The 51,983-nt window shown below is 53.6% G+C and carries 51 protein-coding genes, 1 tRNA gene and 1 pseudogene; 27 read left to right on the top strand and 26 right to left on the bottom strand.

From position 1 onward, the window contains the following. From ACPGUT_RS08295 to ACPGUT_RS08285, 3 genes and pseudogenes are all read right to left on the bottom strand, one after another. Positions 1-396, bottom strand: a 396-nt coding sequence (locus ACPGUT_RS08295; RefSeq protein WP_423990261.1) for a transposase, incomplete at its 3' end; no start/stop codon positions are given. Positions 397-797: 401 nt separating this feature from the next. Further along, positions 798-952: pseudogene (locus ACPGUT_RS08290) on the bottom strand (IS3 family transposase); the annotation flags it as partial. A gap of 330 nt (positions 953-1,282) precedes the next feature. Beyond that, positions 1,283-2,506 (bottom strand): Hint domain-containing protein, encoded by a 1,224-nt coding sequence (locus ACPGUT_RS08285; protein ID WP_423990259.1) that lies wholly within the window; start codon positions 2,504-2,506, stop codon positions 1,283-1,285. 260 nt (positions 2,507-2,766) lie between these two features. Between ACPGUT_RS08285 and ACPGUT_RS08280 the strand changes: the two genes are divergently transcribed. Together ACPGUT_RS08280 and ACPGUT_RS08275 are read left to right on the top strand one after the other, a co-directional pair. Continuing rightward, entirely contained in the window at positions 2,767-3,582 is an 816-nt protein-coding gene (locus tag ACPGUT_RS08280) for a sulfotransferase family protein (RefSeq protein WP_423990258.1), read from the top strand. A 407-nt stretch (positions 3,583-3,989) separates the two neighbouring features. Then, the gene (locus tag ACPGUT_RS08275; RefSeq protein ID WP_423990256.1) at positions 3,990-4,559 is read left to right on the top strand and encodes a helix-turn-helix domain-containing protein; all 570 of its coding nucleotides are present in this window, start codon (positions 3,990-3,992) and stop codon (positions 4,557-4,559) included. A gap of 113 nt (positions 4,560-4,672) precedes the next feature. Here ACPGUT_RS08275 and ACPGUT_RS08270 read toward each other — a convergent pair whose 3' ends face one another. Continuing rightward, complete coding sequence (locus ACPGUT_RS08270) at positions 4,673-6,139, bottom strand: NAD-dependent succinate-semialdehyde dehydrogenase (protein ID WP_423990254.1); 1,467 nt, start codon at positions 6,137-6,139, stop codon at positions 4,673-4,675. A 96-nt stretch (positions 6,140-6,235) separates the two neighbouring features. Here ACPGUT_RS08270 and ACPGUT_RS08265 point away from each other — a divergent pair, with 96 nt between their 5' ends. Beyond that, positions 6,236-7,057: an alpha/beta hydrolase gene (locus ACPGUT_RS08265; RefSeq protein WP_423990252.1), complete on the top strand. Its 822-nt coding sequence runs from the start codon at positions 6,236-6,238 to the stop codon at positions 7,055-7,057. Between the two features lie 133 nt (positions 7,058-7,190). Continuing rightward, entirely contained in the window at positions 7,191-7,682 is a 492-nt protein-coding gene (locus tag ACPGUT_RS08260) for a flavin reductase family protein (RefSeq protein WP_423990250.1), read from the top strand. A 52-nt stretch (positions 7,683-7,734) separates the two neighbouring features. On the opposite strand, the gene msrA is transcribed toward ACPGUT_RS08260, so the two are convergent. Both msrA and msrB read right to left on the bottom strand, forming a co-directional pair. Next, positions 7,735-8,241, bottom strand: a complete 507-nt coding sequence (gene msrA / locus ACPGUT_RS08255) for a peptide-methionine (S)-S-oxide reductase MsrA (protein ID WP_423990248.1) — start codon at positions 8,239-8,241, stop codon at positions 7,735-7,737. After that, positions 8,241-8,690 carry a peptide-methionine (R)-S-oxide reductase MsrB gene (msrB, locus tag ACPGUT_RS08250; RefSeq protein WP_423990246.1) on the bottom strand — a complete coding sequence of 150 codons (450 nt, stop codon included), beginning with the start codon at positions 8,688-8,690 and terminating at the stop codon, positions 8,241-8,243. Before msrB ends, msrA begins: the two co-directional genes overlap by 1 nt. Before the next feature lie 134 nt (positions 8,691-8,824). Here msrB and ACPGUT_RS08245 point away from each other — a divergent pair, with 134 nt between their 5' ends. Continuing rightward, on the top strand, positions 8,825-9,157 hold the full coding sequence (locus ACPGUT_RS08245; protein ID WP_423990244.1) for an ArsR/SmtB family transcription factor: 333 nt from the start codon (positions 8,825-8,827) through the stop codon (positions 9,155-9,157). A gap of 7 nt (positions 9,158-9,164) precedes the next feature. Here the strand turns inward: ACPGUT_RS08245 and ACPGUT_RS08240 are convergent, their stop codons facing one another. From ACPGUT_RS08240 to hisA, 4 genes are all read right to left on the bottom strand, one after another. After that, positions 9,165-9,482: a phosphoribosyl-ATP diphosphatase gene (locus ACPGUT_RS08240; RefSeq protein ID WP_423990242.1), complete on the bottom strand. Its 318-nt coding sequence runs from the start codon at positions 9,480-9,482 to the stop codon at positions 9,165-9,167. Between the two features lie 3 nt (positions 9,483-9,485). Continuing rightward, positions 9,486-10,247: an imidazole glycerol phosphate synthase subunit HisF gene (hisF, locus tag ACPGUT_RS08235; protein ID WP_423990240.1), complete on the bottom strand. Its 762-nt coding sequence runs from the start codon at positions 10,245-10,247 to the stop codon at positions 9,486-9,488. 58 nt (positions 10,248-10,305) lie between these two features. Then, positions 10,306-11,676 (bottom strand): Hint domain-containing protein, encoded by a 1,371-nt coding sequence (locus ACPGUT_RS08230; RefSeq protein ID WP_423990238.1) that lies wholly within the window; start codon positions 11,674-11,676, stop codon positions 10,306-10,308. A 197-nt stretch (positions 11,677-11,873) separates the two neighbouring features. Next, complete coding sequence (gene hisA / locus ACPGUT_RS08225; protein ID WP_423990236.1) at positions 11,874-12,596, bottom strand: 1-(5-phosphoribosyl)-5-[(5-phosphoribosylamino)methylideneamino]imidazole-4-carboxamide isomerase; 723 nt, start codon at positions 12,594-12,596, stop codon at positions 11,874-11,876. Between the two features lie 147 nt (positions 12,597-12,743). Here hisA and ACPGUT_RS08220 point away from each other — a divergent pair, with 147 nt between their 5' ends. Further along, positions 12,744-13,136, top strand: a complete 393-nt coding sequence (locus ACPGUT_RS08220) for a DUF2147 domain-containing protein (protein WP_423990234.1) — start codon at positions 12,744-12,746, stop codon at positions 13,134-13,136. A gap of 167 nt (positions 13,137-13,303) precedes the next feature. Here the strand turns inward: ACPGUT_RS08220 and hisH are convergent, their stop codons facing one another. Together hisH and hisB are read right to left on the bottom strand one after the other, a co-directional pair. Further along, positions 13,304-13,942 (bottom strand): imidazole glycerol phosphate synthase subunit HisH, encoded by a 639-nt coding sequence (gene hisH / locus ACPGUT_RS08215; protein ID WP_423990232.1) that lies wholly within the window; start codon positions 13,940-13,942, stop codon positions 13,304-13,306. Next, positions 13,943-14,530 carry an imidazoleglycerol-phosphate dehydratase HisB gene (gene hisB, locus ACPGUT_RS08210; protein ID WP_423990230.1) on the bottom strand — a complete coding sequence of 196 codons (588 nt, stop codon included), beginning with the start codon at positions 14,528-14,530 and terminating at the stop codon, positions 13,943-13,945. A gap of 129 nt (positions 14,531-14,659) precedes the next feature. Between hisB and ACPGUT_RS08205 the strand changes: the two genes are divergently transcribed. Next, positions 14,660-14,899, top strand: coding sequence for an Lrp/AsnC ligand binding domain-containing protein (locus ACPGUT_RS08205; protein WP_423990228.1), 240 nt, complete (start codon positions 14,660-14,662; stop codon positions 14,897-14,899). Here ACPGUT_RS08205 and ACPGUT_RS08200 read toward each other — a convergent pair. From ACPGUT_RS08200 to ACPGUT_RS08190, 3 genes are read right to left on the bottom strand one after another with little or no spacing between them, the layout of a single operon-like run. Beyond that, positions 14,886-15,686 carry a metal ABC transporter permease gene (locus ACPGUT_RS08200; RefSeq protein ID WP_423990226.1) on the bottom strand — a complete coding sequence of 267 codons (801 nt, stop codon included), beginning with the start codon at positions 15,684-15,686 and terminating at the stop codon, positions 14,886-14,888. The genes ACPGUT_RS08205 and ACPGUT_RS08200 overlap by 14 nt on opposite strands. Further along, positions 15,676-16,437, bottom strand: coding sequence for an ATP-binding cassette domain-containing protein (locus tag ACPGUT_RS08195; protein WP_423990224.1), 762 nt, complete (start codon positions 16,435-16,437; stop codon positions 15,676-15,678). Before ACPGUT_RS08195 ends, ACPGUT_RS08200 begins: the two co-directional genes overlap by 11 nt. Then, the gene (locus tag ACPGUT_RS08190; protein ID WP_423990222.1) at positions 16,434-16,928 is read right to left on the bottom strand and encodes a Fur family transcriptional regulator; all 495 of its coding nucleotides are present in this window, start codon (positions 16,926-16,928) and stop codon (positions 16,434-16,436) included. Before ACPGUT_RS08190 ends, ACPGUT_RS08195 begins: the two co-directional genes overlap by 4 nt. 88 nt (positions 16,929-17,016) lie before the next feature. Here ACPGUT_RS08190 and ACPGUT_RS08185 point away from each other — a divergent pair, with 88 nt between their 5' ends. The 4 genes from ACPGUT_RS08185 (at position 17,017) to nagA (ending at position 21,103) form a co-directional block, all read left to right on the top strand. Further along, a complete protein-coding gene (locus tag ACPGUT_RS08185) occupies positions 17,017-17,961 on the top strand; it encodes a zinc ABC transporter substrate-binding protein (RefSeq protein ID WP_423990220.1) in 945 nt (314 codons plus the stop codon). Between the two features lie 91 nt (positions 17,962-18,052). Further along, a complete protein-coding gene (locus ACPGUT_RS08180; RefSeq protein ID WP_423990218.1) occupies positions 18,053-18,940 on the top strand; it encodes a BadF/BadG/BcrA/BcrD ATPase family protein in 888 nt (295 codons plus the stop codon). Beyond that, complete coding sequence (locus tag ACPGUT_RS08175; RefSeq protein WP_423990216.1) at positions 18,937-19,968, top strand: SIS domain-containing protein; 1,032 nt, start codon at positions 18,937-18,939, stop codon at positions 19,966-19,968. Before ACPGUT_RS08180 ends, ACPGUT_RS08175 begins: the two co-directional genes overlap by 4 nt. A gap of 1 nt (position 19,969) precedes the next feature. Further along, the gene (gene nagA, locus ACPGUT_RS08170) at positions 19,970-21,103 is read left to right on the top strand and encodes an N-acetylglucosamine-6-phosphate deacetylase (protein ID WP_423990214.1); all 1,134 of its coding nucleotides are present in this window, start codon (positions 19,970-19,972) and stop codon (positions 21,101-21,103) included. Here nagA and ACPGUT_RS08165 read toward each other — a convergent pair whose 3' ends face one another. Beyond that, positions 21,104-22,144 (bottom strand): fatty acid desaturase, encoded by a 1,041-nt coding sequence (locus tag ACPGUT_RS08165; RefSeq protein WP_423990212.1) that lies wholly within the window; start codon positions 22,142-22,144, stop codon positions 21,104-21,106. 236 nt (positions 22,145-22,380) lie between these two features. Between ACPGUT_RS08165 and ACPGUT_RS08160 the strand changes: the two genes are divergently transcribed. After that, entirely contained in the window at positions 22,381-23,514 is a 1,134-nt protein-coding gene (locus ACPGUT_RS08160) for an S-(hydroxymethyl)glutathione dehydrogenase/class III alcohol dehydrogenase (RefSeq protein WP_423990265.1), read from the top strand. Positions 23,515-23,866: 352 nt separating this feature from the next. Then, the gene (locus ACPGUT_RS08155; RefSeq protein ID WP_423990210.1) at positions 23,867-24,700 is read left to right on the top strand and encodes a hypothetical protein; all 834 of its coding nucleotides are present in this window, start codon (positions 23,867-23,869) and stop codon (positions 24,698-24,700) included. 117 nt (positions 24,701-24,817) lie between these two features. Here the strand turns inward: ACPGUT_RS08155 and rimO are convergent, their stop codons facing one another. From rimO to ACPGUT_RS08140, 3 genes are all read right to left on the bottom strand, one after another. After that, complete coding sequence (gene rimO / locus ACPGUT_RS08150) at positions 24,818-26,215, bottom strand: 30S ribosomal protein S12 methylthiotransferase RimO (protein WP_423990208.1); 1,398 nt, start codon at positions 26,213-26,215, stop codon at positions 24,818-24,820. A gap of 173 nt (positions 26,216-26,388) precedes the next feature. After that, a complete protein-coding gene (locus ACPGUT_RS08145; RefSeq protein WP_423990206.1) occupies positions 26,389-29,193 on the bottom strand; it encodes a methyl-accepting chemotaxis protein in 2,805 nt (934 codons plus the stop codon). Positions 29,194-29,716: 523 nt separating this feature from the next. Beyond that, positions 29,717-32,227, bottom strand: a complete 2,511-nt coding sequence (locus tag ACPGUT_RS08140) for a GcvT family protein (protein ID WP_423990204.1) — start codon at positions 32,225-32,227, stop codon at positions 29,717-29,719. A 278-nt stretch (positions 32,228-32,505) separates the two neighbouring features. Between ACPGUT_RS08140 and ACPGUT_RS08135 the strand changes: the two genes are divergently transcribed. The 3 genes from ACPGUT_RS08135 to ACPGUT_RS08125 all read left to right on the top strand — a co-directional run bounded on the left by ACPGUT_RS08135 (position 32,506) and on the right by ACPGUT_RS08125 (position 35,127). Continuing rightward, the gene (locus ACPGUT_RS08135; RefSeq protein WP_423990202.1) at positions 32,506-33,333 is read left to right on the top strand and encodes a transporter substrate-binding domain-containing protein; all 828 of its coding nucleotides are present in this window, start codon (positions 32,506-32,508) and stop codon (positions 33,331-33,333) included. 78 nt (positions 33,334-33,411) lie between these two features. Beyond that, positions 33,412-34,371 carry an amino acid ABC transporter permease gene (locus ACPGUT_RS08130; RefSeq protein ID WP_423990200.1) on the top strand — a complete coding sequence of 320 codons (960 nt, stop codon included), beginning with the start codon at positions 33,412-33,414 and terminating at the stop codon, positions 34,369-34,371. 15 nt (positions 34,372-34,386) lie between these two features. Further along, positions 34,387-35,127, top strand: a complete 741-nt coding sequence (locus tag ACPGUT_RS08125) for an amino acid ABC transporter ATP-binding protein (protein ID WP_423990198.1) — start codon at positions 34,387-34,389, stop codon at positions 35,125-35,127. Positions 35,128-35,129: 2 nt separating this feature from the next. On the opposite strand, the gene ACPGUT_RS08120 is transcribed toward ACPGUT_RS08125, so the two are convergent. Beyond that, complete coding sequence (locus ACPGUT_RS08120; RefSeq protein ID WP_423990196.1) at positions 35,130-35,999, bottom strand: LysR family transcriptional regulator; 870 nt, start codon at positions 35,997-35,999, stop codon at positions 35,130-35,132. A 116-nt stretch (positions 36,000-36,115) separates the two neighbouring features. Here ACPGUT_RS08120 and ACPGUT_RS08115 point away from each other — a divergent pair, with 116 nt between their 5' ends. Further along, positions 36,116-37,126: a sterol desaturase family protein gene (locus tag ACPGUT_RS08115; protein WP_423990194.1), complete on the top strand. Its 1,011-nt coding sequence runs from the start codon at positions 36,116-36,118 to the stop codon at positions 37,124-37,126. On the opposite strand, the gene ACPGUT_RS08110 is transcribed toward ACPGUT_RS08115, so the two are convergent. From ACPGUT_RS08110 to ACPGUT_RS08085, 6 genes are read right to left on the bottom strand one after another with little or no spacing between them, the layout of a single operon-like run. Next, positions 37,123-37,944 (bottom strand): energy transducer TonB family protein, encoded by an 822-nt coding sequence (locus ACPGUT_RS08110; RefSeq protein WP_423990192.1) that lies wholly within the window; start codon positions 37,942-37,944, stop codon positions 37,123-37,125. The genes ACPGUT_RS08115 and ACPGUT_RS08110 overlap by 4 nt on opposite strands. Next, positions 37,941-38,348, bottom strand: coding sequence for an ExbD/TolR family protein (locus ACPGUT_RS08105; protein WP_423990190.1), 408 nt, complete (start codon positions 38,346-38,348; stop codon positions 37,941-37,943). The genes ACPGUT_RS08110 and ACPGUT_RS08105 overlap by 4 nt, the downstream gene beginning before the upstream one ends. Continuing rightward, a complete protein-coding gene (locus ACPGUT_RS08100) occupies positions 38,345-38,734 on the bottom strand; it encodes a biopolymer transporter ExbD (protein WP_423990188.1) in 390 nt (129 codons plus the stop codon). The genes ACPGUT_RS08105 and ACPGUT_RS08100 overlap by 4 nt, the downstream gene beginning before the upstream one ends. Next, positions 38,721-39,380, bottom strand: a complete 660-nt coding sequence (locus tag ACPGUT_RS08095) for a MotA/TolQ/ExbB proton channel family protein (RefSeq protein ID WP_423990186.1) — start codon at positions 39,378-39,380, stop codon at positions 38,721-38,723. Before ACPGUT_RS08095 ends, ACPGUT_RS08100 begins: the two co-directional genes overlap by 14 nt. Then, positions 39,377-39,829 (bottom strand): hypothetical protein, encoded by a 453-nt coding sequence (locus ACPGUT_RS08090; RefSeq protein WP_423990184.1) that lies wholly within the window; start codon positions 39,827-39,829, stop codon positions 39,377-39,379. The genes ACPGUT_RS08095 and ACPGUT_RS08090 overlap by 4 nt, the downstream gene beginning before the upstream one ends. 17 nt (positions 39,830-39,846) lie before the next feature. Beyond that, the gene (locus ACPGUT_RS08085; protein ID WP_423990182.1) at positions 39,847-41,877 is read right to left on the bottom strand and encodes a TonB-dependent receptor domain-containing protein; all 2,031 of its coding nucleotides are present in this window, start codon (positions 41,875-41,877) and stop codon (positions 39,847-39,849) included. Between the two features lie 246 nt (positions 41,878-42,123). Here ACPGUT_RS08085 and ACPGUT_RS08080 point away from each other — a divergent pair, with 246 nt between their 5' ends. The 10 genes from ACPGUT_RS08080 (at position 42,124) to ACPGUT_RS08035 (ending at position 51,817) form a co-directional block, all read left to right on the top strand. Further along, a complete protein-coding gene (locus tag ACPGUT_RS08080; RefSeq protein WP_423990181.1) occupies positions 42,124-43,185 on the top strand; it encodes a hemin-degrading factor in 1,062 nt (353 codons plus the stop codon). Beyond that, positions 43,182-44,045 (top strand): heme/hemin ABC transporter substrate-binding protein, encoded by an 864-nt coding sequence (locus ACPGUT_RS08075; RefSeq protein ID WP_423990179.1) that lies wholly within the window; start codon positions 43,182-43,184, stop codon positions 44,043-44,045. Before ACPGUT_RS08080 ends, ACPGUT_RS08075 begins: the two co-directional genes overlap by 4 nt. A gap of 2 nt (positions 44,046-44,047) precedes the next feature. Continuing rightward, positions 44,048-45,136 carry a FecCD family ABC transporter permease gene (locus tag ACPGUT_RS08070; RefSeq protein WP_423990177.1) on the top strand — a complete coding sequence of 363 codons (1,089 nt, stop codon included), beginning with the start codon at positions 44,048-44,050 and terminating at the stop codon, positions 45,134-45,136. A gap of 3 nt (positions 45,137-45,139) precedes the next feature. Further along, entirely contained in the window at positions 45,140-45,934 is a 795-nt protein-coding gene (locus ACPGUT_RS08065; protein WP_423990175.1) for a heme ABC transporter ATP-binding protein, read from the top strand. A 65-nt stretch (positions 45,935-45,999) separates the two neighbouring features. Further along, positions 46,000-46,386, top strand: coding sequence for a hypothetical protein (locus ACPGUT_RS08060; RefSeq protein WP_423990173.1), 387 nt, complete (start codon positions 46,000-46,002; stop codon positions 46,384-46,386). A gap of 127 nt (positions 46,387-46,513) precedes the next feature. Next, positions 46,514-47,785, top strand: a complete 1,272-nt coding sequence (locus ACPGUT_RS08055; RefSeq protein WP_423990171.1) for an imelysin family protein — start codon at positions 46,514-46,516, stop codon at positions 47,783-47,785. A gap of 184 nt (positions 47,786-47,969) precedes the next feature. Beyond that, a complete protein-coding gene (locus ACPGUT_RS08050; protein WP_423990263.1) occupies positions 47,970-49,475 on the top strand; it encodes a di-heme oxidoredictase family protein in 1,506 nt (501 codons plus the stop codon). Positions 49,476-49,521: 46 nt separating this feature from the next. After that, positions 49,522-50,544, top strand: coding sequence for an imelysin family protein (locus tag ACPGUT_RS08045; RefSeq protein ID WP_423990169.1), 1,023 nt, complete (start codon positions 49,522-49,524; stop codon positions 50,542-50,544). 4 nt (positions 50,545-50,548) lie between these two features. Then, positions 50,549-51,628, top strand: coding sequence for a DUF1513 domain-containing protein (locus ACPGUT_RS08040; protein WP_423990167.1), 1,080 nt, complete (start codon positions 50,549-50,551; stop codon positions 51,626-51,628). 112 nt (positions 51,629-51,740) lie between these two features. Beyond that, positions 51,741-51,817, top strand: a tRNA-Met gene (locus tag ACPGUT_RS08035). Positions 51,818-51,983 lie beyond the last annotated feature (166 nt).

Raw genomic sequence — 51,983 nt, 5'->3', positions numbered from 1 at the left:
CAGAACCTTGAGGGCCGGGGCCATTTCACCGCTGGATATGCCCTTGAGATAAAGCCAGGGCAGCGCAGCTTCCAGCGTCTTGGTTCTGCGCACATAAGGCGGCACCAAGGCGGATCGGAATGTCACCGGTGTGCCGTCCTTGGATCGAACCTTGGGAATGCGCACGTTTACAGGTCCAATACCCGTTTGAAATGGTCGCTCCGGATGATAGCCATTGCGAACGACAGCCGCGTGACCCGCCTCCGTACGCATCTGGGCAAATTGCGCCATGTAGCCTGAAAACTCAGCTTCTACGGCTTGTGCGATCAATTCCTGCGCCCCCGTCCTGAGCAATTCCGTAAGCGCGTCCGTCATCTTGTCTCGACGCGTAAAATCTAAAATGTTAGTCGTTTCCATGGTGGTGTATCTTTCTTTGGTTGGGATGCTGTCTCACAACAACAAGTCAACCAGATACGCCGCCAACCTTCAAACTGCCAAAACACCAGATTCAGTCATAACTCTGCAGTTAAACACATCATGCTGATGTATTTCATTTTTTCTCGCAGGTTTGAGAAGAATGACGGATCACACGAGATGTTTGAAGGTATCTGATAATTAACGATTTTTCCGCATATCTAGTGAAATTATGCCCTTTGCAGGTATCTGAATTGCCCCAATAAGAGGAGTTGTTCGTGTCAAAGTTTAGCCCTCGTAGCGGCTAAGCCAACTTCATAAAATCTCGCGGGAATAGCTTCTACTATCGCCGCGCGACTCCGTTAGTGAACTTTTCGCGCTCACCTACCGGTCTCTGAACTCATTTATGCGGCCTTTCGCTTGAAAGCCAAGGGGCTTTCGCCGCCAAGCGATGAGTGGCGATGGCGCGTGTTATAGAAGCCATTGGTATACGGGAATATAGCGCCTTCTACTTGCGTCTGGTTTCCCAGCGGTTCCGCCAGACCAGCTCTGCCTTGATCACTGCCGGGCAGTGGATGTTGCTGAACCCATTTGTTCAGCGTCGAGAGCCCCACGCCCAAATCTGATGAAAGCTGGGATCGCCACTTTCATCGAAACTTGTTTCGACTGACCTGCAATGGTTAAGCCATTGCAGGTCAGTCGCACCGCGTCACGTCGGAACTCGTCTGTGTATCCTTTGCCATTCCTTATCTCCTTCATAGCAAACATGCTCGAAAGAGATCGGGACTAAGCCGTGGCGAAGTCAGGCAGATGGCACTCAGAAATGAACCTAGTAAGACAACGCAACGTGCGTGGCCCTGTGTTTGCACAGACATCACATAACAATGCCTCAGGAGGTGCTTGAGAACAGGACCGTTACTTCTTTCTTGCTCAGTTTTGGCCGTACGCTGGTGAAGCCTTTTGCGTCTTGCGTTTCAAGTTCAGGGAAGATGGTCAGCACCTCTTCGCGCGCTTCTTGGGTAAGGGAGTTGAGAGCTTCGACACCTGGATTGAAACTCTCAGTCCATATACCATCGCTTTGGATCAACTCATGATCATCAAACATAATGTGGCAATATGTTACGTCATCAGGCTCATCAATGAAAGCAACACCAACTTCTACAAGGCTTTTTGCCATAACCAAAACTTCGCTTCCGGTCCCAAACAGAAGGTCAGCCTGCTCTGATGTCAGCATGACCTGGTGCAGTGGCGAATAGAATGTGGTCTTTTTATTGCCGATTGCGCCTTCGGGAATGCGAACAGGGCGCAGTTTTTCAAACTGTTCAAGTTCAGTCTTCCGGTGAAGGTGTTGACCGGACCAGATAACTTCTCGGGGACCATTGTCAAATGAAGCAACCCAATCACCCGCTTCGATGTCTTCGATGTCTTCGACGTTCTTCAACGTCCCGTCAGCCATTTTGATCTTGGTACCTTTCACAAAACAGGGGGAACCTCCGCCGAATACAGCACCACCGCCGCCATTGTCAAATTGCTGGAACTGCAGATTGGCGACTTTCGTGCCAGAGGCATTATAGATAAACATCTGGGTTCGGAACGTACCATACGGGTGATTGGGGCCGGTACCTTGTACCGCAGTATTTGCCTGATTGGTATTGTACATCGACGATTCACCGCCCCAGTCGGAGGGGTTGCCCGTGCCATCGTCAGGCGACACGACATGTGTCCAGCCTGGCGGCAGGGTAACACGGAAATATTCAATTGACGTGTTAAGTCTATATCCAGCTCTTACGTATAAACTTTTATAAGTCGTCATATTCGGGTCAAACGTAACATCCAGCAGCGTTCCGTTGCCGGTAAACCCGGTTTCGGTGACATTCGCATCCGGCCCGCCAGGGGCAAAGCCTTGTGCATCCCCATAAGTAGTCAGATAGTAACCTTGTCTGGGAACAGTATTGCCGTTTGTATCGTTATGAGAAACAGGACCCTGGGGCGAAGCATCATCCAGAACAATCTTGTTCACAGCGCCATTAGGATTGCCGTTATTATAAAGATACCGACTATAGGGAGGGTTTAGTCCGGTTATCGATCCGGGTCCAGTAAAATTCAACGGCATATAACTTGCTCCTACGTATCACTGACGACAATCAAAGACGTTTACAGGACATTACAACCTGAAAAAGGTTGAAATAAAAGTAAAAATGCACATTCCCATGTCGGGATCGCGAGTAATTTGAAAATATGGAAGAAAAACCACACAAAACGAAGTTGCAAAGATGAAATTACAGGATGCGCTGGCAAAACACACCTACGTCTATAGCATTGATTCGGAAGATCATGTTAAGACCGAGACAACTCTTATAGCTGGTGATACCTATGACGATTGAAAAGACATTCCATTTTATTACAGGTCTGCCGCGTTCCGGCTCTACCATGCTGGCTGCTATACTTCGTCAGAACCCCGACATTATGGCTGGCATGACCAGCCCTGTGGGCAGCATGACCGCTGCTATGCGGGCAATGATGACGCAAAACCGCGAAATCGAAAGTCTGCTGGATGATGATGTCCGGGTTCGCATGTTGCGCGGAATATTCGATAGTTATTACGCGGGTTTTCCAGATCAGAACATTGTTTTTGATACAAACAGGGCATGGTCTATCCGCATTCCAGAATTGTTGCAGATTTTCGACGATTTCAAAATGATTGCCATGGTCCGCAATCCGGCTTGGGTGATGGATTCAGTGGAACGAATGCTCCAGAAAAATGCTATCCGTCCTTCCAGCCTTGCCCCTGCGGGCAGCAATCTGGCTCAGCGTGTCGAAGCTTATATGCAGAACGGGGGATTCATCGGCGGTCCTATGGCAAACTTAAAAGAAGCCATGTATGGTCCCCATTCTTCCCGATTGATGATCGTTGAATATGAAGCACTTTGTGCCGATCCAAAGGTCACACTGAATGCAATTTATGATTTTGTCGGCAGAGATCGGTTTGATCATGACTTCACAGACTTGGACTACAAGCAGGAACGCTTTGATGAGGCCTTGAATTCTGAGGGGCTTCATACAGTCTCTGGTCCTGTAGAACAGCGTACGCGCAAAACTCTTTTGCCGCCTGAGGTCTTCATGGCGCTGTCCTCACAGGTGTTCTGGTCTGGAGATATATCAACAAATGCAGCCAGGGTTGTACTCTGATCCCCTCACAAACGGTCGATTTGAGAGTTCTCGATACCGGCACTCTGTTGCCGGTAAAAACCTTAGGCTTGTCCGGATTTAGTTCCGGTCTCTTTCGAGCGATATTCGCACTGAAGGAGATAAAGAATGGTACGGAGATACAGTGACGATTTTAGACGTGATGCGGTGCGCATCGCAACGACCGGTGGCTTAACGCGACCACAAGCGGCCTTTGAGTTGGGAGTGGGTTCAGGAGCACCAGAATAACGATCGGATGTCTGGATCACATGAAGATGTGGAAAAGGGAAATGCACGCCTGCGCAAAGAGAATTGACTTCTGCGCGAGGAGAGGGGGCTGCTAAAAAGGCGTGAGGTTTGCCTTATCCACTGCCCGGAAGTTGATATGCAGTATCGATGAGAGGGGACGCTTGGAGGAATATCTGTTCATTGAGTTTCTGTGCCGTATTTTGCGTCTTCTTGTGGTTTCCGTGCATGGCGATCACGGCCGATCAGCCCGGGGCGATATGGTGCTTTTGGGCCATATCGCCATGAGCAACACCGTCCCCAACAACATCGCCAGATTTCGCAAAGAACAGGGCATGTCCCAAGCGGCCCTTGCAGATCGTCTCAATATGTCGATCACGCAACTGTCGCGGCTGGAACGTGGGATTTCATCGGTGACGCAATTCAGGATGCAGGTGCTGGCGGAATTATTCGGCGTTGAGCCACACGAACTCTTCAAAGACAGCAAGTCTAAGGAGCGTGTCGAATTGAAAGTAATGAAGGATGTGATCGTCCAGTTGGACGAAATGGTTGCCCGGCTGGATGTGTCGCTGACACCAAAGCAACGTGGTGACCTGACGATTGAACTGTATTTGCTGGAAATCAATGATCAGGATGCCGACACATTGTCCGATCATCAGGTTGATCTGAAAAGTTCGAAGGCATGGTGCGGGCATTGGGGTGGTAATTCACGCCGGAATTGTCTTCGTGGTTAGCCAAGTCAGGGATTGGTGGGGGTGTTCCGTGTGATTTTGTCCCAATAATGAGGCGACGTTGCCCCAATAAGGGATTCTTGAAAACTCAAAAATCCCTTATTTTTAAGGCATATTTACACAGACATGCAGATGTATTTCATCTCGAGGTATTCTTCGATGCCGTGGTGAGAGCCTTCGCGGCCGAGGCCTGATTGTTTGACGCCGCCGAAAGGTGCCACCTCTGTGGAAATCACGCCGGTGTTCACGCCGACCATGCCGTATTCAAGGGCTTCCGCGACTTTGTAAACGCGCGACAGGTCTTTGGCGTAGAAGTAGGACGCGAGGCCATAGATCGTGTCATTCGCCATTGCGATCACATCATCGACGTCATCGAATTTGAACAGCGGCGCAAGCGGGCCGAAGGTTTCATCGGTCGCAACCTGCATCTCCTGGGTGACGCCTGTGACGATGGTTGGTTCATAGAAGGTGCCACCCAATGCGTGCGCTTTACCGCCGGATAGCAGGGTTGCGCCCTTAGATGTCGCGTCTGCCAGATGTTCTTCGACTTTTGCCACAGCCGCTGGGGTGATCAGGGGGCCGGTTGTGATGCCGTCTTCCATACCGTCGCCCACGTTCAGTTTTGCAACGGCGGCTGCCAGTTTTTCAGCAAAGGTATCATAGACACCGGCCTGCACGTAGATCCGGTTCGCACACACACAGGTCTGGCCGTTGTTGCGGAACTTACAGATCATCGCGCCTTCCACGGCGGCATCGAGATCCGCGTCATCAAAGACAATAAACGGCGCGTTGCCACCCAGCTCCATTGAGCATTTCATCACCTGGTCCGCCGCCTGACGCATCAGGATACGACCGACATTGGTGGAGCCGGTGAAAGTCAGTTTACGTACAGCAAAGTTTTCGCAGAACTCTTGGCCGATGCCTGCTGCATCTGTCGCTGGAATCACGTTAAAGACACCTGCTGGAATGCCGGCACGTTCCGCCAGCACAGCCATGGCAAGCGCAGACAGTGGGGTTTCCGTCGCAGGGCGCGCCACAAAAGTACAACCGGCCGCAAGCGCTGGGGCCGCTTTACGGGTGATCATCGCATTTGGGAAGTTCCAGGGCGTGATGGAACCCACAACACCGATGGGCTGTTTCAGCACCATGATGCGTTTGTCAGGCTGATGTCCCGGGATGGTTTCGCCGTAAACCCGTTTGGCTTCTTCCGCGAACCATTCAACAAATGACGCGCCATACATGATCTCGCCTTTGGCTTCTGCCAGAGGTTTGCCCATCTCAGCGGTCAGGATCGCGGCAAGATCATCCGCATTTTCAACCATCAGATCGTACCAGCGGCGCAGAGTGTTCGCCCGTTCCTTGGCCGTCAGGGCTGCCCAGGGTTTCATCGCAGCTTCAGCATCCGCAATACAGGCTTCGGTCTGCGCGCGGCTCACGTCCTGCACGGTGGCAATGACGTCGCCACGCGCCGGGTTTTTCACGTCAAACGTTGCGCCGGTTTCAACCCATTCACCATTGATATAGGCGCGGGTTTCCAGCAGGGCAGGGTCTTTCAGCAGGGATTTCAGGTTTGTCGCGGACATGGTATTTCTCCGAATGCAGAACAGTTGCGCTTTCAAAGCACGCAGCCTAAGTCTTGTCCAGATAATATGATCAAATCTTCAGAGGTAGAGCCAGCCATGCCGGATACACAGTCCAACGATGATGCTTATGCGAACGGTGCCTATATTGTAGGTGCGGCCGACTACCCGGGCCGTTGGGAAGAACTGGCCCATGACTGGCGCATGCATGAAAATACTGCGGGGCGGGCGCGTCTGAACCTGACGTATGGCGAAGCGCCACGACAGCAGTTTGATCTGTTCCTGCCGGAATGCCGCCCGGAAGGTACGCTGATTTTTATCCACGGTGGCTATTGGCGGGCGTTTGACAATAAGTCTTGGTCGCATCTTGCCAGGGGCGCGCAGGTACGGGGCTGGGCAGTGGCGATGCCGTCCTATACGCTGTGTCCTGAGGTATCGATTGCAGATATCACACAGGAAATCTGCAAGGCGCTGCACCATATTGCGGGGATGACAAAAGGGCCGATTGCACTTGCGGGGCATTCCGCCGGAGGGCATCTGGTGGCGCGGATGTTGTGCCAGGATGTAGAACTTGCACCTGATGTCGCGGCACGTTTGGTGAAAGTCACACCGATTTCACCACTGTCCGATTTGCGCCCGCTGGTCGATACGGCAATGAACGATGACTTTACCATGGATGGGGATGCCGCCTGGGCCGAAAGCCCCTTGCGTGAAACAGCGCCCCGAAATGTGCCCATGACCTGTTGGGTTGGTGGTGATGAGCGCCCCGCGTTTATTGATCAAGCGCGCTGGCTGGCAGAGGCATGGAACCAGGAGTTGGTCGTAGATCCTGATCTGCATCATTTCAATGTGATTGACGGGCTGGCAGACGGAAATTCATCACTGACGAAGACGGTGCTGGGGTTTCAACCAAGGATTTGATCCCTTGGTTTTTTGTGGCTGACAGAGCGTGTTAAGAAATGGGGTTGTGGGTTGTGAGAGGGCGCACAAAATTGCAGCTTGCGCCAGGTGGGGCAGGCCGCGTATTGGGGGCACAGATAACGGATGAGCGATCATGACTGCATTTACCCCCACGTCTGACAATACACGCCAGCTGCGTGATGCCTATGGCCGCTTTGCGACCGGAGTGTGCATTGTCACTACGCAAACTCCAGCGGGTCCGGTTGGCATGACCGTGAACAGCTTTTCTTCTGTGTCTCTGGATCCGGCTCTGGTTCTTTGGTGCCCGATGAAAGGGTCTGATCGTACCGAACACTTTGCATCCGCCAGCCATTTCGCCATTCATGTGCTGCGCGAAGATCAAGGTGACTTGGCTATGATGTTTGCAAAACATGGCGATGCATTTGGCGGGCTTTCAGTCAGCGAAGGGATGGGCGGTGTGCCGCTATTGCCAGACTGGAGCGCAAGGTTTGAATGCGTGGCAACCGCGCAGCATGATGCCGGGGACCACTTGATTCAAATCGGGCAAGTCCTGAGGGCCGATTACAATGACTCGGCACCGCTGATCTTTACGGGCGGAGGCTTTGGAGGATTCACCGCGTCCTGATTTATTTTTTGCCGAATGTATCCTAGGGGATGGGGGCAGCGCCCCCACCTGTTTAGCTGTCAGAACGCTTTGGTAGCACCCAGTCCGGACGTGCAAAATGGCAGGTATAGCCATTTGGGTTCTTTTCTAGGTAATCTTGATGAAACTCCTCTGCGACCCAGAAATCGCTTGCAGGTATCACCTCTGTTACCACTTTTCCAGGCCACAGGCCTGATGCATTTACATCTGCAATTGTATCCAGGGCGCAGGCTTGTTGTGTTTCATTGGTGTAGAAAATTGCAGACCGATAGCTTGTGCCCAGATCATTACCCTGGCGGTTGCTGGTTGTCGGGTCGTGGATCTGAAAGAAAAACTCTAGCAGTTTTCGGAAACTGGTTTTCGACGGGTCAAAAATAATTTCGATCCCTTCGGCATGTGTCCCATGATCCTTATAGGTCGCATTGGGCACATCACCGCCTGTGTAACCGACGCGGGTGGAAATCACACCATCCATGCGACGGATCAGGTCTTCCATACCCCAGAAACATCCTCCGGCCAGGACTGCGCGTTCTGTGCTCATTATTTCTCTCCCTCAAACAAATGTGCATATTCGCCATAGCCCTCGGATGTGAGATCCGCCAGCGCAATAAAGCGTAGAGAGGCGGAATTAATACAATAGCGCAGCCCGCCCTGATCCATAGGCCCGTCCGGGAAAACATGGCCCAGATGACTGTCGCCATGGGTGGAACGCACTTCGGTGCGGACCATGCCATGGGTTATATCGCGCAGTTCCTGAACATGGCTGTCTTCCACAGGTTTCGAAAAGCTGGGCCAGCCACACCCGCTGTCAAATTTGTCCATCGAGGTGAACAGCGGTTCACCTGAAACAATATCAACGTAAAGCCCTGGGGCCTTGTTTTTATCAAGGACGCCCGTAAAGGCGCGTTCAGTGCCGTTTTCCTGAGTGACCCGGAATTCTTCTGCACTTAGACGGGCGATGGCGTCGGGGTCTTTATGGTAACGTGTCATGGCGTTCCTTTCCGTGTTGAAGGGAATATGGGCAGGGCGTGATCATTTGTCCATGAAAGTTACAGCTGATGATTTTCTTGTGAGAACCGCGCGAGGTCGGTGACAAGACCCGTCGGGAAGACTACATACGCAACATGGATAAGAAAACAGCAATCACCGCCTTCGCAGCGCTCAGCCAGGAAAGCCGACTGGATGTGTTTCGCCGTCTTGTACAAGCGGGAGAGAAGGGCATGTTGTCCGGGGAAATCGCCACAGCCCTTGATCAAAAACAGAATACGGCCTCTGTAAACCTGTCCATTCTCTTGCGTGCCGGTCTAATCCGCAATGAACGTGATGGGCGCACGGTGCGTTATTTCGCAGATTTTGACGGGATTGGCGGGATGCTTGGGTATCTTTTGGAAGACTGCTGCGGTGGCCAAGCCGATCAATGCCAGCCGTTGATCCGTCAGTTAAAGCTGGGCTGTTAATCGGGTTTTATGCCTTTGGACGTGCCGCTTTTTCGGCAATGCCTGAGACACCTTCACGTCGATCAAGTTCCGCAAGAACGCTGTCAAATTTGACACCAGATGCCTGTAACATCACCAGGAGATGATACAGCACATCTGCGGCCTCAGCTGTCAGATTGGTCGTGTCACCTTTGACCGATGCGATGATTGCTTCTACCGCTTCTTCCCCAAATTTTTCGGCGCATTTCTCTGGGCCTTTCGCCAAAAGTTTGGCTGTCCAGGAACTGTCTGGGTCGGCGCTGGCGCGGTTGGCGATGGTGTCTGCAAGGCGGGAAAGCGTATCCATGGGTTACTCCAGTCGCATTGGAATGCCCGCGTTTGCCATATGTTCTTTGGCTTCGCGGATGGTGTAATCACCAAAGTGAAAGATAGAGGCGGCCAGCACTGCTGATGCGCCGCCTTTAGTTACACCTTCAACCAAATGATCCAGCGTGCCGACACCACCAGACGCGATCACAGGCACATGCACCGCATCCGAAATGGCACGGGTCAGGGGCAGGTTGAAACCGGCACGGGTGCCGTCCCGGTCCATGCTTGTCAGTAGGATTTCACCGGCGCCTTTTGCCACCATGGTTTTGGCGAAACTCACAGCATCAATACCCGTAGCATTGCGCCCACCATGGGTGAAAATTTCCCATTTTCCGGGCGCCACGGTTTTTGCATCAATCGCGACAACAATACATTGGCTGCCAAATTGATTTGCAGCCTCTGATACAACATCAGGATTGGCCACGGCGGCGGAGTTAAAGGACACTTTATCTGCACCTGCAAGCAGCAGATCCCGCACATCTTTTGCACTGCGCACGCCGCCCCCGATGGTCAGGGGCACATAACATTGTTCTGCGGTCCGGCGTGCCACGTCAAACATGGTGCCGCGGTTTTCATGGGTAGCTTTGATATCGAGAAAACAGATCTCATCGGCGCCGGCGGCATCATAGGCACGTGCGCTTTCTACGGGGTCGCCCGCATCAATCAGATCAACGAAATTCACGCCTTTAACGACGCGGCCTTCAGCGACGTCTAGGCAGGGAATGATACGGGTTTTCAGCATGTTTGCCCCCTGATGGTGTTGCGGCGGTTTTAGGCGCAATCCTGTCGAAAGGGAAGGCTCAATGCAGTGATCGCAAATCGTGAGTGCGGGGTGTGGTACGGGCTGTGGGGCCAAAGCCATTATCAATGCGCAGGTTTGGGAACAGATTGAACAATTCTTCTCGGGCGGCTTGTGGCATCAATCCCTTGGACAATTGGCCTGCATGCAGGCTTTCAGAAGGGGCACCATTGGCGAAAATGACTTCGTGGGCATCAAACAATAGATGAATGTAAGACACGGTGTCTGTGGAATGGTCTGGGATAACCTTCTGATCATCTAGCAATGCTTTGGCGGGGACCAGGATTTCACGTTCAGCAAACAACAGTTCTGCACGCCATCCGGTCAACATCATGCGATGCTGTGGTGATACACGCATGTTTTGCGATGGCAGGCCAGGCCCCAATGCGCCTTTGCGGATGAGAATGGGCTGGTGGTGTGGATTGGCCGCGAGATGCGCAGCATCCAGTGTTCGCACGCAGACCCAACGCAAAGCCTGAAACCCATTGTCCGCCGTGAGAACCATATCACCGGCCTGAAGAACTTCGACCGGACGCAAACCCGTGGCTGTCCGGATGAGCGTGCCTGGTGTGAAGCAAGGGATTAAACCCAAATTAAACCCAACAACCCCGACCACTTCGTTGATGTGGTTGACTTCGTTATCTTTGGATTTTTCTTCTTCGATTTTAAAGCTGGCACCATTGCTGTTGGTGCCAGTCAGGACCAGGCGTGCAGTGTCAGCACCTGCTATGGTTTGTGTGTCACCGACATAAACCCCATTGCTGAATGTGGTACCCAGTCCGACGAAATCGGCATTTTCATCAACGCCACCTTGGCGTTTGGCCGCACCAGACCCATCCACGTTGGAACCGCCAGCTTGAATGGCAATCCAACCAATGGTTTCGGTCCCGTGAGTGCCATTCATTTGTTCTTGTTCTTGTAGGCGAATATCAAAACCGGACGATGTGACATTCAGCGGGTCGCTGTCCACCGTCGTGTTATCATTGTGAGACATGACCGAGGTCAGTACCACAGGTGTTCCTGAAAATGGCGTTCCGAAGTTCACGCCTGTAGACCCAGAACCATTTGCCTGGGTATCTCCCGCCGTGATCGTACGGCCATCAGGCAACGTATGTGTACCTTTTTCGATGGCGACCCAGTGAAAATCTTCGTTACCATGGGTGGCGTCGCTAAGGTAATCCCATTCTTCGATGATAAAGCTGAATCCAGTGTCATCCGTCGAAACGATGCGCACAGAAAAGGGCGAGTTACCGCCTGCAGTTGACGTTATTGCGATAATAGGGTCTGTCAAGTCTTCGGTGAAGTCTACCCGAATTGGGGCATCTACAACCGGTTGACTTGCAGTCAATTTGCCTGCTTCACCAATAGCCACTTTATGACCTGTACTTATTATTTTTCACTGCGTTTTTTGCGAATCATAGAAAGAAAATGATTCGCTGAGAAGCGAAAAGTTTAGCAAAGGTTAATTTTTGTGGGTGTTTCCGAGATTGGGAAAGGTGATTTCTTCCCACTGTTAACGCTCAGACCCGGTGGGTCTGAGATTTGTTTTTTGTCAATTGTTTAACTTAATCAATCCCTTAAGGTTGATAGCGCTTCAGTTAGATCAATCGCGCCGTCATACAAAGCGCGGCCGGAAATTGCGCCGTTCAAGTTTGCGCCGCAGTTTTTCAGAGCACGCAGATCTTCGAGTGAACTAACGCCCCCAGACGCAATCACCGGGATAGATACGGCACGGGCCAGATCTGCAGTGGCTTCGACGTTCACGCCTTTCATTGCGCCGTCGCGCAGGATGTCGGTGTAGATGATCGCGCAAACACCTGCGTCCTCAAAAGATTTTGCTAGATCAGTGACCATCACATCGGTTTCTTCCGCCCAGCCTTTGGTGGCCACTTTACCGTTGCGTGCATCAATACCAACGGCGACTTTGCCCGGGAATTCTTTTGCGGCCTCACGCACCAGATCCGGGTTTTCCACGGCGACTGTGCCCAGGATGACGCGGGCGAGGCCTTTGTCGATCCAACGTTCAATTGTTGCCATATCCCGGATGCCGCCGCCCAGTTGGGCAGGGGTTTTTGTCTGTTTTAGGATCTCTTCCACCGGGGCGGCGTTCACAGGTTCACCTGCAAAAGCACCATTAAGATCAACAAGATGTAACCATTCACAGCCCGCGTTTACGAATTCCATCGCCTGGGCTGCAGGGTTGTCGTTGAACACGGTTTCCTGTTCCATATCCCCATGCACAAGGCGCACGGCGCGGCCGTCTTTGAGGTCGATAGCGGGGTAAAGGATCATGGGGAACTCCTGACTGATTCAGCGCGCTTTTGCCATGTTGTGTATGGATTTGCAAAGAGCCTGTGGTCGCAGCTTCACCTGAGGTAAGTCTGGACAGATGATAGTATTGCCCGCCATCATGGCGAAAACTTAAAAGGGAGAGATGTTATGAAAAAGATTGCACTGGCTGCGCTGGGCTTTGTTGCTATGGCTGGAACTGCAATGGCAGACCCGATCCACGGCACCTGGCAGACCATTCCAGATGACAATGGTCATTATGGTCATATTGAGATTTCTGCTTGCGGATCAGCGGTTTGCGGAACCCTGGTGCGGGCCTATGACAGTGCGGGCACGCAGCTTGAGACTGACAATGTTGGCAAACGTTTGGTCTGGGATATGGAAAATGTTGGCGGTGGTGAATACGACAATGGCAAAGTCTACAGCCCGGACCGTGACAAGACTTACAACGGCGAAATGGAATTGTCCGGAAACAGCCTTACCGTGAAAGGTTGTGTGTTTGGGATCTGCCGTTCCGGTGGCACCTGGAGCCGTGTGAACTGATTTAAGTTCATCCCTTGTGGGGGCGCTGCCCCCACACCCCGGAGTATTTCAAGCAAGATGAAACCGGGGCGTTGAAGGGGGGATTTTGAGATGCACAACGTATGCACATTATATGCATATGTTATGCATATCGGGCGGGCGGCGGATTAAGCCGCCCTTTACCTGTGTTAAGGCTTCCAGGTTAGGAAGTTGCCGATCATGCGCAGCCCGGTGTGTTGGCTTTTTTCCGGGTGAAACTGCATGCCGATCATCGTGTCGCGTGCGATAATCGCCGTGACATTGCCGCCGTAATCCACATGGGCAAGCTGATCCTGCGGGTTGGTCACATCAAATCGAAAGCTGTGCACAAAATAGGCGTGATCGCCGGATTGGATACCATCCAGTACAGCATGGTCCTGATGCAGCACCAGATCGTTCCAGCCCATATGCGGAACTTTCATCGCGGGGTCAGACGGGGTGATTTCGACAACCTCGCCTTTGATCCAATCAAGACCTGGCGTGTCTTCATATTCGCGCCCCATTGAGGCCATCAGCTGCATGCCAACACAAATGCCAAGAAAGGGGCGGCCGTCTTTGGTCACGGCCTGTTCCATGGCCTCGCAGATCGCGGTGTGATCCACCAGTTCCTGGCGGCAGGCAGGGAAGGCGCCATCACCCGGCAGAACCAGGCGGTCGGCGCGGGCGATTGTATCGGCGTCTGAGGTTACGATGACCTCACCGGCATTGGTTTCCGTGGCCATGCGCTGGAACGCTTTTTCGGCCGAATGCAGGTTGCCGGAACCGTAGTCAATAATAGCCGTCAGCACTTAGAGAGCCCCTTTGGTGGAAGGAATAGCATCGGCTTTGCGCGGATCGGTTTCCACGGCGATGCGCAGGGCGCGGGCCACGGCCTTGAACGCGGCTTCGACGATGTGGTGGCTGTTGAACCCGTGGATCTGGTCGATGTGTAGGGTGATGCCGCCCTGTGTTGCGAAGGCTGTGAAGAATTCGCGCACAAGTTCCGTGTCAAATGTGCCGATCTTTTGGGTAGGCACATCAACATTCCAGACAAGGAACGGACGCGCGGAGAGATCCAGGGCACAGCGCACCTGTGCGTCATCCATCGGCAGGTGACATTCGCCATATCGACGGATGCCTTTTTTATCGCCAAGCGCCTGTGTCAGGGCCTGACCCAGGGCAATGCCCACGTCTTCGACTGTGTGGTGGTCATCGATATGTAGATCACCCGTGGCACGCACGGTGATGTCGATCAGAGAATGGCGCGCCAACTGATCCAGCATATGGTCAAAGAAACCCACGCCGGTCTGCATGTTATAGACGCCGGTACCGTCGAGATTTATCTCAACGGAAATGTCAGTTTCATTGGTTTTACGGGTCACGGTTGCTGTGCGCATGGCGGGCCTCTTGAATAAACTCATCTGCTTATAGGGGGCGGTGGCGGAATTTCCAATATGCTCAATTGCCCATTGTGTGGGTGCGGCGATCTGTGCGAGATTTCGGGTAACTTATAACGGGAGAGATCCATGACAAATCTGGTTTTTGTGCAGCTGCGCTGTCGTCCGGGCACGACCTATAAGGTGGCGGAACAGATCATGCTGAAAGAAGTGCATTCTGAGCTGTATTCCACATCAGGCGATTATGACCTGATTATGAAGCTTTATGTGCCGGAAGGCGAAGACACCGGTAAGTTTATCAACGGTATCCTTGCCGATGTGACGGAACTTGAACGGTCTCTGACGACCATGACGTTTAAGGCGTTTTAAGGCGGATCAGCGGGGCGAGGGCCCAGGACAGGAAGAATGCCCCGGCAGCCACGCAGATGATGGTGGGCCCGGCGGGGGTATCATATTGGGCCGACAGCAGAATGCCGATCAGGCCGGATGATGCACCGATGCTGGTTGCGAACAGAGCCATGGTTTCGGGGCTGCGGGCCAGTGGTCTTGCGGCGGTGGCGGGGATGATCAGAAGTGCCCCGATCAAAAGCGCACCGACGATTTTGATGGCAACGGCAACCACCAGCGCAAGCGCGAGCGTTAGGATCAGTTCTTCGCGTTTGGGGCTGATACCACTGGCCTGCGCCAGATCAGGCGATAGGGTGGCGGTTAACAGGTTTTGCCAGCGTGTCAGGATCAGCGCACAAATCGCAAGTGAACCGGCCCAGATCAGGGCAAGGTCTGCTTTGCTGACGGCCAGGATTTCTCCAAACAGCCAGGCGGACAGATCAATACGCACGCCTTGCATCAGCGATACGGTCACAAGCCCTGTCGCAAGGGCGCTGTAAGCCAGCACGCCGAGCAGGCTGTCATGGTTTAGGTGTCGCCCGGCCAAGGTTGAGAGCAGCAAGGCCATAAGCACGGAAATGCCAAGAACACCGGTGAGGGCAGAGGTGCCAAATGCCAGGGCTAGGGCCACACCCAGAATGGCCGCATGGGCGGTGGCGTCACCCAGATAAGCAAGCCGTCGCCAGACCACGAAACAGCCCAGAAGACCTGCGGCAAGACCTGTGCCAATGGCGGCCAGAATGGCGCGGATCAGAAAATCATCCAGCATGTTCAGTCTCTTCCAGCGGGTGGTTGCAATTAGGGCCATGGGGATGGCTGTGGTCATGGTCGTGGCGATATAATGCCAGCGCGCCCTGTGTGCCATTGCCAAAGAGTGCGCGATATTCCGGGGCAGAGGCCACGATATCGGGGGTGCCGTGGCAGCAGACATGACCGTTCAGACAGATCACACGATCCGAACTTGCCATGACAACATGTAATTCATGGCTGACCATCAGGATGGCGCAATTTGTTTCATTTCGCAGGGTTTCGATCCGGCGGTAAAAAGCGGCTGATCCGGGTTGGTCCAGGCCCGTGGTGGGTTCGTCCAGCATCAGAAGGTCAGGTTTTTCCAGCAGGGCACGGGCCAGGACAACACGTTGAAACTGACCGCCGGAAAGGTCTGCGATTTGGCGGTTTTCCAGCGCTTCGGCCCCGGCTGCGGCAAGGGCTGTGCGAATATCGGCCATGTTGCGGCGTTTCGGCAAAGACAGAAAACGACGCGCGGTGAGTGGCAGGCTGGGATCAATGCGCAGGTTTTGGGGAACATAGCCGATGCGCAGGCCCGGCGCGCGGGTGATACTGCCGGATGACACGCGGGCTGCGCCAATGATGGCGCGCAAAAGCGATGTTTTACCAGATCCATTGGGCCCGACCACGGTGACGATTTCCCCGCGGGTGATGCGAAAATCCACGTTGCGCAGAGCGGCGGTGCTTCCGGCTTGGACCGAAATATCACGTGCTTCTATCAGCTGGGTCATGATGTGGTATCTGTCCCGGCGTTGTCGCGGCACGAGGGGCAGGTGCCTTCGATTTCGATCACGGCGGTGTTGATCGTGAAACCCATCTGATCTGCGGCACGCCCCAGATCGCCGGTGCCGGGGGATGCTGGGATTTCGGCCACAAGATCACAATCAGAACAGATCATAAAGGCGGGGTTATGGGCCTGTCCTGGGTGCATGCAGGCGGTCCAGGCGTTCAGCTTTTCAACCTTATGCACAAGGCCGTGGTTTTGCAGGAAATCCAATGCGCGGTAGACAACAGGGGGTTGGCTGCCCAGGCCTTCGGCCGCCAGATGAGGCAAAATATCATAGGCGCCTAGGGCTTTATGCCCTTCTAGGAGGATTTCCAGCACGCGGCGGCGCACTGGGGTCAGTTGAAGTTTGTTTTGCGCGCAATGGTCCTCTGCCGCCTTGATAGAGGTCGCGACACAACTGCTGTGGTCGTGTTTTTCAAATCCGCTGTTGCTCATATCCGGCTTTCATCTGTTTTTGGTTGCTATGTTATAATGTATCATATATCGCTGAAGGTCAAATGTAATAATATAACATGAGAGCGCCATGCTGAAATATTTGCCCGCTGCCCTGACACTGACAATTGCAGGTGCTGCATCTGCCGAGGTTCCTGATGTCGTTGCGGATATCGCACCCATCCAATCCATTGCTGCCCGGGTCATGCAAGGTGTTGGGACCCCTGATGTATTGTTGCCCCCGGGGGCCGATCCGCATCATTATGCGATGCGCCCATCTGAAGCGCGTTTGTTGCAGAACGCTGATTTCGTTCTGATGGCTGGTGCGGGGCTGACACCTTGGTTGAATGACACGCTGGATACATTGGCGGCGGACGCGCAGCGGTTGGAGATGGCGCGCATAGAGGGTGTTGTTCTGATTGAGGCGGCGGGATTGTCTGATGACGATGATCACACCGGAGAGCACCATCACGAAGAAGAGGGCCACGGAGAGGATCATCACGAAGCTGGGCATGACGATGACCATTCAGATGATCCGCATATGTGGTTGAACCCTGAGAACGCAATTGTATTTGCCCTAGAACTGGCGGAAAGCTTGGCGACGGCTGATCCTGAACATGCGGATGCCTATGTTGCGAATGCCTCTGAATTCTCTGAGGAATTGTTGTTGGTGATATCGGACACGGAACAGCGCATGGAGAAAATTCAGGCCAGTCACATCGTCACCCATGATGCCTTTGCCTATTTTGAAACACGGTTTGGCAAACGCGCGCTGGGCGCGGTGAGCAATTCACATGCGACGCGTCCTGGGGCTGCGCATTTGAAGGAAATGCAGGCGCTTGTTTCCAGTCAGAACGTCACCTGTGTTCTTGCGGAACCGGGCTATGCCGAAGGGCTGTTGGAAACAGTTTTTGAAGGGCATGCGTTCACGGTTTCTGTTGCTGATCCGCTGGGCGGATCCTTGGTGCCGGGGGCCGATCTTTATGCTGGTATTCTGTCTGAACTTGCCCGTGCATTCGAGGCCTGTGCAGGTTGACCGGCTGCCAAACAAGGCCCTGATCGGAAAAATGCGACGGTCAGGGCAATATAGCCTGTAAATATGTGGCTGCTGCTGTAATGCTATTGGCATGAGCAGCAGGCACGAGACATATATCATTGGCGTTGATGGCGGTGGAAGTGGCTGTCGTGTGGCGATTTCTGACACGCAGGGGCATATTCTGGCCCGTGCCGAGGGGGGCGCTGCGAATGTTTCGACGGATTTTGCGGCGTCGATCCGGAATATTCTTGCTGCAATGGAAACAGCGGTACAGCAGATTGAAATAACCCTAGATGATCTTGGGGCATCGGCTGTTCATTTGGGGCTGGCCGGTGTGATTTCCGATGAAATTTCTAACCGTGTCGCCGCAGCGCTGCCTTTTCAGAATATATGCGTCACAGATGATCGGCCTACGGCCCTTGCGGGGGCTTTGGCCGGGCGTGATGGCAGTCTTTTGGCGATTGGCACCGGGGTGATTGTCGCGACCCGAAACGGAACAATGCTATGCTGTGCCAGTGGTTGGGGCCTGCAAGTGTCGGATCACGGCGGCGGTGCCTGGCTTGGGCGGCGATTGCTGGAAGAGGTTCTGTTTTGTTGCGATGGCCTGCGTGAACACACGGCGCTGACACGTAAAATATCGAATGATTTTTCTGGAGATCCTGCGCAAATCGCAAGCTTCAGTTTGACTGCTTCGCCCGGGGATTTTGGACAGTTCGCCTGTGATATCGTTTCCTTTGCGTCCCAGGCCGACAATGTGGGGCAGATGTTGTTGAAATCCGGGGCTGCGTATTTGCAAGATAATTTGCGGGCAACAGGATTTCGTGCAGGTGATCAGCTGTGTCTAAGTGGCGGTCTGGGGCCCATCTATGCGGCCTATCTGGCGGATGAGTTTACGCAAGATTTGATTGCTCCGGAAGGGGATGCGCTTGCGGGGGCGTTGCAATTGGCGGCGGGGCTGCAGGCGGAGAGGGATGGATGACTGAATTTCAGACACAAATGCGGCGCGAGACCTTGGAAATCCCCGATGCAACAGAGCGTCTATTGTCCATGGGGGACGCGGCAATTCGTTCCGCAGCACAGGCGTTACGTGACCGGGACCCGGCGTTTCTGATCAGCGTGGCGCGGGGATCTTCTGATCACGTGGCGAGTTATTTCAAATACGCCAGCGAGCTGTTGTTGGGGGTGCCCGTTGCATCTGTAGGCCCCTCAGTTGCATCTGTTTACAAACGCCCGCTGCGGCTGGCAGGCAGTGCCAGTATCGCGATTTCGCAATCGGGACAAAGCCCGGATATTGTTGAAATGGCGGCCATGGCGCAGGCTGGCGGGGCTTTGTCATTGGCGATTACCAATGATCCGTTATCGCCACTTGGGCAGGTCAGTGACCATATTTTGAACCTGCATGCAGGGCCCGAAATCAGCGTGGCGGCAACCAAAACCTTTGTGACATCTGCCATTGCTGCGATTTGGGTGCTGGCGGAAGTGGCGCAGGATCAGGATTTGCTGCGGGCGATCCGCAACCTGCCCAAAACGCTTGCGCTGGCAGTACAGCAGGATTGGTCTGCGGTGGTGGCTGCGCTGGAGGGCCATAATTCATTATACTGTCTTGGGCGTGGGCCATCCTGGGCGATGTCAAATGAAGCGGCGTTGAAGTTTAAGGAAGTGTGCCAGATCCACGCGGAAAGCTATTCTTCTGCCGAAGTTTTGCATGGGCCTGTGTCCCTTGTTGGTCCGGGGTTTCCTGTTCTGGCTATGACCGGGCAGGATCCTGCGGAGCCAGTGTTGGTGCAGGTGGCTGATCAGATCTCTGATATGGGGGGGCAGGTTTTTGTCACATCCCCGCTTGCACAGACAGCGACATCTTTACCAGTTGTGCGCAGTGGGCATTTTCTGACGGATCCCATCGTGGTGATCGCGGGTTTTTATGTGATGGTTGAACAGGTTGCCCGGGCACGCGGTATCGATCCGGATGTGCCACGGAACCTGAAAAAAGTAACAGAAACGGTTTGAAATGAAGTTTACGGCCTATTCCGGTGTTCAGGTTTTTGACGGCACTCAACTGCATGCGGGTAAAGCGGTGTTGTTTGCTGAAGACGATGCGTTTTCCGCCCTTATTGCTGTATCTGATCTTCCGGAAGATTGCGTGCATCACATTCTGGATGGCGGCGTCATTGGCCCCGGTTTTGTTGATCTTCAGGTCAATGGCGGAGGGGGGGTAATGTTTAACGATATCCCGTCCCTAGAGACGCTGAAGACAATTGCGAAATCGCATCAGGGCCTGGGCGTGGCCGGCTTTTTGCCGACACTTATCACGGATACACGGGCCAAAAGCCAGGCTGCGATCAATGCGACCATCGAGGCGATTGATGCCGGTGTTGAAGGTATTTTAGGGCTGCATCTTGAAGGGCCACATCTGTCGATTGCGCGTAAAGGGGCCCATGACGGCACCCTGATCAGGCCAATGGACGATGCGGATCTTGCGATGTTGTTAGATGCGGCGGCACAACTGCCGAATTTGAAGATGACGGTTGCCCCGGAGAATGTGACGAGAGCGCAGGTTGAAACCCTTGCAAAGGCCGGGGTGCTGGTATCGCTTGGTCATACCGACGCTGATTTTGAGACATGTCAGCGCTGGATGGATGCGGGCGCGCATTGTGTTACCCATCTTTTTAACGCGATGAGCCAGCTTGGAAACCGTGCCCCCGGATTGGTCGGGGCGGCACTAAATACAGATCATGTGTCGGCCGGATTGATTGCCGATGGCATTCATGTGCACCCCGTTGCTATGCGTGCGGCCTTGGCGGCGAAACGGGGGCCGGGGCGGGTGTTTCTGGTCAGTGACGCGATGGCAGTGGCGGGATCGGATGAGACGGAATTTACGCTGAATGGCCGCACGATTTTACGCCGTGGCGGGCGGTTGACCCTGGCGGATGGAACGCTTGCCGGGGCAGATCTGGATCTGGCACAGGCAATTCGTACCCTGGTTCAGGATGTTGGTGTCGCATTGGAACAGGCATTGGCTATGGCCACGTCAATACCTGCGGATTTGTTACAGAAAAATCTGGGCCTGGGGCGGTTTGAACCGGGCAAAAAAATACGCCCGATCTGGTTGGACCGGGCGTTTGATTTGCGTGTTTTGCCTTAATCAGGCTTTTGCGAGAACCAGTTGGGCTTCGCGGAAAGAGAGGAGGCGTTTGCTGTTTTCGTCCCACAGGTGAAGGCGTGCAGATGCAATGCTTTCGCCGATTGTCAGACGGTTGGCTTCGGCCAGTTCGCTGTGATCGCGCAGCACTTCAGTCAGGCGGTAAAACGGAATGCGGCTGTAGAGGTGATGCACATGGTGAATGCCAATATTGGCGCTGAACCACTGCAGCACTTTTGGCATTACATAGTGGGAACTGCCGTGCAGGGCTGCTTCGTGCAATTGCCAGTTTTCATCAATTTCCCAAAAGGTTTCTTCGAACTGATGCTGCACGTAGAACAGCCAGACACCAGCGGCAGCCGCCAAGAGTGTTGAGGGCAGGAAGATCAGCAGAAGGGGCATCAGGCCGCCGAAATACCAGACAAGGCCAAGTGCAATGAAAAGAACAAGGTTGGTTCCCATCGCGCTGACCCAATAGCGGAGCCCGTTCATCAGGCCCAGCGGCAGACGGTTCTGCAGCAGAAACAGGTAACCCGGACCAAAGACAAATAGGGTTACCGGGTTGCGATACAGACGGTAGGTCAGGCGTTGAAATTTGGACATTTCTTCGTATTCCGCAACGGTTGCGGTATGGATGTCGCCCATGCCACGGCGGGCCAGGTTTCCGGCGCTGCTGTGGTGGATTGAATGGGTGCGACGCCAGACGTCATATGGGGTCAGGGTTAAAACGCCAAGACCACGTCCGACCCAATCACTGACATGTCGATTGCTGAAAAACGCACCATGTCCACAATCATGTTGAATGGTGAACAGGCGCAGCAGAAAGGCGGCGTTTACCAGTGAGATCGCAAAAGCCAACCAGTAGCTGACAGACAGCGACCACCAGGCCAGAGCCCAAAGCAGGAAAAACGGAACGGCCGTCACACCCAGTTCAAATGTGCTGCGCCATTGGTCAGGTTCGCGATAGTTCGCAAGAACCTTTACCCAGTCACGTGCGGCGGTGGAATTCTGAAGGACGGGGCCCGGGGCTTCTGATTTGGTCATGTGCCTGCTATCTTGTCGTGGTCGCTATTTCGGATAAACGACCTGCGCATCATAGCAAGTAAAATCTTAATGATCGGTTCGAAAAGTCGCGTTTGGGCGCAAATGTAGCAGATTTCGCTATCGCTATTTGCGGATTTCCGCATATTGAGGAGAAACGGTTATCTGATCCGGGATGCGAATTTACGCCCGGGATGTTGCCGGTTTCGAGACAGGACTGAATAAGGAATTGTGAAATGATGCGTACACGCGCTGCTGTGGCTCTGGAAGCGGGCAAACCTCTTGAGGTGATGGAAGTGAACCTGGAGGGCCCGAAAAAGGGCGAGGTTCTGGTGGAAATCAAGGCAACCGGCCTGTGTCACACCGATGAATTCACCCGGTCCGGTGCCGACCCCGAAGGTCTGTTCCCATCCATTCTGGGCCATGAAGGCGCGGGTGTTGTGATGGAAGTGGGCGAAGGCGTGACCACGTTGAAACCCGGCGATCACGTGATTCCGCTGTACACGCCTGAATGTCGCGAATGTCATTCCTGCCTGTCCGGTAAAACCAACCTTTGCACCGCGATCCGTGGCACGCAGGGGCAGGGGCTGATGCCCGATGGCACCACACGTTTTTCCATGCTGGATGGCACGCCGATCTATCACTACATGGGCTGTTCCACCTTTGCGAACCACACGGTTCTGCCGGAAATCGCGCTTGCGAAAGTACGCGATGATGCGCCGTTTGATAAGATCTGTTATATCGGCTGCGGCGTGACCACGGGCATTGGTGCGGTGATCAACACGGCTGGCGTTGAAATCGGGTCTACTGCTGCGGTCTTTGGGCTTGGTGGCATTGGTCTGAACGTGATCCAGGGCCTGCGTATGGCGGGTGCGGATAAAATCATCGGTGTAGATCTGAACGATGACAAGGCGGAAATGGCGAAGAAATTCGGCATGACTGACTTTGTGAACCCGTCAAAACTGGGCGACCAATCTGTTGTTGAAGCCATCGTTGAGCTGACCAAAACTGACAAAGACCCGTTTGGCGGCGTGGATTATTCCTTTGACGCAACCGGCAATGTTCAGGTGATGCGTGATGCGCTGGAATGTTCGCACCGGGGTTGGGGCGTGTCCGTGATCATCGGTGTGGCCCCTGCGGGTGCCGAGATTTCAACCCGTCCGTTCCAGCTGGTGACTGGCCGTGTCTGGAAAGGCACTGCCTTTGGTGGCGCAAAAGGCCGCACAGATGTGCCGCAATTTGTTGATTGGTACATGGACGGCAAGATCGAGATCGATGAGATGATCACGCATAAGCTGACCCTGGATCAGATCAACGAAGGCTTTGAGCTGATGCACGCGGGCAAATCCATCCGCGCGGTTGTGGAATTCTGATTTTCCCGGATCGTTGAGAAATTGAACGGCCCCTCGCAATCATGCGGGGGGCTTTTTGATGGGGAGACTTTGCCCCTTATTGGGCCGTAAGCGCTTTGGGATGATTAGTCTTTGGAGCATACCAGTAGCCCTGATATTGTTGGATACCTTGCATCAATGGATGAGGGGTTATGCAGCTTTTCTTTCGTCCGGTCGACAGGCCGGACAGCCCCCGACCCTCCCCGTCAAACCGAAGGTTTGCCTATGGCAAAACGGAGGGGGCTTCACCCCCACCCAGGGTCAGGGGCTGTCCTTTGTGTAATGGACTAAGTTTTTATTTGGGCGTTTTGATCCGCACAGCTATAGATTGTGTATGACAGATTTTTTTAAAGAACTTTTAGAGGACATGAGGCAGCGCATCCGCAGCCCGTTTATTGGGTCAATTATCTTCGCGTTTGTAGCAATCAATTGGCGCGCGCTGTTTTTCCTGTTCTTTGCCGATGTACCTGTGGTGGATAGAATTTCATATTACGATGATCACACGACGTTTTGCTGGAGTTACGCCTTTCCAGTTGGACTAGGGATAGCGGTGGCAGTGCTCATGCCATGGCTAAAGTACTATGGTGCGTGGATTGCAAAAAGACCTGCTACAAAATTGTATGAACTACAAACGGCAGAAGCTAGGCGGCGTAGAACAGAGCATTCAAAATTTGAAGAAGAAGAAGAAGAGGCTCTGAGGCGACGTGAGCGTCGCAAAGAAGAAGCGCAAATTGAGTTGATTGAAGAAAGTGAAGGTGCACAGGTCTCTACCGAGGATTCTGTTGGGAGCACTGATGTACAGGAAGTAGTGCCTCGCGAAATTCAACTCGCTCGCTCACTTGATACGGTTAGTCGGGTGATCGTAGTAGTGTTGGGGTTAACTTCGGAAGACGGTTTGAAAGTCGACACTCTTTACAGTGACGAGGGATTCCAGAAGTTTTTGACTCAAACTGGTCATGAAGCAACGGGTGTCCGGTTGGAGCAGGAGTACAAGCACGCGGTTCAGAGCTTGCTTAGAATTGGAATAATTGAGGTTACACAAGTTCCTGTGCGTACTGATCCGCTGAAAAGAAAGTTTGATAACATAGGCAAGCTCTCGTTATTGGGATACGCAGTTTTTGATGCGATCCGTGAAGATATTTCTAGTGTCGCTGTCGATAAATCTTAGAGTCGTGGGCATTCTGGTTGCTTGTACTTTGTCGCGTTACTGTTAAAAACGCTCTCCCTCTGCATTCTATCTACGCAATAGGGCTCCGCCCGTTGATCTGGGAAATGATCCCCCGGATCATTTCTTTTCCCGGATCAATCCCCACAGATCATATTCCCCTGCCTCATCGACCTCAACGGTAACGATATCTCCGACCTTCACGTTTTCGGTTCCCTCATCAATAAACAGGTTGCCGTCGATCTCGGGGGCGTCGGCCATGGTGCGGGTGGTGGCGATGCCGTCTTCGTCAATGTCATCCACGATCACATCCAGAATTTTGCCCACTTTGGCTTCCAGTTTGGCCTCGGAAATCGCCTGAGCTTTTTCCATGAAACGTTCCCAGCGGTCTTGTTTGATCTCTTCCGCCACGTGATCCGGCAGGTCGTTTGAGCGCGCGCCATCAACGTTTTCGTATTTGAAGCACCCCACACGATCGAGCTGCGCTTCGTCCATCCAATCGAGCAGATGCTGGAACTCGGCCTCGGTTTCGCCGGGGTAGCCAACGATGAAAGTGGATCGCAGGGTGATGTCGGGGCAGGTGTCGCGCCAGGCGGCGATTTCGCCCAGGCTTTCCGCCATGCCAGGGCGCGCCATGCGTTTCAGAACATCCGGATGGGAATGCTGGAAGGGGATATCAAGGTAAGGCAACACGCCATTTGCAGGATCCGCCATCAAAGGCATGAGATCGCGCACGAACGGGTAGGGGTAGACGTAATGCAGCCGCACCCAAGCCCCAAGCGACCCAAGATCGCGGGCGAGGTCCTGGATATGGGCGCGATGACCGCGGTCTTCGGCAAATTTGATATCCATGCCATAGGCAGACGTGTCCTGGCTGATGACCAGAAGTTCGCGCACACCAGCGTCCACCAGTTTTTCGGCCTCACGCATGACGGCATGGGCCGGGCGGCTTTGCAAACGGCCACGCATGTCAGGAATGATGCAGAACTTGCAACGGTGATTGCAACCCTCTGAGATCTTTAGGTAGCTGAAATGGCGCGGTGTCAGAGAGACGCCAGAGGCGGGCAGCAGATCCACAAACGGATCAGGCGATGGCGGAACCGCACCGTGCACAGCATCCAGAACTTGTTCATATTGATGCGGGCCGGTGACCGCGAGAACATTGGGGTGGGTGCCGCGGATGTAATCTTCTTCCGCGCCAAGACAGCCGGTGACGATGACTTTACCGTTTTCATTCAGGGCCTCGCCAATCGCTTCAAGGCTTTCGGCTTTGGCGCTGTCAAGGAACCCACAGGTGTTCACAATCACCGCATCCGCGCCGGTATAATCCGGGCTGATGGCATATCCTTCCGCACGCAGACGGGTCAGAATGCGTTCGCTATCGACCAGTGCTTTGGGGCAGCCAAGTGAAACCATGCCAATACGCGGCTGGCCATCACGGGTGTTGCTGTCGCCCAGACGGATCTGTGGGGCGAGGTCAGGGCGGAGTTCTGGCGGATTGCTGGATGATGTATTCATCCGCTTCCTATACGGGGTTTGGGGCATGTGGGGCAAGGGCGGGGTCGTGGGGAATGCTTGCGAACTTACCTGCGTTTAATATTTCGTTTAGGCTATGGCATCATAATCTGAACAGGTTGCCTGCTGCGGGGCAATTTCTGAGATGGTTACATTCGGGCCTGCTTGAGCAATTATCATGCCGCACTGTTTTGAAGATCCTCGTTTTCGGGGTTGGTTTCGAATCTAGAGACGACACCAGATAGGGTTTCCGCCTCTTGTTTCAATGAATGGCTTGCGGCGGTGGTTTCTTCAAACATGGCCGCATTCTGTTGGGCAAAACCTTCTAGCTTTGTAACTGCGATGTTGACTTCGCCAATGCCCTGAGCCTGCTCTTTAGATGACGTTGCAATATCTGCTACATGATTTGAGACTTCGACAACGGAACGGGAAATGCCTTCAAGGGCGCTGCCTGCACGTGCGACCAGTTGTACACCCCGTTTGACCTGATCGCCACTTTTTGTAATGAGTTCTTCTATCTCATGGGCGGCTTCGGATGAACGTTGGGCCAATGCCCGGACTTCGGATGCGACGACTGCAAAACCACGTCCGGCTTCTCCGGCACGGGCCGCTTCGACGCCTGCATTCAGGGCAAGTAGGTTTGTTTGAAAGGCAATTCCTTCAATCACCGAGATGATTTGCGAAATCGCATCAGAGGAGCTTTCAATTTCTCCCATCGCAATTGAGGCTTCGCTGACGACTTCGCCGCTTTTTTCTGCTTCGGCCCGCGCTTCCCTGACTTTGAGATCTGCTTGTTCTGCACCTGTGGATGCAGATTGAACGGAAATTGTCATCTCTTCGATTGCAGCAGATGTTTGCAGGAGCATTTCCACGGATTGTTCTGTTCTGGTCGAGAGTTCACTGGCGGAATTTGCGATTTCTGTACTGTCACCAGAGATTGTTCCCACTGAGTTTGAAATTGTGCAGATAATTTCCTCGAGCGCTTCGGCTGTGTGATTGAAATCCATTCTTAATTTCTCGTAGGCTTCAGGAAATTGTTGTGTGATTTTGGCTTGCAAGTCGCCGCTGGCCAGTTTTGTCAGGCCTTCAGCCAATGTGGAAACAAGAAGATCCTGTTCTTCCCTCTGGCGTTGTTCTTCGGCTGCTGCGGCCTCACGTGCGGCAGTTTCGCGCTGATGTTCAGTCTCGCGACGTTTCTTTTCGCGATTTTCGCGATCGATTTCGCGCTGACGTTCCTGTTCTTCACGCTGCATTTTCTCTGCGTGCGCCGACTTTTCTTCTTCGAGGCGTCGCAAGTGTTCCTTTTTCTCGTCTTCTTCCAATCGGTTCTTTTCAACGATGTTGTCTCGGAAGACTCTTAGCGCGCGGGTCATGTCGCCGACTTCCCCACGTTTAAAGCGTAGTTTCTCAGCCGCTGAAAGATCACCTTCGGCCAATTTGTGGGTTGCCTGACTTACGGCTCTCATGGGGCGAATGATTGTGAGCCAGACCAAAAGTTGGATTGGAAGGATGGCGATCAGGGCTGCAACCGCAACAAATTTTAGGTTTTTCTGTGCATCACTTAACAGCGTTCCTAGGTCGTCTCTGGCGAGATTGATCTGTGTGAGGGCGGCACTGCCATCCGCTTGGGTCCGCATAGAGATATTGCGAACATCCATTGCGACTTGCTGAGCTGCGAGAGCTGCATCTGCACGCCAAGTAAGGACGTTCTCACGCAAGTGTGGTAATCCTGTTTCGGGGTTCGAAATTTCGAGAATCCCGGACATCGTTTCTTTCATGTTATCCGGCAGAGAGCGCGAGAGCCTGCGCAGGGTTGTTGCAGCCGTTTCCAGATGCCCAGAGGATTTTTCGAGATGATCTGGAGTGCCAGAAATGGCAACTTCGAAGGCAAGCCCGACCATTCTGTTGACCAGGGCGTCAAGTGTCGCAAGTTCCCGGATCGCACTGACCTGATTGGCCATCAGAGATTGAACGGCTTCGCGGTTGCCTGTTGCGGCTTCTTCAACTTTGACATCAAGACTGGCCAGCAAAACACCAATTGTCATGCGCAATACGGCATCAATCGATTCACGGCTGTCATAGATGACATCGCTGAGATCCAGTCCGAAACCAGAAACTGAGTTCAGCTGAGTGCCGAACAAGTCGGCCAACCGTTTCAGATCAGGCAATATATCAGCCAGAATTTCGACCTCCTCGGCTTCTTCCAGATGTTTATTCAGATTGGCGAGGGCCGTGCGCCCCATTTCTTTCAGGATCGGCGCCATTGTTTCCGTTTCAACAGCGGGTAATGCAAGGACAACACCGGTGATCAGGTTGATTTCGCCGTCAATTTCCAAGCTTAGTCTGATGTCCCGAAAATCCTGGTCGACAATTTTGTGAAGGGTTTCGTTGACACTGGTGCTGGTGGCACGACCGGCTGAAACGACTTGGAAATATACGACATCTGATCTGCTGCTTAGCATTTTGGATGCACCGTCACTAAGTTCACGGAGACGAACAATGGCCTGATCGATTTCGTTCTGATTTGCGAACTCTTGTTCGCGGATCGTCACAAGGCTGTTGAAACGCAAGAGTGTCGTTTCGAACATATCTGAAACTTGATCAGTTTCCTGTGTTGTATCTGCTTCTTCTAAGGCATGTTCGGCAGAATGACCGGCGTCATCTTCACCGCTGTGTAATCCATCCACTTCGGTCTGTACTATTTGTAAACCCTGCGTTGCGGCCTGTAGTTCTTCAAGGGTTTCAGAGACCAACAAGTTGTTCAATGTATCTTGCATTGCGCTGGTTGTGGCGATCAATCCGACGGAATGTTGTAGTTCGGGCAGCTCACGCTGGCTAAGCATTTTTAGGCGTTGGTCGACTTTGTCAGAGGCAAGATAGCCAATCGTGATTGCGGCAGCCGTCAATGTAATCAGCATGAAAATCGCAAGCATTACTTTGCCGCCAATACCGGAAATGAAAATCTTTAGATTGTTATTCATTTTCACCCTCTTCGAAAAATCGGATTTTGCAATTACAACTGTGTTTCTATGGAAACCCGGCAGCCCGCGGTTCGAAGGGCTTGCCAAATGCAATTCTGCCGGGTGAACTGATTACACCGGCATTCTTTCCAAGAGGTATTAAGCAAGCCTTTATGTCGGATGATTTTTCGAGAACCGATAAGTTAAAATAGGTAGAAATTTACATTTCATATGTAAGCGGTTGAAATCTATTGAATGATTTCAGTGGCGTTTGGTTTTTTTTGAAGGGGATTTTGACGGTTTTGAAGGCGTCGTTCTGACAGAGAGCTGCTGCATGCGGGATTTTACAGGCAGTTGAAGTGGCGGCTCAGGAAGGCGCGCGTAAGATCTATAGTGAACGGAATTGTTCCTGACTGTGCGGGCAGGTGTCAGCAGGTATGCACTATATCAACTTGGCTTGAATAGAGCGCAACGTCTTTTGAAAGACGTATAAATGACGGGGCCGATATCTGTTTTATAGTGCAGATACCGGCCCCGTGAAATTTTATCCAGTCACGCGGATGGTGGCGTTGGTTGGATCATATGGGCTGTCGACAGTCACTTCGGCATCCCAAAGCTTATCTTGCATTTTCACCTTCAGTTTGGTGCCAGGCACCGCGATATCAGGTGATACATAGCCCATGCCAATGGATTTCTCGAAAGCCACAGAATAACCGCCAGAGGTCAGGCGGCCAACACGGGTTGTGCCATCTTCAAGATAGAGCGCCTCGTGACCCCATGGATCCGCATCATCGGGACCATCAATCAGAAGCGTACAACACTTAAAGCGCACACCGGTTTCAACCATTGCGTCTTTACCGTGGAAGTCTTTTTCCAGATCGATAAAGCGTGGCAGGTCTGCCTCAGCAGGGGTGGCATCACGGCCAAGTTCATTGCCAAACGCGCGGTAGGATTTCTCCTGACGCAGCCAGTTTTGCGCACGCGCGCCAACCAGTTTCATGCCGTGTTTTTCACCTGCAGCCATCAGCAGATCCCAAAGGTAGTTCTGCATCTCAATCGGGTGGTGAAGCTCCCAACCCAGTTCACCGGTATAAGCCACACGGATCGCGTTCACAGGGCACATACCCAATTCGATCTGACGGGCTGACAACCAAGGGAAACGCTTGTTGGACAAGGCGGTTTCTGGATCGGCGTCGTTGATGATCTCTTTCAACACATCGCGGGATTTTGGCCCGGCAATCGCAAACACACCCCATTGTGTGGTGACGTCTTGGATTTCGATGTAGCCGAATTCTTCCATCTTATCTTCCGCCGCTTTGCGTAGGAAGTCGGCGTCATATTCTGTCCAAGCACCCGCGGAAACAAGGTAGTAGTTGTTTTCGCCATTGCGCACGATGGTGTATTCCGTGCGTGTGGTGCCCTTAGAGGTCAGCGCATATGTCAGGTTGATACGGCCGATTTTTGGCAGCTTGTTACAGGTGAACCAATCCAAGAATTGTGTGGCACCGGGGCCCTTTACAACATGTTTGGTAAAGGCGGTTGCATCCACAAGGCCAACGCCTTCGCGGATCGCTTTTGCTTCATCCACAGCATGCTGCCACCAGCCACCACGACGGAAAGACCGCGCATCATGGTCAAAGTTTTCCGGCGCATCGATTGGGCCGTAATAGTTGGGGCGTTCCCAACCGTTGACCCAACCAAATTGCGCACCAAGCGCTTTTTGGCGATCAAACGCTGGCGCACAACGCAAGGGGCGCGCCGCTGGGCGTTCCTCATCCGGGTGGTGCAAAACATAGACGTGATCGTAGCATTCTTCGTTCTTACGTGCTGCGAATTCGGTGGTCATCCAGCTTTGGCTGTAACGTTTGGGGTCAAGCGACGCCATGTCGATTTCAGCTTCGCCATCAACCATCATTTGCGCAAGGTAATAGCCTGTACCACCCGCAGCCGTGATCCCAAATGAGAACCCTTCAGCCAGCCACATGTTGCGCAGACCAGGGGCCGGACCAACCAATGGGTTGCCATCAGGGGTGTAACAAATCGGGCCGTTGAAATCATCTTTCAGGCCGCTTTCTTCACAAGATGGCATCCGGTGGATCATCGCCATGTACTGATCTTCGATACGGTCCAGCGCCAGTGGGAACAGATCCGCGCGGAAGCTATCCGGCACACCATGTTCAAAACAAGCTGGTGCGTTTTTCTCATAGACACCCAGGATCCAACCACCACGTTCTTCACGCACGTAAGATTGCGCATCGGCGTCACGGATAACAGGGTGTTCTGGGTTGCCCGCTTCGCGATATTTCACAAGCTCGGGGTCTTGGTCCATCACGACAAACTGGTGCTCAACCGGCACAGCAGGCATCTTGATGCCCAGCATTTTGGCCGTGCGCTGTGCGTGGTTGCCGGATGCTGTGATGACATGTTCCGCCGTGATCACAACCTGTTCGTCGCTTTCCACGAGGTTGCCGCCTTTTTCGACCATCTTGGTACAGGTGACTTCCCAATGCGTGCCATTCCAATGGAAGGCATCCGCCTGCAGTTTACGCACGATATCCGCACCATGTTGACGCGCGCCTTTGGCCATCGCCTGAGTCACGTCAGCAGGGTTAATGTAACCGTCGGTGTTGTGATACAGCGCACCTTTCAGATCTTCGGTGTTGATCAGCGGCCAGCGAGATTTGATCTCATCCGGGGTCAGCCATTCATAGGGCACATCACAGGTTTCCGCCGTGGACGCGTACAGCATGTATTCGTCCATACGTTCGTCGGTTTGCGCCATGCGCAGGTTGCCGACCACAGCGAAGCCAGCGTTCAAGCCGGTTTCAGCTTCCAGTGATTTGTAGAAATCAACGGAGTATTTGTGGATGTGGGTTGTCGCATAGGACATGTTGAACAGTGGCAGCAGGCCAGCGGCGTGCCAAGTGGAGCCGGATGTAAGTTCATCCCGCTCAATCAACATCACATCATCCCAGCCCGCTTTGGCAAGGTGATAGGCGATGGACGTCCCGATGGCACCGCCACCAACGACAAGGGCTTTGACCTGTGTTTTCATGAGCTACGACTCTCTCTGTCAGAATGTTACGCTTAATCTGCCCCGAAACATTCACCTAGGGAAAGAGCCCCGCGACCCGATATCGCGCAAATGCGACGCAAACCTGTCGGATATGAGGGGTTGAAGTGACGAACGCGTCGGCTTGGCGCAGGTTTCCCCCCGGAAAAGCCGGGTGCGTGCCGGTCATGCGGGCAAGGGCGGGGTTTGGTTTTCTTATACCTTGCTTTTATTTGGCGACCTGCGAAAGTAGTTCGTATACAAACAAGGGAGGAAGAAAAATGAGTATTTTAAGAAAGGCTGCCTCGGTGGCCGTGGCACTTGGTTTGACAGCAGGGGCTGTGCAGGCTGGGGATGTTTTGGATCGGGTTATGGCGGATGGTGTGTTGCGCATGGCAACGGATCCGGCCTGGGCGCCACAATCATTTTTGAATGATAACAATGAAATGGATGGGTTTGATGTAGAGGTCGGTCGTGCAATTGCGGCGAAGCTGGGCGTGGATATCGACTTTGTCACCCCGGATTGGAGCCTGATCACCGCGGGCAACTGGGCGGGCCGCTGGGATATGTCGGTTGGGTCCATGACCCCAACGAAAGAACGTGCGGAAGTTCTGAATTTTCCTGCAATCTATTATTATGTCCCGGCCTCTGTTGGGGTTCACAATGATTCACCGGCGCAAACGCTGGCTGATCTGAATGGCAAAACAATTGGTGTCAGCGCTGCGTCGACCTGGGAAAACTATCTGCGTCATGATCTGACCATTGATGCGGAAGGCGTGCCGGCCTTTGAATACCAGATCGAGCCAGGTGAAATTCGCACCTATGGCACTGATATCCCTGTTGTAAATGAACTGCGCCTGGGGGACGGTGTGCGTATCAACGCGATGATTGGCAGCCTGCCGAACCTTCTGGAAGCGATTAAGAACGACTATCCGATCCGCGTTTTAGGGGATCCTGTGTTCTATGAACCGCTGGCTGTGGCGATTGATCTGGGTGACCAGGAATTCAACGACAAACTTGCAGGTATTGTCGAAGAACTGCGTGCGGAAGGCGTTTTGGCGGAACTGTCCCTGAAATGGTATGGCGTGGATTACGCCAACACCAAATAAGCGACGGATCGTGCTTTGAAAATCTGCCCGGCGGCGGAGGAGGAGACCATCGCCGGGCAGCCACAGGGGGGATAAAATTTGCTATATTCAGACACCGTGCGCGGGCGCAGTCTGGTGGAACAACCACTGGTTATCGGCGCAATATTTGTGATTTCAGGCCTGTTGATCGCCTGGTCCGGGGCTTATCAGCTTTTGTTCCGGCTGCCATTTATCACCGGAACCGAGGATGCCGGTACAGGCCGCATTATCATCACATCACTGATCGCCGCACTGCTGTTTACAGCCAATGTTGTCTTGATCTCATTGCTGCGCATCCGTTGGCAAATCGCAATTGTCTGGGCCGAATTGTTTGGCTGTTTCATGATCTTTTTCTTTAGTTTTGATCTGAATCTTCCATTCATCTTGCGCAAACTGCCCTTTCTTCTGACGCAAGGTGTCTTCACCACGCTTTATGTTTCAGCCATCTCGATTTCTATTGCGACAGTGCTGGCGATCTTTGGGGCGATTGCCAAACTGTCAAACAACGGCTTTGCCTTCGCTATCGCCAGTTTCTACACGTCGATGTTTCGCGGATTGCCCCTGCTTGTGCAGATCTATTTACTTTACTTAGGCCTGCCGCAACTGGGCATTTTCGTCGAAGCTGTCCCTGCAGGCATCATTGCGCTGTCTCTGTGTTACGGTGCCTACATGACGGAAATTTTCCGCGCGGGCATTATGTCGATTGATAAAGGGCAATGGGAAGCATCACGCGCGATTGGCTTTAAATTTGGCCTGACCATGCGTCGCATTATCCTGCCCCAGGCCGTGCCCGTAATTGTGCCGCCACTGGGCAACCAGTTTATCGCAATGTTGAAGGACAGCTCGCTTGTGTCTGTATTGGGCGTGTGGGAGCTGATGTATCTGGCGCGTACCCTTGGGCAGCGGGAATTCCGGCATCTGGAAATGCTGCTGACGGTTGCGCTGATCTACTGGTTCATGACCCTCATTTTTGAGATCATTCAGAAGCAGATCGAAAACCACTTTCAGAAGCATCGTTAAACGGGGATTGATGACATGAATGATACGCACGGGATCATCGAGATCCGCAATATGCATAAATACTACGGTAAGTTTCATGCGCTGAAAGACATCAATTTGTCGGTGCAGCTGGGGGAAAAGATCGTTGTTTGTGGGCCTTCGGGATCTGGGAAATCAACGATGATCCGCTGCATCAACCGGCTTGAGGCACATCAGGAAGGGACAGTGCATGTGGACGGCATTGAGCTGCATGAAGACATGCGCAATATCGATGTGGTGCGTCAGGAAGTTGGTATGGTGTTTCAGCATTTCAACCTGTTCCCCCATATGACTGTGCTGGAAAACCTGACCGCCGGGCCGATGTGGGTGAAGGGGATTTCTAAAGATGACGCCCATGCCACAGCGATGAAATATCTTGAAAAGGTTCAGATTGCAGAACAGGCGGATAAATACCCGGCGGCCTTGTCTGGGGGGCAGCAACAACGGGTGGCCATTGCGCGGTCGCTGTGTATGGAACCTAAGGTTCTGTTGTTTGATGAACCGACCTCGGCGCTGGATCCTGAGATGGTGAATGAAGTTTTGGAAACAATGGAAAGCCTGGCTGAAACCGGGGTAACCATGATTTGTGTCACCCATGAGATGGGCTTTGCGCGGGCAGTGGCCGATCGGGTGATCTTTATGGACCAAGGCCAGATCATAGAACAGAATGAGCCGGTCCAGTTCTTTGAAAACCCGAAATCACCGCGGACACAGAAATTTTTGGAACAAGTTCTGTAACGTTATTGGGCGAGAACTTCCCGCAGCCAGTCTTTGAATTCGGTCACAATGCGGCGTTCTGGCGGGGCGTTGTGTGGGGTTAGGAAATAGTGCGATTGCGGGAAATCAATTGCGTCGCCCGCGATGTCAATCTGACGCCCGGTATCCTGTCCTGCTTGGGCAAAACGATGGATCACACTGGCACATCCAGCACCTGTTCCAACAAGATCAAAAGCCGCAGCGGTTGTGTCCACAGAAACACCAAACGTACCGGTTTGCCCGTCAAACCCATTGGCCGAAAAGTAACGTGTCCAGTTGTCATCAAAGCCGATGATATGGATCAGAGGCGTGTGCAGGAAATGTTCTGGGGTCGGAAAATCACCGCGTGCGCCCCGACGGCAGATAGGTACCAAATGTTCGTCTGATATTTTCTCAGCCTGCATGCCTTCCCAGTCGCCAAATCCCAGACGCAGTTCGACATCAACCCGTTCCCCGGACACCATATTTCCCCAGATGGAAGAGACCATGCGAATGCGGGTTCTGGGATAACGGTTGCGAAATTGGTGCATCAGAGGGGCAAGGTAGAGAATGGCTGTGGAAACCGGGGCGCGCACTGTGACCAGATCGTCAAAACCCGGGCCGAATAATCCGTTGGTTGAAAAGGATAAATCCCGCAACGCTTTTTGCACCGCTGGCAAATAGGCCTGTGCCATATCTGTAAGGCTGAGTTTGCGGTGATCACGGACAAACAGATCACATCCAAGGCGGCTTTCAAGGGCTCGGATGTGTTGGCTGACTGCGGCCTGTGTCATGGCCAACTCGTCTGCTGCGGTTGTGAAATTCAGGTGCCGTGCAGCAGTTTCGAAGGTGCGCAACCACACTAGATTTGGCAAAGCATGTGTCATGCGATCATGGATAAGTAAAACGATGCCAAAACCCAATCTTTATTTGTTTTTATTTTCGGAAAGCTTTTGACAGGCTTTGACTGAAGCAAGCCACAGGATACAGCATGTCAGACGCCCCCAAGCCATCAGAACACTCCGCCCCGATGTCGCGAGAATGGCATTATCATCCGGAACTGCCCGTGAAATATGCCCCGTATTGGGGGCTGCCGCCCAAGGTGAAAGTGCTTGCCAGGTGGATCTTTCAAAACTGGCTGCAATTTTCGGATCGTTCAATTTTTCTGATGCTGGCGTTTGTTGTGGCGTTCTGGTTGCAACCGGTTGCATCCGATCAGGGCGTCATTTCGGTTGAATGGATCATCTGGGTGTTCCTGCGAAACTGGGGCTTGCTGTTGGTTGTCGCTGGTGGGCTGCATTTCTGGTTCTATGGCATTGATGGCCAGGGAAAGTTGCTGAAATATGACCCGCGCCCCTATATGAAGCGCAAAAATGCCTTGTATAAATTCGGGTATCAGACCTGGGATAATATGTATTATTCCATGGTGTTCGGGGCGAGTATTTTGTCCACGCTTGAGTGTTTTTTGCGGTGGATGTATGGCAGTGGATTGATCAATACACTCAGCTTTTGGGCGCATCCGGTGTGGTTTATTCTGTTGTTCCCACTGCTGGCGCTTTGGCAGAGCTTTCATTTTTATGTCGTGCATCTCTTTTTGCACCAGCCCTTTATCTATCGACATGTGCATGCGGTGCATCATCGCAATGTGAACACCGGGCCATGGTCAGGCATGTCGATGCATCCTGTTGAAGCTACCGGATATCTGAGTGCGATTTTAATTGTGTTGGTTCTGCCTTCGCACCCGGTTCATATGCTTTTTCTAGGATATTGGTTGATGCTGGGTGCGGCGTCATCTCATTCCGGATATGAAGCGATCTGGGCCAGAGATCGGCAGGCATTGTTGCTTGGGGCGTTTTTTCATCAACTTCATCACCGTTATTATGAATGCAATTACGGCAATGCGGAAATGCCCTGGGACAAGTGGTTTGGCAGTTTCCACGATGGATCTGAAGAGGCCACAGCCGCGACCCGGGCCCGCAAACGTCGAATGCATGCACGTTAACGTCGGCCTGTGTAAATGTAGCCAAAGTCCCGTCGCGCACCACTGGGAGGGGGTGGGAAGGGGGCGGCGCGCCGGATATGTTCCATTGCGGCCTGATCTACGGCTGGGATTCCGGAGGACAGTTCGATGCGGATGCGTGTCGGCATTCCAGAAGCCTGAATATGAAAACGGACGGTCGCCTCTCCCCGTGCAGGGGAACGCACGCGGCGGGTGCGCGACAGTTTGCGCCAAATCCGCCCATCGTAATTGGATGCCGCTGCATTGCCTGCAGCCTGTGCATTGCCTGTGTTCGCGGATGATGCTTCTGTTGCAGTTGCATCCTGATGCCCGTCCTCCTGGCCCCGGGTGCTGTTTTGGCGGTTGTTTGATCCGCGTGGTGCGGCGCGTGCCTGTTGTCGTTCAGGGGTGCGGCGTGTTGTGCGATCAGGGCGGGCCTGTGGGCGTGGTGTGTCGACGGTTGCGGTCTGTGCTGTCACGTCTGGCGCGGCGGTCACGGTTTCAATTGGTGTACTGGGGATCGCGATATCACCGATGGTTGGGGCGGTAAGAGCGATGTCCAAAGGGGACACTGCAGCCACGGGCATTGCGGGTTGAGTGACATTTTCAACCTGTTGCGCGTCCATTGGGGGGGGCGTGACGGGTTCTGCGATGCCCATCACCATGTCTTCAAATCCGGACCCCAGGCGTGCAAATTCAGCCGGAGCGCCCCCTGCGATCTGTGTGTCAGCCGGGGCATAGCCCATACCAAAGCCCACCGCGTGTAAGGCCAATGAGATTGTCAATGCAGCGGCTGCCATAAGGGAGGAACGCATCTTCATTGCAGGCCCCTTTCTGTCACAAGCCAGATCTGTGTTGCGCCGGCCTGACGCAGTTGATCGGTGACATCGAGCAATATAACGGCTGGCACGTCGCGATCCGGAATCAAACGCAGGGCAATCTGTCCATCGTCATCTTCTTGCACATCCGGCAGGTCTGAAATGTTGATTTCTTCTGGCAATAAGATGTCCCCACGCAGGGACAGCTGCCCATCCGCATGCAGGATCAACGTGTCGGGTGGGGGACGCCCATCAAGTCCCTCAACGTTCACAAGTTGTAATGTCTCATCCAGTGAGGGTGCAACGGTGCCTGCGATCAGGAAGAAGATCAGCATAAGAAAGACGACATTGATCAGAGCGATTGTGGGCTCGGCCGCTTTGCGTTTATGTCCAGCGCGTCGTTTCATCGCAGAACCACCACGGAAACATCCGGGACCGCGCGCGAACGGGTTAAAGCATCGACAAACAACTGGGCGGGAACGGTTTCTTCTATGGACAACAGCACCAGCGTTTCAGGCAGGTCCGTTTTCGCATTGCGGATCGCCTGGGTGATGTCCGCAAAATCGGTTGGATCGCCGTTTACCGACAGCCCATCTGCCGCCACACGCAGAAAGACCGGGTTTTTAGGCGTTGCGGGTTCTGTGCGTGTTTTCCCCGCTGTGATCAGGGGGACTTCAGCGAATTTTGTGAAGGTCGAAGTCAGCATGAAGAAAAGCAACAACAGGAAGATGATATCAATCAGGGGGGTCATCGACAAAGCACGTCTTGCAAAGCCCGTGTTACGCCGCCGCATGAAGGGGATCCTGCGCCTGATCTGCCGGACAAAGCAGCATGTTTAGAGCTTTATCAGCGAATACCCGTTCCCCAGCGACACGGCTTTCAAGCCACGTCAGAAGCAAAGCCGTGGGCATGGAAACCGCAAGGCCGACAGCTGTCGTCATCAGGGCCACCCAGATACCGCCCGCCAGCAGCGACGGATCAACCGATGTGCCCGCGCCTTGAAGGTTCTGAAAGGCTTCGATCATGCCCAACACCGTGCCAAACAACCCAAGAAGTGGCGCTGTCTGGGCTATGGTGTCCAGCGGGCGAAAACCGGTTTCAAGCTGCGCCAGGCGGTCTTCCAGCCGTGCCGCCAGGCGTTCGGCCAGGCGGGTTTTGTCATGGGTCTCAGCGTCGAGAGTTTCCGTAAAGACAAAGCGCAGATGGCTGCGACTTTTGCCCAAACCCAGTTGCAATCCGGTCATATCGCCCCGGTCATATGCTGACAGCGCGGCTTCAAGGCTGGCGCGTCTGCCGACTCCGAAACGCCGAAACTGAACCAGTTTGTAAAACACAACGGCCAGTGAAAGCACCGACATCAGCAGCAGTAAAGCCACCACAGGCCCGCCCAGCGTTACAAAACCGTGGATCGCGTCAATCGTATAGGTCAACCAGTTCATCCCAGTACCTCATTTTCGGTTCGGCTTTGCAGACGCAATGCGTCGGCGCAGATGTTTGCATCCAGATCGCCGCCTACACATTGGTTCACACCATTGATCAGAATATTCCCCAGTCCGGCGCAATTGGCACTGGCCAGATCAAACTGGCGTACACGAGGGCGCCCTGTGGGCAGAGACTGGAAATCAAATAATGTCATGGTCTGAACCGCGCCTTCGCGGGTGAATAGGACTGTTTCCAGCACCAGACGTTCCAGATCTTCCCCAAGAGAGTTCTGGGCAAGAAAGCTTAGGCGACAGCCGCTTTCAGTGGGAGTAACGGCATTCAATTCAATTGAAATCTGAGGTTCCGGCACAGATGTTCCCGCCTGCGCCGGTCCCCCCATGACCGCCAGTCCGGCTATTATCAATGCACCCGCCAGCTGAGGGAAATTGCGATCATGGGTTTTCATAGTTCTTTCCTTTGTGATTAGAAAGTTTTTGTCAGTGTCAGGCTTACAGTACGGCCGATCCGGGAAGTCTGTGACGACTGCAGATTAGAGCGGTATTGTTTATCAAACAGGTTCGAGACACCAAGACGCACACCGACACCCTCCATCAGACCCTGATCAGGCTCCCAAAGGGCATAAGCATCATGCACGCCATATCCCGGGGTGCCATCAGAGGCGCCTTTTACCAGAGCAACGCTCCAGCCAAACTCAAGGTTCTGATCCGGCAAACGTGTTCCCAAGGAAAGTTGCATTGCATCTGCAGGCAACTCATAGTCGGCATTCGTGCTGGTCAGATGAGTATAGGCCATAGATCCAAACCAGGTTCCGGTCTCATAAGACGCTTCAAGCTCAATCCCCGAAATGCGGTTGCTGCCAAGGTTGATATAGGTTGGCGTAATTGCCCCAACAGCCGTGCCTGCGTTGTTTCGTGCGATCTGATCTGACAGGTCATTGCTGAATACCACCCCTTTGAAGGACAGGCTGTCATCATCACCAAACAATTGTTCGCCGGACCATGCCGCACCAAGCTCAACGTTACGGCTGGTTTCAGAGCGCAGCGTTCCCAAGGCAGCATCCGTAGCGCCACCGCTTGTGGCACGGGTGTCATATATTTCATCCAGAACCGGAAGACGTTCGGTATAGGACGCAGACCCGAAGGCCGCCCAGCCATTATCAAACGCATAGTGAAGCGCAAGGTTCGCTGCATATGCCGTATCAGAGGTTTCGTCGATTGTCGGAACAAGCGGCCCTGGCGTCATTTTCTGATGATCCGCGCGCAGGCCGGCAATAATGGTGAACCGGTCATCGAACACCAGTTCGTTCTGCGCGTAGATGCTTGTCGTTCTTGCCGTTCCTTCAGGATGGTAAGAAAAACCAGCCCCGCCGGTAATTTGTTCCGCACGACGATCCTGTTCTGCAATCGAGAAACCCGCTGTCAGATAGTTTTCGAAGTTGGCGCCTGACCATTCTGCCTGGTTTTCAAGTTTTAGTGTAACCGTTTCATAGGCATAATCAGCCGGCGGGATAAACGTACCCTGAGCATCCTCCATATCAACTGCAGTCTCAGAATAAGAAAGCTGTGCGTCCAGGTTGATCAGACCGTTGTCTTCGGGATTAAAATTATACAGGAAGATTGCGGTGCTGTCCTGAATATCCCGATCCACAGTACCCCAGGTCGTGGTCGCATCTACCAGATTATACGGCTGATCATTGATGGATGAATCATCGCGCAGATAAGACACTTCGACAGAGTGCGCGCCACCAAAGCTGTAGGCAGCCTTTGCCAGAAGCCCACGAGAAACACCTTCTGTCCCATGTAAAGGCGTGCCATTTCCGTTTTCCGCAATGTCAGAGTCACGCCAAGTGTAACCAAAAAGCGCCTCAAACTGGTCATTCGGCGCAAAGGCCAGAAGCGAACTGGATAGGCGCCCGTTCCCATTGTCGCTGAACTGCAGGCGCTGTCGAAGTGCAAAGGTGTCACCTTCTTCTTCAATCACATCTGAGGCGTCCACAGTTTCCATCGCAATCACACCTGCAATGGCACCTGAACCATAAAGCGTAGAGGACGACGGGCCGCGCAGGACTTCTACGCGCTTCAGGAATTCCGGCTCAGAAAAGAGCGATCCCATGCGATACTGTTCATAATATTTACCAACGCCATCAATCTGCATGATGATACGTGGTTCATCTGCGGATCCACCGCCGCCAATGCCACGAATGTTAAAGCTTTCGCCCCAGCGGCTTTCAGAACCGACGGTTGTCACACCCGGGATGCGTTCCAGCACATCACCAACTGTCGTTGCCTGTTCACGATCGATATCGTCCTGATTCAGCACAGTCACAGCCTGTGGCACGTCAATTGCCACGCGTTCAGAACCTGCGCCAAATACCAAGCGCCCCAGCATTGTGAAGAAACCCTGTTCCTGTGGAACGGTTTCCTGTGCGAATGCTGGAACTGCAAGTACAGCGGTTAATACGCCTGCAAGCGTGGTGCTTGTAAGCAGTCTCATTTTATTTGAAGCATGTCGGTGCATGGTCTTCCCCTCATCCATTTTTGCGTCGGGCTGGCATGCAAAGGCAGGCTGGCGTGTGATCCCGTCGCCGGATGTTTCCCGGAGAAGTCGATGCGTTCGATAATGAACTTGACTAAAACTGTCAACTAATGAAAAACACGGCTGTGACGAAAAATACAACACGCTCCAGCAACGGGTGATTTGCCCCTTCGCCAGACAAAGCCACATCCGGGAAGCTTTGAAATGCTGGACGAAATCAAACCCACCGCCGCTGAAATACGTGCTGCGCGCAGTGAAAACCCGCAAAGCCGCGAACGTGATTTTGCAGATAATCTTGGAATCAGTGAGGCAGAGTTTGTTGCCGCATACACGGGAGAGCATGATGGGCAACGCGTGACGCGTATCTCTGCCATGCCAGATGATATTATCGGTGCCGCAAAGAAATTGGGCGAGGTTCTGGCCCTGACCCGCAATGAAAGTTGTGTAATTGAACGGGTTGGTACCTATGATGACTGGCATGATGGTGCACATGCATCGATGGTGCTGGGGCCTGATGTTGACTTGCGCATCTTCGGCAAGTTCTGGACCCATGGGTTCGCGGTGGAGAAACCCGGTGAAAATGGCCCGCGCCGTAGTCTTCAGATCTTTGGAAGCACGGGCATGGCCGTACATAAGATCCATTTGCGTGAGGACAGCAATCATGACCTATGGGGCGCAATTGTTGCAGAGCTGAAGCTTGCAGATCAGGAGAGCCCGATTGAGATCCGCAGCAAGGGTGTGCCTGAAATGCCTAAGGCGGATCCGGACAAGGCCGATAAACTGCGTGCGGAATGGGATGCGATGACGGATACGCATCAATTTGGGCGGATTGTGTCCCAACTGAAGATGAACCGTCTTGGTGCGTATCGGATCGCCGGTGCCCCCTATGTGCGTTTGGTCGAAAATGACAGTGTGTCTAAAGCACTGGAATTGGTGTCTGCGAAAGATGCCCATGTGATGATCTTTGTTGGCAACCGCGGCTGTATTCAGATCCACGGCGGAGCTGCGAAAAATCTGAAACGCATGGGGCCATGGTTCAACGTGTTGGACCCACGTTTTGACATGCATCTGCGGGAAGACCATGTGGCTGAAGTTTATGTTGTGACCAAGCCAACGAAACGTGGGCCCGCTGTTTCCTTGGAAGCTTTTGATGCCGAGGGACGGATCATTCTGCAGATCTTCCCGGATCGTCGCATCGATGAAAATATGGTGACGCTGTGGAATGACATCGTTGCAGAGCTGCAGAATGCGGAGACAGGTCAATGACGCGTCTGTATTCAGCAATTGCCGCGATCTTTATAGCTTTTCCGGCGCAGGCACAGGAAAGCTATCCTGATGCAAATCGTATTGCATCAGTCGGAGGTGCGGTGACTGAAATCATCTATGCGTTGGGCGAGGGGCATCGATTGGTTGCCCGGGATACAACGTCGGTCTATCCGCCTGCGGTGCATGATCTGCCGGATGTGGGCTATATGCGGCGGCTGTCGCCGGAAGGTGTGCTTTCTGTAAATCCCGATCTGGTACTGACGGAACCCGGATCCGGCCCGCAGGAAACGATTGAACTGTTGACCGAAGCTGGCGTGCCCTTTGTGCCCGTGCCGGGGGATTATTCGGCGCAGGGAATCCTAGACCGAATTACGGCGGTGTCTTTTGCTTTGGATGTGCCTGAGAAAGGGAACGCACTGGCGGAACGTATCGGTGGCGAGTTGGCAAAAGTGGAAGCTATGGCCGCTGCACGGGCTGGGGGCGCAAAGCCCCGCGTTCTGTTTGTGCTGTCTATGCCTGGGGGGCGTTTGAATGTTGGCGGGCTACAGACCCGCGGGGATGGCATTATCCAGATGGCAGGTGCGGAAAACGCCATTCAGGATTTCGAACAATACCGCATTCTTGCGGATGAGGCGGTGATTGACCTTGCCCCTGATGCGATCCTGATGATGGCACCACGTGGAGATCACAGTCTTGCCACTGAAGAAGTATTGGCCCATCCGGCAGTCGCTTTGACGCCCGCAGGACAAAACAAACGCATTATCCGTATTGATGGCACGCTTTTGCTGGGCTTTGGACCACGCACAAGCGAAGGCGTTCAGCTGTTGGCGGATGCGCTTTATCGCGAAGAAGAGGGCTGAAGATGTCGATGCTGACTGATGCAGCAGACGCTGTTTCCGCACCTGTCCCCCCGGTGCGGGACAGATCGCATTTTGCCCGTCAAATGGGATTTATCCTTGCTGGGGTTCTGGTGGTTACGGGTTTTTTCAGCCTGACGACGGGGGCAGCGGGCACATCTGTTTTTGAAGCGCTTTCTGCTGTGATCAATGGCGAAGATGTCAGTCTGAGAGACAAAGTCGTGCTGATGGATATTCGCTTGCCACGCATGGTGATGGGGATCTTGGTTGGCGCATCTTTGGCCGTGTCTGGCGCCCTGATGCAGGGGTTGTTTCGCAATCCCTTGGCAGATCCCGGCCTTGTCGGTGTCAGTGCGGGTGCCGCACTTGCGGCGGTCAGTATTATCGTGCTGTCTGCCTATTTGCCTGCGCTTTTGACGGATTTTCTGGGATATTACATTGTACCTGCTGGCGCGTTTCTGGGCGGCTGGGGATCAACCCTGATTTTGTACCGTGTGGCGACACGCCAGGGACAGACATCGGTTGCGACCATGCTGCTTGCCGGGATTGCGCTGGGGGCGCTTGCGGGGGCGATCGGGGGTATTTTGACCTATAAGGCAAATGATGCGCAGCTGCGGGATCTGACATTCTGGGGCATGGGATCATTGGCGGGTGCGACCTGGTCGAAGGTTTTTGCCGCTGCGCCCATCATATTGCTGGCGCTTTCTGCGGCACCGTTTCTGGGAAAGGGTCTGAATGGGCTGGCGTTGGGCGAGGCGGCTGCCAGTCATATCGGGATCAATGTGCAGAGGGTGAAAAACCTGTCGATCCTTTCGGTTGCCGCAGCGACCGGGGCGGCTGTGGCTGTGTCCGGGGGGATTGGATTTATTGGCATTGTTGTGCCGCATCTGCTGCGTCTCTCAATCGGGCCGGATCACCGTTATCTTCTGCCGAATGCGGCGCTTCTGGGCGCGATCCTTTTGTTGATTGCTGATATGATCAGCCGGATCGTGATTGCCCCTGCTGAGCTGCCCATTGGAATTGTAACTGCCGTGCTGGGTGCACCTGTTTTTCTGTGGATTTTGCTGCGCCGTCGGGGCGTATTGGATATGTGAACGATGCTAAAAGCAGACAATGTAAAGCTATCAATCGGGCGAAAACAAATCTTGAAGGGTGTTGATGTTCAGGCCCGTGCGGGGAAGTTTACGGCTATTGTCGGGCCGAATGGGTGTGGGAAAACAACCTTGTTGCGGGCAATCACTGGGGATCTTCCGTATAGTGGGCGGATTGGGCTGAATGGCCGTGATTTATCTGACGTATCCTTGGCAGATCAGGCGCTTATGCGGGGGGTTCTGGCACAATCAACCCCGCTTTCGTTTCCATTTACGGTGATTGAAGTGGTGCGCATGGGGCTTATGGCGGGAACGGCGGCGGCGGATGCGGTTTTGCGGCAAAACCTGCCCCTTCAAACCCTGAGACAGGTTGATCTGATGGGTTATGAAAATCGGTTCTACCAGGAGCTTTCAGGCGGGGAACAGCAACGTGTGCAGTTGGCACGTGTGCTGTGTCAGATGTGGGATGCCACCCGGGATGATCAGCCGTGTTGGTTGTTTCTGGATGAACCTGTTTCAAGTCTTGATATTGCCCACCAGAATGAGGTGATGCAGATCGCCCGCGATTTCGCAGCACGGGGCGGGGGGGTGATTGCGGTGATGCATGATCTGAATCTGACGGCGGCTTTTGCTGATCATGTGGTGATGATGCGTGACGGGCAGGTTGTGGCCAGCGGAGACGTACAGCAGGTTTATACAAGCGAAAACCTGTCCTCAGCATATGGCTGCCGGATTGATTTGAGCGTACCGGTTTCTGCGACCGCGCCGGTCATTCACCCTGGCGTTGTTGTAAATGCGTAAAGAAGGTTGTGTCTTATAGACGTAGCTGCAAGCCTGTGAACAGGTGAGTAAAGAGTGGAGCGCGCATGAGACGACCTCAGTTTGAAGAGCTGTCAGAGGAACAGCAGCTGAACTTTGGCAATGGTATCGGCCCCTTTTGGTTGCCAGAGAAAATTCGGGATTTTGTCACAAAATCCGCCAGCTGGTTTTTCAAAAGCGCAAGTTGGCGGCATCATGATTTTGGCTATGCCGTGGGTGGGGATCGCTGGGATCGTGCGCGCTGTGATTGGAAGTTCTATGCCGCAATGATGAAAGACGCCTTTTGTCAGAAATACGTTCTGATCACCCTCTGGCCCGCGTTATTTCTTGCGACAGCATTTTATGTTGCTGTGCGCCTTGGGGGGCAGATGGGGTCTTTCGAATATCGCAAATGTTATGCGAGCCTGCAGGAGATCATCGATACCTATACGTAAGGTGATGGGTGCGACAGAAATAACTTACTAAAATAATCAGATTGCTATTCCTGATTTTTTTAGTAAGTTATGCCAGAATCTTATCTGGCTGTGATTTTGCGGCCTATCTGAAAAACAGGGACATATGATGAAATCTCTTATTCTAGCAACTTCAGCGCTTGCACTGACGGCCGGAGCCGCATTTGCCGATGGTCATGGCGTCAGCAAAACCGACGTTCTGACAAACTATGCCAACATTGCACATGCGAAGTATGAAGACAGCCTGACAACTGCCCGTGCATTGGGTCTGGCTGTGGATGCGCTGATTGCTGATGCGTCTGCAGAAAACCTAGAAGCTGCGAAAGAAGCTTGGCTTGCTGCCCGTGTTCCATATCAGCAGACTGAAGTGTTCCGTTTCGGCAATGCTGCGGTGGATGATTGGGAAGGCAAAGTAAATGCTTGGCCACTGGACGAAGGCCTGATTGACTATGTTGGTACGTCTTACGGTGGTCCGACAGATGAGAACGAACTGGCGGCGTTGAACGTGATTGCGAACCCTGCTTTCTCACTTTCTGGTGCCGAGATTGACGCGTCTTCTATCACGCCTGCACTGCTGGAAGGCACCCTGCATGAAGCAGACGGCGTCGAAGCAAATGTTGCAACCGGTTACCACGCGATTGAATTTCTACTGTGGGGCCAAGATAACAATGGCACCGATCACGGCGCTGGCGATCGGTCTTGGACTGACTATGCCGCGGGCGAAGATTGCACCAACGGCAATTGTGACCGTCGCGGTGAATATCTGAAAGCGGCGACCGACCTGCTGATCTCTGATCTTGAATTCATGACTGCGGAATGGGCTGATGGCGGCGAAGCACGTGGCACGGTTCTGGGGAATGAAGATGCGGGCATCGTTGCGATGCTGACCGGCATGGGTTCCTTGTCTTACGGCGAACAAGCGGGCGAGCGCATGAAGCTTGGCGTTCTGCTGAACGACCCTGAGGAAGAGCATGACTGTTTCTCTGACAACACCCACAACAGCCATTATTACGATGGTCTGGGTGTGCAGAACGTATATCTGGGTGAATATATCCGTGTGAACGGCGAACTGGTGTCCGGTGCGTCCCTGGCGGATCTTGTGTCCCACGAAGATGCAGCTCTGGATGCTGAGATGCAGTCCAAACTGTCCACCACGATGCTGGCTTTGGGTCGCATCAAGACCGCTGCAGAGGCCGGTTTCTCTTATGACCAAATGCTGGCACAGGGCAATGAAGCCGGTGAAGCGCTGATCATGGGCGGTGTGAATGGCCTGGTGGATCAGACCAAATCGATTGAACGCGTTGTTGCGGCCCTGGGGCTGGACGGGATTGAATTCGAAGGTTCTGACTCCCTCGACAACCCAGGTGCGGTTTTCGAATAAAACAAACGGGCAGGGGGTGTTTTGCCCCTTGCCCACCCTTGGCCGTCTGTCCATATCAGGCACAAACGCTGTGGCTTGCGCGAGGTTACAGCCAGACAGAAAAGCGATACCAATGCCCCGATACAGGATGCCAGTGCCCGTGCGAAACATGCCGGTTACAGCCCTGAGCGTTGCAACAACAGCCATGCTCATCAGCGCAGTTTCATCCGCCTTTGCAGGCGTTACAGATGAACCTCATCTCAAAATCATTCCTCGGACAGAAGCCGAAGCTGCGCGTATCAGCCGTGTAACCCGGCCCACCACAGATTTCAGTGCGGTCGGGCCGTTTGAGGTCAATTCTGCCGGGGCTGCCACGGTGCGTGCGCGCCGCGATGCGCATGCATTTTCGCAATCCTCTGCCAATATGCCGTTTGAGGATGAACTGACCTTTAAGATTGGCAATGGTTTTTTCCGTAAGATTTGGGTGTCGTCGCCCGCGTCGACCCTAGCGTCAGATGGGCTTGGACCGCTTTACAATGCGCGATCCTGCCAGCGTTGCCATCTGAAAGATGGACGTGGGCACCCCCCGGAAGCAGGCGAAGACAACAATGTTTCAATCTTTCTGCGCACGTCCATTCCTGCGCCAGAGGGATATGAGTTGCCCGAAGGGATGGCGGAAATTGAAGGCTATCTTGCGACCTTGCCTGAGCCGACCTATGGCAGTCAGTTGCAGGATCTGGCCTTGCCGGGGCATGACCCGGAAATCCGGCTTGAGATTGCCTATGAGGAACGCGAGGTTCAGCTGAAGGGCGAGACCGTCAGCCTACGCGTGCCGACCTATACCCCCGCTGACCCAGCCTATGGGGCTTTCCATCCGGACGCCATGTTCAGCCCGCGCATCGCCCCGCAGATGATCGGACTAGGCCTGCTGGAAGCGATCCCGGCGACGGATATTCTGGCCAATGCTGATCCGGATGATCTGGACGGGGACGGTGTCTCTGGCCGTCCCAATATTGTCTGGTCCCGCGAATTTGACATGCCCATGCTGGGGCGTTTTGGCCTGAAGGCGGGCACGGCGACGGTGAACGAACAATCCGCCGGGGCCTTTGCCGGTGACATCGGCATTTCCAACCCTCTGTTTCCGGGGGGCTGGGGGGAATGCACCGAAGCACAGCAACACTGCCGCGACGCCGTGCATGGCGAGGAACCTGACAATCGCGAGAATCTTGAGGTTGATACAGAAGGTCTGGAACTGGTCACCTTCTACAGTCGCAACCTAGGTGTGCCTGCCCGGCGTAATGTCGATGCGCCAGAGGTTCTGCGCGGCAAGCAAGTGTTTTACGAAACTGGATGCATCGCCTGTCATACACCTGCTTTTGTGACCCACCGTCTGGAAAATTCGGTCGAACAAAGCTTTCAGCTGATCTGGCCGTATTCTGATATGCTGCTGCACGACATGGGGGACGGATTGGCGGACAATCGCCCCGAAGCCCGCGCGAATGGACAGGAATGGCGCACGCCTCCATTGTGGGGGATTGGCTTGACGCGCCAAGTTTCTGGGCACACATACTTTCTGCATGATGGTCGGGCGCGGTCCCTGCTGGAAGCGATTCTTTGGCATGGGGGCGAAGCGCAGAACATGCGGGATGCTGTGGTTGCCATGGAACCAGCTATGCGTGCGGATCTGATCGCATTTTTAGAAAGCCTGTGAGCCCCGGGGATCGCGGTGGGCAGCGGGTAGATATGAAGGATTGGCCATGCGCCGTATTTTAAAACCTGCTTTGTTTGGCATTCTGATGCTGCTGCCTTTGGGCGCGCAGGCGGATATGAGATCTGTTATTGAACATACAGTGCAGGACCAGATCCTGCCTGGTTATCAGGCACTACACAATCATGCGCAGTCGCTGCAGCTTGCGACCGAAAGCCATTGTGCGGCGGCGGATCCGGATTTGCGGACTGCCTGGGGTGGGATGATGGATGCCTGGACCCGTGTCAGTCACCTGCGTTTTGGCCCTTCTGAAGTGGATGGGCGGGCTTTTGCGATTGCATTCTGGCCAGATCCCCGTAGCAAAACTGCAAAGGCTTTGAACCAGCTTATGGCTGATCTTGACCCGGCTGTGGCTAATCCAGAAACCTTTGAAGAGGTGTCGGTTGCCGCACGCGGTCTATATGCACTTGAATTCATGCTTTATGATCCTGCTTTTACGGAACAGGCCACACCGGAATATCGCTGTGCATTGATCCGGGCCATTGCAACCGGTTTGGTGGACAGCAGTGCCGTGATCCTAAGCGAATGGGGGGATGGGTATGCAGACATTCTGCTGAACCCGGCAGAAGATGGGGCCTATCGCAGCGAAGAAGAAGTATTCCAAGAGCTGTTCAAAGCCTTGTCGACAGGGCTGCAATTTACGGCTGAAACCCGGGTCGGTCGCCCGCTTGGCACATTTGATCGACCACGTCCGCGCCGGGCCGAGCTGCGACGTTCGGAACGATCCCGGCATCAGGTGATTGTAGCGCTGGAAGAACTGTCTGAATTGGCTGCGGGCTTGTCAGCAGACCACCCGGAAATTGCGAAACGGTTTGCGGCTGGTTTTGAGGAGGCGATTTTACTGGCCGCGGATCCGGATGATCCCGTGTTTGCATCCGTGTCTGATATTTCGGGCCGCCTAAAGGTGGAAATCCTGCAGCAATCGATTGAGCGTCTGCGTGAAATTTTGGTCATGGAGTTGGGGCCAGCCATAGGGGTTGGCGTGGGCTTTAATGCGCTTGACGGGGACTGACCCAATGAAGTCAACACGGCGTGGATTTCTGACCGGGCTTTTGGCGGCCGGAGCTGTTCCATCTGCAACCTGGGCCGACGCCGGGAACCCAACCTGGCTTTCTGCTGCGCGGAATAGAGACGGAAACTATGTGTTGGCAGGGCTTGCTTCTGATGACTCGCAGCGTTTCAGTATTGCGCTGCCTGGTCGGGGCCACGCAGCGACGGCCCATCCCACACGACCCGAGGCTATCGCATTTGCGCGTCGTCCGGGGACGTTCGCGCTTGTTATTGATTGTGCCGCCGGAAGGGAAATTGCACGTCTTGAAGCGCCAGATGGGCGACATTTTTACGGGCATGGGGTGTTTTCCAAAGATGGCAATCTGCTGTTCACGCCGGAAAATGATTATGACAACGGGGTCGGGATAATTGGTGTTTGGGACCGTGCCGCACATTGGGCACGTGTGGGTGAATTTTCGTCTGGCGGCACTGGCCCGCATGAGATTATCCGTCTGCCAGATCAGGATATCCTTGTGGTCGCCAATGGTGGGATCGAAACCCACCCAGATACGGGCCGTGCAAAGTTGAACATCCCCGATATGCGCCCCAATCTTAGTTATCTTTCAACCACGGGCCAGATACTTGATCAGGTGGAACCTGAGGAAACAGAATATATGAATTCGTTGCGCCACTTGGCGGTGCGTGCGGATGGGTTGGTGGCCTGTGCTTTGCAGTGGCAGGGCGAACGTTTTGCCGCGCCGCCATTACTTGCGTTGCACAGGCAGGGGGAGGCGTTGAATTTTGCGCAGGCAACTGAGGCGCAGCATCAGCAGATGCATGGGTATGGGGGATCGGTCAGTTTTTCCGGTGATGGTTCCCAAATTGCAGTGACGTCTCCCCGCGGTGGTGTTCTTCAGGTTTTTGATGCGGATGGTGCTTTTTACCACCAACACCACTTGCCAGATGTCTGCGGCGTTGCGCCGGATAGGCAGGGAGGTTTTCTTGTGACGGCTGGAACTGGTGATATTGCCCGGGTTCAGGGTACTGATTTGCAAATAGTTTCCCGACATGGCGTGCAGTGGGATAATCATTTGGTACCTGTGTGACAGTTTGCGGTAGCATGAGGGTGTTGTTTGTATTTTATTTACATTTATCTTCCAGAAATCAAAAAAACCGCTTGTGGCCGTCGGAAAGCTAGACTAAATCAAACTCAATTGACGCGGGATGGAGCAGCCCGGTAGCTCGTCAGGCTCATAACCTGAAGGTCGTAGGTTCAAATCCTACTCCCGCAACCATCGAAGACGAAGCCCCGTAGCACATGCTGCGGGGCTTCGTTCTTTCTGGCTTACCATTTCCATAATCGCACCCAGTTGACCGTGTAGTTCAACGTCAAAGTCAAGATTTGTTGGTATGAATAGCCCCTAGTTTCCTAGACACCTTCTTGTTTCATATTTCGTTGTC

The organism is Halocynthiibacter sp. (genome assembly GCF_049608145.1).
GTDB lineage: Bacteria > Pseudomonadota > Alphaproteobacteria > Rhodobacterales > Rhodobacteraceae > Halocynthiibacter.
The sequence above is the reverse complement of the archived record's forward strand: the minus strand, read 5'-3'. Positions and strand labels throughout refer to the sequence as shown.

Coding starts and splice junctions, on each gene's coding strand:
- ACPGUT_RS08180 (WP_423990218.1), top strand. CDS start 18,053: ATGAGCAGCAGGCACGAGACATATATCATTGGCGTTGATGGCGGTGGA.
- nagA (WP_423990214.1), top strand. CDS start 19,970: ATGAAGTTTACGGCCTATTCCGGTGTTCAGGTTTTTGACGGCACTCAA.
- ACPGUT_RS08270 (WP_423990254.1), bottom strand. CDS start 6,139: ATGTCCGCGACAAACCTGAAATCCCTGCTGAAAGACCCTGCCCTGCTG.
- ACPGUT_RS08155 (WP_423990210.1), top strand. CDS start 23,867: ATGACAGATTTTTTTAAAGAACTTTTAGAGGACATGAGGCAGCGCATC.
- msrB (WP_423990246.1), bottom strand. CDS start 8,690: ATGACACGTTACCATAAAGACCCCGACGCCATCGCCCGTCTAAGTGCA.
- ACPGUT_RS08100 (WP_423990188.1), bottom strand. CDS start 38,734: ATGCGGCGGCGTAACACGGGCTTTGCAAGACGTGCTTTGTCGATGACC.
- ACPGUT_RS08175 (WP_423990216.1), top strand. CDS start 18,937: ATGACTGAATTTCAGACACAAATGCGGCGCGAGACCTTGGAAATCCCC.
- ACPGUT_RS08080 (WP_423990181.1), top strand. CDS start 42,124: ATGCTGGACGAAATCAAACCCACCGCCGCTGAAATACGTGCTGCGCGC.
- ACPGUT_RS08090 (WP_423990184.1), bottom strand. CDS start 39,829: ATGAAAACCCATGATCGCAATTTCCCTCAGCTGGCGGGTGCATTGATA.
- ACPGUT_RS08050 (WP_423990263.1), top strand. CDS start 47,970: ATGCTCATCAGCGCAGTTTCATCCGCCTTTGCAGGCGTTACAGATGAA.
- ACPGUT_RS08105 (WP_423990190.1), bottom strand. CDS start 38,348: ATGAAACGACGCGCTGGACATAAACGCAAAGCGGCCGAGCCCACAATC.
- ACPGUT_RS08240 (WP_423990242.1), bottom strand. CDS start 9,482: ATGGATACGCTTTCCCGCCTTGCAGACACCATCGCCAACCGCGCCAGC.
- ACPGUT_RS08220 (WP_423990234.1), top strand. CDS start 12,744: ATGAAAAAGATTGCACTGGCTGCGCTGGGCTTTGTTGCTATGGCTGGA.
- hisB (WP_423990230.1), bottom strand. CDS start 14,530: ATGCGCACAGCAACCGTGACCCGTAAAACCAATGAAACTGACATTTCC.
- ACPGUT_RS08070 (WP_423990177.1), top strand. CDS start 44,048: ATGTCGATGCTGACTGATGCAGCAGACGCTGTTTCCGCACCTGTCCCC.
- rimO (WP_423990208.1), bottom strand. CDS start 26,215: ATGAATACATCATCCAGCAATCCGCCAGAACTCCGCCCTGACCTCGCC.
- ACPGUT_RS08185 (WP_423990220.1), top strand. CDS start 17,017: ATGCTGAAATATTTGCCCGCTGCCCTGACACTGACAATTGCAGGTGCT.
- ACPGUT_RS08045 (WP_423990169.1), top strand. CDS start 49,522: ATGCGCCGTATTTTAAAACCTGCTTTGTTTGGCATTCTGATGCTGCTG.
- ACPGUT_RS08085 (WP_423990182.1), bottom strand. CDS start 41,877: ATGAGACTGCTTACAAGCACCACGCTTGCAGGCGTATTAACCGCTGTA.
- ACPGUT_RS08160 (WP_423990265.1), top strand. CDS start 22,381: ATGCGTACACGCGCTGCTGTGGCTCTGGAAGCGGGCAAACCTCTTGAG.
- ACPGUT_RS08140 (WP_423990204.1), bottom strand. CDS start 32,227: ATGAAAACACAGGTCAAAGCCCTTGTCGTTGGTGGCGGTGCCATCGGG.
- ACPGUT_RS08205 (WP_423990228.1), top strand. CDS start 14,660: ATGACAAATCTGGTTTTTGTGCAGCTGCGCTGTCGTCCGGGCACGACC.
- ACPGUT_RS08075 (WP_423990179.1), top strand. CDS start 43,182: ATGACGCGTCTGTATTCAGCAATTGCCGCGATCTTTATAGCTTTTCCG.
- ACPGUT_RS08190 (WP_423990222.1), bottom strand. CDS start 16,928: ATGAGCAACAGCGGATTTGAAAAACACGACCACAGCAGTTGTGTCGCG.
- ACPGUT_RS08135 (WP_423990202.1), top strand. CDS start 32,506: ATGAGTATTTTAAGAAAGGCTGCCTCGGTGGCCGTGGCACTTGGTTTG.
- msrA (WP_423990248.1), bottom strand. CDS start 8,241: ATGAGCACAGAACGCGCAGTCCTGGCCGGAGGATGTTTCTGGGGTATG.
- ACPGUT_RS08095 (WP_423990186.1), bottom strand. CDS start 39,380: ATGAACTGGTTGACCTATACGATTGACGCGATCCACGGTTTTGTAACG.
- hisA (WP_423990236.1), bottom strand. CDS start 12,596: ATGATCCTTTACCCCGCTATCGACCTCAAAGACGGCCGCGCCGTGCGC.
- ACPGUT_RS08115 (WP_423990194.1), top strand. CDS start 36,116: ATGTCAGACGCCCCCAAGCCATCAGAACACTCCGCCCCGATGTCGCGA.
- ACPGUT_RS08055 (WP_423990171.1), top strand. CDS start 46,514: ATGAAATCTCTTATTCTAGCAACTTCAGCGCTTGCACTGACGGCCGGA.
- ACPGUT_RS08245 (WP_423990244.1), top strand. CDS start 8,825: ATGGATAAGAAAACAGCAATCACCGCCTTCGCAGCGCTCAGCCAGGAA.
- ACPGUT_RS08280 (WP_423990258.1), top strand. CDS start 2,767: ATGACGATTGAAAAGACATTCCATTTTATTACAGGTCTGCCGCGTTCC.
- ACPGUT_RS08265 (WP_423990252.1), top strand. CDS start 6,236: ATGCCGGATACACAGTCCAACGATGATGCTTATGCGAACGGTGCCTAT.
- ACPGUT_RS08040 (WP_423990167.1), top strand. CDS start 50,549: ATGAAGTCAACACGGCGTGGATTTCTGACCGGGCTTTTGGCGGCCGGA.
- ACPGUT_RS08060 (WP_423990173.1), top strand. CDS start 46,000: ATGAGACGACCTCAGTTTGAAGAGCTGTCAGAGGAACAGCAGCTGAAC.
- ACPGUT_RS08065 (WP_423990175.1), top strand. CDS start 45,140: ATGCTAAAAGCAGACAATGTAAAGCTATCAATCGGGCGAAAACAAATC.
- ACPGUT_RS08110 (WP_423990192.1), bottom strand. CDS start 37,944: ATGAAGATGCGTTCCTCCCTTATGGCAGCCGCTGCATTGACAATCTCA.
- ACPGUT_RS08195 (WP_423990224.1), bottom strand. CDS start 16,437: ATGACCCAGCTGATAGAAGCACGTGATATTTCGGTCCAAGCCGGAAGC.
- ACPGUT_RS08145 (WP_423990206.1), bottom strand. CDS start 29,193: ATGAATAACAATCTAAAGATTTTCATTTCCGGTATTGGCGGCAAAGTA.
- ACPGUT_RS08200 (WP_423990226.1), bottom strand. CDS start 15,686: ATGCTGGATGATTTTCTGATCCGCGCCATTCTGGCCGCCATTGGCACA.
- hisF (WP_423990240.1), bottom strand. CDS start 10,247: ATGCTGAAAACCCGTATCATTCCCTGCCTAGACGTCGCTGAAGGCCGC.
- ACPGUT_RS08165 (WP_423990212.1), bottom strand. CDS start 22,144: ATGACCAAATCAGAAGCCCCGGGCCCCGTCCTTCAGAATTCCACCGCC.
- ACPGUT_RS08125 (WP_423990198.1), top strand. CDS start 34,387: ATGAATGATACGCACGGGATCATCGAGATCCGCAATATGCATAAATAC.
- ACPGUT_RS08285 (WP_423990259.1), bottom strand. CDS start 2,506: ATGCCGTTGAATTTTACTGGACCCGGATCGATAACCGGACTAAACCCT.
- ACPGUT_RS08260 (WP_423990250.1), top strand. CDS start 7,191: ATGACTGCATTTACCCCCACGTCTGACAATACACGCCAGCTGCGTGAT.